This is a genomic window from Nocardia sp. NPDC056564, from assembly GCF_042793755.1.
Taxonomy (GTDB): domain Bacteria; phylum Actinomycetota; class Actinomycetes; order Mycobacteriales; family Mycobacteriaceae; genus Nocardia.
On sequence record NZ_JBHTUR010000007.1, the window covers coordinates 55,656 to 110,465 of the forward strand.

Consider the following 54,810-nt stretch of genomic DNA (forward strand, 5'->3'; position numbering starts at 1 on the left):
GGTGATCGGCGCGGTCGACTCCCGCGCGCTCGGCGAGAACGACTGGATCATCCGGGTGCACTGCCGCCCGGACGGCGCGCGGCAGGTGGCCGAGGCCCTGGCGCGCCGCGACGACGCCGCGTGGGTCAGCATCGCGGCGGCCGGCGCCGAGGTGAACTTCTCGCTGCACCCGCGGACCCCACAGGACCGCGACGACCTGCTGGTGCAGCGACTGCAACGCACCGCGCCGGTGCACGACATCGCGGCGGCGATGATCCTGCACCGCTTCGTCGGACCCACCGCGGTGGACTGGCGGGGTCGGCAGGCGGTTCGTCGGAGCGCCGAGAATGCCACGGCCACAAAGGATTATGTCGAATCGGAGCTGTTGCTGCGCGACGCGGACGACCTGCTGCTCGATCTGCTGGCCCGGGACGGACGCGCCAGTTTCTCGGTCCTGGCCCGCGCCACCGGCATGAGCGTCGGCCGGGTGGCGCGCCGGATCGCCGCGCTGCAGGCGGCGGGCATCCTCTACTTCGATCTCGACATCGCCCCCGCCGCACTGGGACCCAGCCTCGCCGCCTTTCTCTGGCTCCGCGTCGCCCCGGCGCAGCTGGACGCGGTCGGCCGGGCGATCGCCGAGCATGTCGAAACCGCCTATGCCGCAGCGGTTACCGGGCCGTTCAACCTCTTTGCGGTGCTGACCGCGGACACCGCCGACGACCTGTACCACTACGTGACCACCAAGATGGCCGCCCTGGACGGTGTGCACAGCTTCGAGCTGACCCCGGTGCTCGAGCGACTCAAGCAGGCCGGTTCGCGCACCACCGCGGGCCGGCTGAATCCACCGCCGCCGGTGCCGCCGCGCGCGGCCCGGCGGCGATAGGCCTACAGCGCGATGCCGAACCGCGCCGCCGCCTGCCGCCCGGCCCGGTAGAGCGGGACGCCGAGATCCTCGTAGGCCGGGCCGAGCAGGCGCGGGATCAGGTCGAAGACCCTGGCGTCGGGACCGATCAGCACCCGCGCCCGGTTCTTCTGCACGCCGTGCAGGATGATCTTCGCGGCCGCACCAGGGCTGGTCAGGGTGAGCGCGTCCCAGCCGCGGCGCAGCGTCTCCAGGTCCACGTCGTCGGGCAGGCCGCGGGCGCTCACCGCGATATTCGTGGTCACCCCGCCGGGGTGCACGCAGGTGACCCCGACCGGATGCCGGGCGATCCGCATCTCCTGCCGCAGCGCCTCGGTGAACCCGCGCACCGCGAATTTGGCCGCGTTGTAGGCACTTTGGGAGGGCACGCCGACCAGACCGAACACCGAGGAGATGTTGACGATGTGCCCGTCGCCGGAGGCGATGAGGTCGGGCAGGAAGGCCTTGGTGCCGTGCGCGACGCCCCAGAAGTTGATGTTCATCAGCCAGTCGAAGTCGTCCCACTCCATGTCTTCGACGTCGGCCCCGAGCGCGACGCCCGCGTTGTTGAAGACCAGGTTCACCCGGCCGAACTCGCCGCGCACGTCGGCGGCATGGGCGTAGACCGCCGCCCGGTGCGCGACGTCCAGCTCATACGGAATGGCGGTGGCGCCGAGCTTTTCGCAGCGGCCCGCGGTATCGGCGACCGCCTCGGTATTGATGTCCGACAGCGCCAGCTTGGCGCCGCGTCTGGCGAGTTCCAGCGCCAGTCCCCGGCCGATGCCGGAGCCGGCGCCGGTGATCACGGCGACTTTGTCTGCGAAGTTCTTCACTGAATATCCTCGGGGTTACGGGCTGGCTTCGGTCGGCCGTTGGTCAGGGCGGTGGGAAAGGTCTGGGCCGGAACGTCTTCCGCCACCGTGGTGCGGCGGGTCGGCGAACTCGGTGCGGGACCGAAGAATTCGTACTCCGCGGGGTCGAGGCGCCGGGTCTGCCGCCAGTACTGCCAGGTGAACCCGGACCACAGCGTGCGGTTGTTCCCGTGCTCATCCAGGTACCAGCTCTGGCAGCCGCCGGTGTTCCACACCGAGCGCGCCAGTCCGCGTTGCAGCCGGGCATTGAATCGATCCTGCGCGGCTCGCCGCGGCGCCAAGGCGAGCGCGCCCTGCGCGCGCACCTGCCGAATGGCCTGCAGCACATAGTGGATCTGCGCCTCGATCATGAAGATCATCGAGTTGTGCCCGAGGCCGGTGTTCGGGCCGACCAGGAAGAACGCGTTGGGCATGTCGGCGACGGTGATCCCGCGATGCGCCTGCACCCCCTCCCGGTCCCAGCGCTCGGTCAGGTCGACACCGCGCAGCCCGACCATCGGCAGATTCTCGAGCGAGTCGATGACGTGAAAGCCGGTGCCATAGATGATCACATCGACCTTGCGCTCGACGCCGTCGGCGGTGACGATGCCGTCCGCGGTGAACCGATCGATGCGCTCGGTGACCAGCTCGGTCTTCGGATCGGCGAGCGCCGGATAGTAGGTGTCGGAGCCGAGCAGCCGCTTGCAGCCCGCTCGGTAGTCCGGCGTAACTCGGGCTCGCAGAACCGGATCGGCGATCTGCCGCTCGATGTGCCGCCGCCCGACCCGCTCCAGCACCTTCAGCAGTGCGGGCCGCCAGTTCATCGCGTAGCCACCGGCCTCGGCACCCCAGTAGATGCCGCTGCGCAACGCGAGGCGCAGGCCGGGTATGCGGCGCAACGCATTCCGGAACCTCGTCGAGAACTCCACATCGGCGCGCGGCATCACCCACGGCGCGGTGCGCTGGAACACGGTCAGCGCGGCCACCTCGCCGACGATCTCCGGCACGAATTGAATTGCGCTGGCGCCGGTTCCGATCACTGCGACCCGCTTGCCCGCCAGGACGGCCTCGTGGTCCCACCGCGCCGAGTGGAACGCCGGTCCGATGAAATCCGCGCTGTCGCGGAACTTCGGAATGCTCGGAATATGCAGCGCCCCCACCGCGGACACGAGGAACTGCGCGACGTACTCCTGGCCGTCCGAGCTGAACGCGTGCCAGCATCGCTCGTTCTCGTCCCAGTAGCTGTGCGCCATGTGCTGGTGGAAGCGGATGTGCGGGCGCAGCCGGTACTTCTCGGCGACTTCCCGCAGATAGTCGAAGATCTCCGGCTGCCCGGAGAACAGCCGTTGCCAATCCGTGCGTGGCTCAAAGGAATACGAGTACAGATGGCTCGGGATGTCGCAGGCGCAGCCGGGGTAGGTGTTGTCGCGCCAGGTGCCGCCGATCTCGCCGGCCTGCTCCACGATGAGGTAGTCCTCGAGGCCCGCCTTGTCGAGCGCGATGCCCATGCCGAGGCCGGAGAAGCCGCTCCCGACGATCAGGACTCGGGTGTGGATCGCGGACGCCATCGTCCCCACCGGCCTTCTGTGCTAAATATCCAATACCACCGGTTCCGTGTACTTTTCCGAGTGTGTCCCACGCCTCATCCGATGTCAACGCCCCGACCCGGTCATCGGTACCGCTGGTAGCAGGTAGCATCCGGAATTGTGATGCGCAGCGGGCGAAAACTGGACGAGGTGCCGCGTAAACGCGTCGACGCGCGCACGGAGCGCTGGCGGGAGCACCGGCTGAAGGTGCGTGCGGAGTTCGTCGACGCGGCGTTCCGCGCGCTGGACAAGTTCGGCCCGGACGTCAGCATGGGCGATATCGCCAAGGAGGCCGGCGCGGCGAAGCCCAAGCTGTACCGGCATTTCGAGGACAAGACCGACCTCTACAACGCGATCGTCGACCGGGTCAGGGACATGCTGTGGGAGCAGCTGATCTCCGGCGTGGACCTGACCAACGACTCGGCCCGCGAACTCGTCCGCCGCGGAGCCGCGGAGTACGCGCTCGTGGTGTCCGAGCATCCGAATGTCTTCCGCTTCATGCTGCACAGCCATTTCGCGCAGCAGTCCGACGATTCCGAACGCGCGCTGCAATCGGCCCGGCAGTCGGCCAAGCGGGCCGCCGATCTGTTCGCCGAACTGGCGGCCGACACGGCGGTCGACGTGGACAGTGTGGAGCTGGTGATCTATTCGATCTTCGGCGCGGTCGGCTCGGCCACCGACTGGTGGCTCGGCGCGAACCGATTGAAGACGCAGCCGATGCCGATCGAGAAGTTCGTCGCCTATCTCGCGGAAACCATCGCCGCGCTCACCGCGGCCAACGCCCGGCTCAACGGCATCGTCATCGACACTGATCTGCCACTGCACCTAGCCTTTTCCGGCGAGTAGCGCCTTGCTCGGCCGGCCACGGCAGGGGCGAGGCCGGCGCTGAAACGGTTGTCGCATCCGCTCGAACGACGGTGTTCTGGCGCGGCCGCTTCGTCGAGGCCTACCGCGTTTGCGACACCTTTATTCTCTCAGCACCCACCGACAAGAATCGGCCCCCTAAGGGGCTTTTGAAGTGGGGAATCAACGTATTCGCGGTTCAGTCGCTGTGCAGACGCCAGAGTGGGGAAACCGGGCCGTGGCCCGCGCCGAGATCGTACGAGGCGGCCAGGCAGCGATAGGTCCAGTCCTTGGCGAACTCCACCGCCTCCGGCACCGAATATCCGTTGGCCAGCGCGCACGCGATCGCCGCGGCCAGGGTGTCGCCGCCGCCGTGGTCGTTGGTGGTGCCGATCCGCGGCGCGGTGAACTCCAGGAACTTGTCGCCGTCGAACAGCAGATCGGTGCTGTGCTCCGAGGAGCGCAGGTGCCCGCCCTTCACGATCGCCCACCGCGGGCCGAGCTTGTGCAAGGCCTCCGCGGCCAGCCGGGCCGACGCGTCGTCGGTGACGTCGATGCCGGTGATCAGCCGGACCTCGTCCAGGTTCGGCGTCACCACGGTGGCCAGCGGGATCAGCGTGTGCCGGACCGCGTCCAGGGCCTCCTCGTGCAGCAGCGGGTCGCCGTGCATGGACGCGGCGACCGGGTCGACCACCAGCGGAATCCGTCCGTCGCGGCCGATGCCGACCTCGCCGCACACATCCGCGACCGCCTCGATGATCGCGGTGGAGGCCAGCATGCCGGTCTTGACCGCGCCGACGCCGATATCGGTCGCCACCACGCGCACCTGGCCGGCCACGATGGCCGGCGGGATCTCGTGGAAGTCGCTGACCCCCATCGAGTTCTGCACCGTCACCGCCGCGACCGCCACGCAGGCGTGCACCCCGCACAGGGCCATGGTGCGGCTATCGGCCTGGATTCCGGCGCCGCCGCCCGAGTCGGTTCCGGCAATGGTGAGCACCCGGACGGGGGTCTGCCCGTCGGGGGTCAATGGCAACAGCTTCACGAGACAAACCCTACGACCGTCCGCCCGCGGTGCCACGCCCAACCGCTACCCCGATGCCAAGAGGTAAATGAAAACCATTATCATTAAGGCATGACCTCCGCCGACCTGCTTCCCGTCACCGTCCTGTCCGGCTTCCTGGGGGCGGGCAAGACCACGTTGCTCAACCACATCCTCGCCAACCGGGAGGGCCGCCGGGTGGCGGTCATCGTCAACGACATGAGCGAGGTGAATATCGACGCGGCGCTCGTCGCCGGCCAGGGACACCTGGACCGGACCGAGGAGAAGCTGGTCGAGCTGACCAACGGCTGCATCTGCTGCACGCTGCGCGAGGACCTCATCGAGGCGGTGGGCAGGCTCGCCCGCGCGGGACGCTTCGATCAGCTGGTCATCGAGTCGACCGGCATCTCCGAGCCGATGCCGGTGGCGGCGACCTTCGACTGGGAGTTCGAGGACGGGTTCAAGCTCGGCGATATCGCGCGGCTGGACACCATGGTGACGGTGGTCGACGCGTCCACTTTCCTGCGCGAGGTGGCCAAGGGGCAGGCGCTGGCCGAGCGGAATCTGCAAGCGGGCGAGGGGGATGCGCGCACCATCGCCGACCTGCTGGTGGATCAGGTGGAATTCGCCGATGTGCTGCTGGTGAACAAGACCGATCTGGTCGGTGCTGCGGCGGCCGGTGCGGTGGAAGCGACTGTGCGCACACTCAATCCGCGCGCTCGGGTGCTGCGTACGACCAATGGCGTGGTCGACCTGGCCGAGGTGCTCGGCACCGGTCTGTACGACCCGGTGGTCGCCGCCGAGGCGACGGGCTGGGCGGAAGAACTGGCCGGCGGGCACCCGCCGGAGACCGAGGAGTACGGCATCGGCAGCCTCACCTACACCGCGGACCGGCCGTTTCACCCGCAGCGGCTGTCCGACGCGCTCGGCGAACTGCGCGGGTTGTTGCGCAGCAAGGGTTTCTGCTGGATCGCCAGCCGTGCGTCGCTGGCGGCGATCTGGTCGCAGGCCGGGCCCAACCTTGTCTTCGAGCCCGCCGCGTGGTGGTCGGCGCTGGAAGTGCCTGCCGGACAGGAGATCGTGTTCATCGGGATAAAGCTCGATCGGGACCGGGTGCGCGCGTTGCTCGACGACGCGTTGCTCACCGACGCCGAGTTCGCCGCGGGGCCGGTCGCATGGGCGGGGTACCCGGATCCGTTCCCGGCCTGGGGCGAGCTGCACGAGCACGCCTGAACGGCCGCGACCCACGCTGGACGCGTGGGTCGTGGCAGGTCCGGCTCGCACGCGCGGCACGGTGCGGGGCCTCAGTGGGAGATGCCCGGCGCCTGCCGCACGTAGGTCCGGTCGGTCAGCTGCTCGAGCATGAAGTCGGCGATGTCGGCGCGGGAGATCTTCAGCGACAGGCCGCGCTCGTCGGCCGGGAAGCCGCGCCGGAAACCACGGGTGCGCGGCCCGTCGGTGAACGCGCTCGGCCGCACGATCGTCCAATCCAGCTCGCTGGCCTGGACATACAGCTCCTGCTGCACGTGGTCGGCGTAGGCCTGGCGCAGCAGCATCCCGAACATCAGGTACTTCCACACGAAATTCAGGTTGCCCCGGCTGTCGCCGACGCCGAGGGTGGTCTGCACGATCAAGCGCTTCACCCCGGTCCGTTCCATCGCCGCGAGCACCGCGCGGGTGCCCTCGGCCCGGATCACGCCCTTGCGCCCCGCGCCGAGCGAGACGAGCACCGCGTCCTGACCGGCGACCGCCCGCTCGACCGAATTCGTGTCCAGCACATCGCCTTCCATGATGTGCAGTCGCTCGTGCCGCTGCTCCAGGCCGGCCGCGCTGCGGGTGAACGCGGTGACCTCGTGGCCCTGCTCGATGGCCTGCGCGACGACCAGGCGTCCGACCGTGCTGGTGGCTCCGAAGACTGCGATTTTCATGGTGTTCAGCTCCTCTGGTGAATGCTGTTGTGCTGTTGGTTAATCCAGTACAACAGCGCGAAGTGAGACGAACCATGGCCGTGAGTCTCGATGCCATAAGCGACTGTCTCGAATCAGCCGAGCTGTGCGACGAACTCGCGGATGTCACCGACCAGAATCTCCGGCGCCTCATGCGCGGCGTAGTGCCCCGCCGCGTCGTTCGGGCCGCCCGGCGCCGCACCGGTCGCGTAGGAGTTCCAGCGGACGATGTTCTGGTGGTCGCGCTCGGCGAAGCGGCGGATCGACTGGAAGTCACCCTCGAACATGGCCAGCGCGGTGGGCACGGTGGTCGGTCCGGCCGGTTGCTCGGTGGCGTGCGCGTCTTCGTAGTAGAACCGGGTGGACGAGCTCGCGGTGCCGGTCAGCCAATAGATCGCCACATTGCCGACGACGAAGTCGAGGTCCAGACTCTCGCCCATCAGCTGCGCGTTCCAGCCGAGCAGGCCGATCGGGGAGTCGGTCAGCGCGTAGGCCAGGGTCTGCGGCTGCTGGCTGAGGAAGGTGTTGAACGCCATCTTGTTGTCGTGGAACCACTGCAGGTGGCCCAGCGTCGCCAGGTCCGCTCCGGACAGGCCCTCGAACTCGGCCGGATCGCCGGACGGAAACGAGAACAGTTGCGTCACATGGACTCCGATCAGCTTGTTCGGCGCGAGCTTGGCCATCTCCGGCGCGATCATGGAGCCGGCGTCGTTGCCGATGCTGAGGTAGCGCTGGTAACCGAGCCGGTCCATCAGCTCGACCCACGCCTTCGCGGTGCGCACCCGGTTCCAGCCGGTGCTGCGAGTCGGGCCGGAGAAGCCGAAGCCCGGCAGCGACGGGATGACCACGTGGAATGCGGGGGCGTCGGCGGATTCCGGCTCGGTCAGCGGCGCGATGACGTCGAGGTATTCCAGGACCGAGCCCGGCCAGCCGTGGGTAAGGATGGCAGGCACGGCGTCCGGCCGTGACGAGGTGATGTGCAGGAAGTGGATCTCCTCGCCATCGATCGCCGCGGTGAACTGCGGGTAGGAATTCAGTTTCGCCTCCAATGCCCGCCAGTCGAAGCTCTCCAGCCAGTGCCGGGCGAGGATCCGGACCCGATCGCCGGGCACGCCGTAGGAGTCGCCGACACCCGGCAATTCGTTCGGCCACAGGGCACGGCGCAGCCGGTCGGCCAGATCGTCGAGCTTGCTCTGGGGGACGTCGATCCGGAAGGGCTTGATGGTGCTCATGGGGTTTCTCCTGAGGAAAGCTTGTGCGGTTGAACGCAGCCCACACCCGCGACGGGTGCGGGCTGCGCGGGAATGCGGATGGTCAGCGGTACTGCGCGAAGAATTCGGTGATCTCGCCGGACATCAGCTCGGGCGCGACGTGGTGCAGGTAGTGGGTGTACACGTCGTGGGTCCGCCACGAGACGATGTTGCTGTGGTCCCGCTCGGCGAAGCGGCGGATGCCGTGGAAGTCGCCGTTCGAGCCGGACAGCGACAGCGGCACCGTGATCGGCCCGGTCGGCTGGTCGGCCTTGGCCTTCTCGAAGTAGTGCCGGATCGCGGAACCCGCTGTGCCGGTGAGCCAATGGATCGCGATATTGGTCAGCACGAAGTCGTCGTCGAGGTCCGGCCCGAGCAGCTGCCCGTTCCAGCCGACCAGCCCGGCCGGTGAATCCATCAGCGCGTGCGCCAGGGTCTGCGGCTGCTGCGACTGCAAGATGTTGAAGCCCATCTTGTTCTTGACGAACCAATCGAGCGTCGCCAGGGACGCCGCCTCGTCCTCGGTGAGGTCGGCCATTTCCGCCGGGTCGCCGGTCGGGAACGAGTAGATCTGCGACACCTGCACGGCGACAACGTGTTCCGGATCGACGCGGCCCAGCTCGGGGGAGATCTGCGCGCCGCCGTCGTTGCCGACCGCGCCGTACTTGTCGTATCCCAGCCTGCGCATCAGCTCGGCCCAGGCCTTGGCGATCCTGGTGTCGTGCCATCCGGCTTCCGTTGTCGGACCGGAGAATCCGTAGCCCGGCACCGAGGGGATCACCAGGTCGTATCCGGCCGCGGTGAGCGGCTCGATGACGCCGAGGAACTCGACGAAGGTGCCCGGCCAGCCGTGCGTCAGGATCAGCGGGAAGGCGTTGTCCTGCGTCGACCGCACGTGCAGGAAGTGGATCCGCTGCCCGTCGATCTCGGTGGTGAACTGCGGGTAGGCGTTCAGCGTCTGCTCGACCTTGCGCCAGTCGAAGCCGTCGCGCCAGTAGTCCACCAGGTGGCGGACCCGGTCGACGCTCACCCCGTAGGTGTCGCCCGAGCCGGGGATCTGATCGGCCCAGCGGGTGCGCTCCAACCGTGCCCGCAGATCGTCGAGGTCGGCCTGGGGGACGTCGATGCGGAAGGGGGTGATGGTGGTCATCTGAACTCCTTGTGAAACGGAATGCTTCGTTCTGTTTGAAACCGTAACAGAACGGATCATTCCGTTTCAAGTGCTATCCTCGAATCATGCCGAAAAAACCCGATACGCCAGCTCAGAAGGCCTTGCCCGGGCGGAAGGCGCAGGCGGCCCGCAACGACGGGCTCATCCTGGACGCCGCGCGCGCCGTGTTCCTGGCCGATGCCAACGCGCCGATCGCCGCCGTCGCCGAACGGGCGGGAGTGGGGATCAGCGCGCTGTATCGCCGCTATCCGAGCAAGGAAGCCCTGTTGCGCACGCTCTGTTACGAGGGGTTGCGCCGCTACAACACCGAAGCCGATGCGGCGCTGGAAGATTCGGACGGCTGGCAGGGGCTGGTCGGCTTCCTGGAGCGGGTCGTCGACGCCGATGTGCACTCCCTGACCGTGCACCTGGCCGGCACCTTCACCCCGGACGAGTCGATCCTGCCCGACGTCCTGCACTCGGCCGAGGTGAACGACGAACTGGTGCGCCGGGCGCGGGCCAGCGGACGGCTGCGCCCCGGGGTCACCGCGGAGGACCTCGGCCTCATCCTGGAATCCTGCGCGGCCATCTCGATGCCCGATCCCGACCGCACCGCACAGCTGCGCCGCCGGGTGCTGGCCATGCTGGTGGACGGCCTGTCCGTGGACGGTGATCTGCCCGGCCCCCCGCCCGGGGCGGGCGAGTTCGCCTGGCGCTGGGAGCGACGGCACGCAGCCGTCGCCGGCGACCGGTGAGTTCGCCCGCCGTGCCCGGTCTGCACTGGTAATGCTGCTGTCGCCAAAGGAGCTCACCATGAACTGGACACTCGAGGTCGTGATCGTTCCGGTGTCGGACATCGACCGGGCAAAGGACTTCTACGCGCGGAAGCTGGGATTCATCGTCGACCACGACACGGTGGTCGGCGAGGGGATGCGCATCGTGCAGCTCACCCCGCCCGGTTCCGGCTGCTCCATCGTGATCGGCGAGGGCGCGGTCCCGAAGATGACGCCGGGCTCGGTGCAGGGCCTGCAACTCGTGGTGTCGGACATTCGGAAAGCGCACGCCGAGTTGGTATCTCGCGGAGTGGAGGTGACCGACGTGCAGATCCTGGGCGAGAACCCGAGCCCGATGCCCGACCCGCTCGACAATGTCGGCTTCGTCTTCTTCACCGACCCCGACGGCAACGGCTGGGGCGTCCAGCAGATCTCCACCCGCGCGTGAGCGCCGCTACCGGGTGGTGAGGAACAGGGTTTGGGTGCTGCGGCCCAGCGGACCCTTCTCGTCGAAGAGGGCCGACTCGGCCAGTCCGATGCCGTGCGGCTGCGGGTAGGTGGCGGCGTCCAGGCAGACCCATTCGCCTGCCGGTTGGCGGTGCAGGGTGACCGTGAGGTCGGTATTGATGAACAGGTAACCGGCCCAGTCGAGTACGGAACTGACCCCGTTGCCGGAGTCGGCGGCGGCCAGAGTGCGTTCCAGCGGGCTCGGATCGGTGCCCGCGACGATCGGGTACTTCAACCGGATCCAGCAGATCGCCGGGCCCGGATCGATGAAAGAGCCGGTGACGAAGCGGTATTCGATGCCGGTATGGAAGCCGACGGCCTGGTCCGACGGGAACGGGGTCGCGCCGGGTGCGTGCTCGGGGCCGGGTCGGGCGCCGGTCGGCAGGATGTGTTCCGGCAGTTCGAGTTCCGGGTCGGCGCGCTTGAACCGCCACGCGTTGGCCCGCATGACCGGGCCGCGGTCGGCGGACAGCGTGGCCTCGATCAGTTCCACGCTGCGTCCGGCCCGCGCGACGCGGGTCCGCACGGTCAGCGGCTCCAGCGGGATCGGGCCGAGGATTTCCACGGCGACGCGTCCCACCTGGAATCCCGCCCGCGGTGCGCAGCGCTCGATCGCGTGGCCGAGCAGCGCCGAGGGCGGGCCGGCATGCTGCGCGTCCGGCGACCACGGGCCCCGGGTCAGCTCGGTGGAGATGAACCGCTGCGGGTCGTTGTCGTCGGGTAGGTAGAAGGCGTCGCTCACGTCGTTGTCCGTCCGTCGGACCGGCAGCGCTGCCGGTCTGCGCAGTGTTCGGTCTACGAATTCTGCACCGGCGGTCGCGCCGGCCGGATTCCGGCCGGTGCGCTCAGACCCGGCCGAAGGCGAGGGCCACGTTGTGACCGCCGAAGCCGAACGAGTTGTTCAGCGCGTAGTCGATGCGCTGCTCGCGCGGTGCGCCGTTGACGATGTCCAGCTCGATCTCCGGATCGCGGTTGTCGAGATTCAGTGTGGGCGGGACGATTTGGTCGCGCAGAGTCAGCATCGTGATCAGCGACTCGAGCGCGCCCACCGCGCCGATCGAGTGCCCCAGTGCGGATTTGGGTGCGTAGATCGAGGAATCCGGCGTCACGGCGGCGATCGCGTTCGCCTCCGAGGCATCGCCGATCGAGGTGCCGGTCGCGTGCGCGTTGACGTGCTGGATATCCGAAACCGCAAGCCCCGCAGTCGCTATCGCTTTGCGCATGGCCCGCGCCGCGCCGATGCCCGCCGGCTCCGAGGCGACGATGTGATAGGCGTCGGAGGTGATCCCCGCGCCGAGCACCCGGCCGTGGATCTCGGCGCCGCGGGCCCGTGCGTGCCGCTCCGATTCCAGCACCAGCAGCGCGCCCGCCTCGCCGAAGACGAATCCGTCCCGGTCCCGGTCGAAGGGCCGCGACGCCCGCTCCGGTTCGTCGTTGCGCGTGCTCATCGCCCGCATCATGGCGAAGCTCGCGATGGGCACCGCGTCGATGTGGCCCTCGACGCCGCCGGCCACCACCACGTCGGCTTCGCCGGTGCTGATCAGCCGCCACGCCTGCGCGATCGCCTCGGAGCCGGACGAGCACGCCGATACCGGCGTGTAAATCCCTGCCTTGGCGCCGATTTCGAGCCCGACGGTGGCGGCGGGACCGTTCGGCATCACCATCGGCACCGACATCGGCGACACCTTCCGGTAGCCGCCGGCGCGCATCGCGTCGACCGCGTTGATCAGTGCGTCGCCGCCGCCGAGCCCGGTGCCGATGGCGACCGCCAGCCGCTCGCCGTCCACGTCCGGGGCGCCGGCGTTGCGCCAGACCGCGCGGCCGAGCACCAGCGCCAGCTGTTCGACGTAGGCCAACCGGCGTTGTTCGATCCTGGTCAGCTGCTCGCCCGGATGTGACTTCAGCTTTCCGCCGATCCGCACCGGCAGGTCGTACTCGGCGACGAAGTCCTCGGTCAGCACGCCGATGCCGGTGTGCCCGAGCAGCAGCTCCGACCAGGTCGTGTCCATGTCCTCGGCCAGGCAGGTGGTGGCCGCGTAGCCGGTGACGACCACGGCATCCCGAGTTTCTGAAGCGATTGTTACAGTCACGATGTCATGAATACCTGTAGCACTCGCTACAGTCAACTCATGGCCCGTCCCCTCGACCACGCGAAACGTGCCGAACTGCTCGCCGCCGTGGTGCGCTATATCGCCGACCACGGCCTCGTCGAGCTATCCCTGCGCCCGCTCGCGGCCGAGCTCGGCACCAGCTCCCGGATGCTGATCTACTACTTCACCACCAAGGAGGAATTGCTGGTCCAGGCCTTGGCGACGCAGCGTCCGGACCTCGCGGCGCTGTTCTCCGGGGTCCGCGAGGTCGCCGAGTTGCGTGCGCGGCTATGGGGGTTCTGGACGGCGAATACCGCGGGCGAGGGCCGGACCAGCGTCCGGGTCATGTTGCAGGTGCTCGGTGCCGCGTGCGCGTCGGACAGTCCGTATGCCGATTACGCCGAGACGGCCATCGCGACGTTCGTCGCATCGCTGGCCGACGGACTGCGCGGATTGCCGTCCATAGCCGATCCGGAACTGGTGGCGACACTGCTCGTTTCGGGGTTGCGCGGGATTCTGCAGGATCGCCTGATCACCGGCGACGTCGAGCGCACCGACCGGGCCGCCCGGCTGCTGATCGACCAAACCCTGCGGTAGTCGTTTCGCGCGGCCGGGTCGATCCGCGAACAGATCGACCGGCGGCGCGGTTACTTGGTGTTTGCTGGAGTCCGGTGGATGCTGGGCTGGGGCGAGCGAGGAGGCGGCATGGCGGCGAGCGGACCGGAGACGAACGGCGACGTATCGACGGTGGGCGGCGTGCGCTGGGTGATGCTCGCGGTGCTGTGCGCCAGCCTGCTGCTGGTGGCGATGGACGCGACGATCCTGAACGTCGCGCTGCCGTCGCTGATCGCCGATCTGCGGGTGGGGCAGCTCGAACAGCTGTGGATCATCGACGTGTACGGGCTGGTGCTCGGCGGTTTGCTGATCACCACGGGTGCGGTGGGCGACCGGGTCGGCCGGAAACTGTTGTTCCTGGCCGGGTTCGTGCTCTTCGGCCTCGCCTCGGTGGTGGCGGCGACGTCGCAGAGCGCCTGGCAGTTGATCGCGGGGCGGGTGCTGCTCGCGATCGGCGGCGCGATGGTGATGCCGTCGACGTTGTCACTGATCCGGAACATCTTCGCCGACGCGCGGGAACGCACGCTCGCCATCGGTATCTGGGCCGCGGTGGCAGGCGCAGGCGCGACCATCGGCCCGATCGTCGGCGGTGTGATGGTGGAGCACTTCGGCTGGGCGTCGGCCTTCTGGTTGAACGTGCCGGTGGTGCTGCTCACCGTGGCGGTGGGCGCCTGGTTGCTGCCGGAATACCGGGCGCCGCAATCCGGTTCGCTCGACTGGCCGGCCGCCGGGTTGTCGATCGTCGGGATCGTCGGATTGGCCTGGGGCATCAAGCATGTCGCCAAGGGCGCACCGGCCCCGGTGGATTGGGCCATCCTGATTCTCGGTGTGCTGCTGCTGATCTGGTTCGCGCGGCGCCAGCTCGCCGCCGCCGATCCGCTGCTCGACGTGCGGCTGTTCCGCAACGGCGCGTTCTGCGCCGCCGCGCTCGCCACGTTGCTCGCCATGCTCGCGATCGGCGCCGCCCTGTTCCTGATCTCGCTGTGGTTGCAGTACGTGCACGGCTACTCGCCGTCCGAGGCCGGCCTGCGCACCTTGCCGTCGGCGTTGACGCTGCTGGTCGCGTCGCTGACGACGCCCTGGCTGATGCAGCACATCGGGGTCAGGGCCGTGCTCGCGATCGGGCTCGGCGCGCTGGCCATCGGGTTCCTCGGGCTGGCGCTGAGTCCGGAGCCGACCACGTATCCCGTGGTCGCGCTGGTGCTCGCGTCGTTCGGGCTCGGCGACGGACTGGCGATCACCGCGGCGGCCGCCGTCCTGGTTTCCGCGGTGCCGCCCGAACGGGCCGGGCAGGCGGGCGCGGTGTCGGAAACCAACTACGAACTCGGCATCGGGCTCGGGGTGGCGCTGCTCGGCAGCATCCACGGGCGGATCTTCACCGAGAACATGATCGATCTGCCGTTGCGGGGCGAAAGACTGGATGAGGCAAGGGAATCCATCGGCGGCGCCGTGGAAGTGGCGAGCCGCCTGGACAATGCGCCGCGCGAGCAGGTGCTGGAGGCGGCGCGGCACGCGTTCGATGTCGCGCTCACCACTACCGCCTATGTGTCGGCGGCCATCGTCGCGGTGGTGGCGGTCGTCGCGGTCTGGCTGGTGCCAAGGGGTTTTCGAGTCACCGGCTCGCACTGAGCGGCAGCGGGGCACTCAAAGCGCGTCGTCTCGGGGGTGCGCGTGGTCGAATACGCGGCGCATCAACTGCGATAGCTGGGCGCGTTCCCGCGCGTTCAGCGGTGCGAGGAGATCGTCGGCGACCCGGCCTGCCTCCTTGTCCAGGGCGGCCAGCGCGGCCCGCCCGGCACGGGTGATCCGCACGGTCACCCGCCGTCGGTCGGCCGCGTCCCGCGCGCGCTCGACCTGCCCCGCCGCGGCAAGCTCATCGACCACCTTGGCGACATCGCTCGGGTGAATGGCGAGCCGCTCGGCGAGATCGCGCTGCGCATGCGCCCCGAAGTCGGCCAGTGCCGCGAGGATCGCCATGTGCCACAGCCGAAGTCCCCGCTCGGCCAGCCGATCCGCGAACCGCCCGCGTGCCACCTTGCCCATCCGCGACAACAGATAGATGTCCAGCCCGAGCAAGCTCGGCGGCAGTGCGTGCCCAGAGTCCATCGACCTATTGTAGGGCTAGACCTATAGTAGGTCTGCACCTACTAATTGGAGACCCGATGGACGCACTGCACCCGAGACTGCTCGTCACCCGCTTCGCCGAATGCTTCACCTTCTACGCCGCCGTCCTCCCCGGACTCATCGGCGCCGACCTGGTCAAGGGCACCCCCGACGGTCCCTACGCCAACTGGGACGTAGCCGATCAAGCGGCCCTGATCCTCTTCGACCGCGCCACCATGGCCCAGGTGGTCGGAACCGCTTCCCTGCCAACTCGATCCACCCCCACCCAAGACACAGTCATGTTCGTCTGCCGAGTCGAGGACGTGGACGCCGCCTGCGCCCTCTGCCTCGACAACGGCGCAACCCCCGTCGCCGCCCCCGTCGACCGACCCGACTGGGCCCCAACCTCCGCACCGCGCACGTCCGCGACCCCGACGGCACCCTGATCGAACTCCAGTCCTACTGAACGGATTTCGACCGAACCACCCGCGTCGGCTCGACGCCGCCGTCGATCGCTGCCTCCGGAAGGCCGAGAGCTATTGGCGCGGCTGGGTTTGCGCGGTCCACCGGTTCGCGCCGAAAGGCCGGTGTGGTGGAAGCGGGCGTCGAACCCCGGATGGGGAACTCGACGCCCGCTTCGATGATCCGAACATCTCAAGACGGCGGGCCGGAGACGCCGTCGGCGAGGACGAGCGCGGACGAGCCGCCGAAGGCGGGTTTCGGCCCTTCGGCCTCGATGTTGATGTCGCTGCGGACCTTGTCGCCGTGTTTGCTTGCGCCCAGGTCGGTCATGATGGTGACGAACGTCGGCTTGCCCGTGCAGGCCAGGTTCTCGGCGGTTCCGCTGCCGGTGGTGTCGGAGACGTCATTGGTCAACTTGACGGTGATCGTCGCGGTGTCGCCTTCGGTGCAGTCATATGCGGCGATGACCGAACCGTCCTTGTGTAGAACCTTGAACACCGCGACGTTCGCGTCGCCTTCGGTGACGGTCGCATCGGCGACCGGCGCGACGAGCACCGTGACGGCACTCGAAAGGGCAAGCATGCCGGCAAATCTCCGCATGGATCTCATCCTTCTCGTCGGGTTTGTGCGTCACGGTGTTCGGTCCTGCGCACCACGACGCCTTACACCTGCGCATTCGTTGCCGACGAGCGCCCAGATGGGCATGGACCCTTTCGATGCTCAGGGCGCCGGTCAGCGGAAATTCAGGATGAAGTCGTACGTCCCCTCCTTGCCTGCGGGCACGGTGCGCACCGTCATCAGCAACCGGCGGTCGAAGATGGAATCGGTGTTGTTGCGTGGTTCGCCGGGGAAATACAGCTGGGTGGTCAGGATGCGCTGGTTCGGAGCCTGCACCTTGACGTGGATGTGCCGGGTGCGGCCCGGGTACAGGCCGGGCACGATGGTCGACAGGTTGAACCGGCCGTTCGCGTCGGTGAACTGGTGCCCCCGCCACTTGTAGCCCGTGTTGTCGTAGGCGCCGTCGTTGTCCGCCTGCCAGAAGTCCAGCAGGGCCTGGGCGACCGGGCGGCAGGACCGGGTGAACACATAGCCGCTGACCGTCAATCGGGTGCCCGGCGCGCCGGGTATCACCAGGTCGCTCGTCAGCGGGGAGTTCGGCTTGAAGTAGGGGCCCTCGGTCTGGGCAATGGTGGGCGCGTCGCCGTCGTGGCAGGCCGGGGTCGGCTCGAGCTCGGCCGGCACGGCTTGCTGGGCTTCGCCGGGGCTGCCGGTGCTGGTCGCGGCGCCGGCGGTCAGCGCCGCGGCGGCGGGCACCGCCAGCAGGCCCAGCTGCAGAAGGCGTTTGCGGGTGATCGCCTGGGGGATCTCGTCATCCAGGGAGTCGTTGTCGGTCATGGTTTTGATCTCCTCGTGGGAACAGAACGGGCTGGAGTTCACATCCGGCATTCGCGATGCGAATAGGTGTCGCGCCACGTCGTCTGAACAGCCGGGCGTGCGTGCTGCGCAGAGATCAAACACCTTGTCGGCGAATGCATTTCAAGTTCGAATGTGAACAACACGATATGTCGCACCGTGGGCACGGGCAACGGTCCGAGTCGGTGGCCGCGCCGGCGCTTCTGTTGAGCGTGCTCGAAATGCCTAGTGCCATAAGATGATTCGTGACACCTCGCGACTCGCGACGCCGAGTCCCCAATGGTTCCCCAGTGGTGACCGCCGGATATCGCCGATGCTGTGGAAATTGTTCGCCAATGGATTCGAGGCCGCGGCGAACGCGTCCGGAAAAAATCTGGAAATTCCCGCCCCGCGGATGTCGAGAATGCTCGGACGGCTCCGTCCTCGGGATACAGGCGGAATGAGCCGCCACCAACCTGAGGAGAAAATCATGACGATCCGCCGGATGGACCATGTCGGCATCGTGGTCGAGGATCTCGCGGCTGCTGTCGCGTTCTTCGTCGAACTGGGCCTGGAACTGGAGGGCGAGGCAACGGTCGGTGGCCAGTGGGCCGACGACCTCCTCGCGCTGGACGGCGTCCTGGCGGACATGGCCGTTGTGCGGACTCCGGACGGCCACGGCCGGATCGAACTCTCGACCTTCCGCTCGCCCACCACCACCGCCACCGCGCCGAAGGCGGCGGTGAACACCCCCGGCATCCCCCGCCTGACCTTCGCCGTCGACGCCGTCGACGATGTCGTCGAGCGCCTGCGCGCCCACGGCGGCGAACTCGTGGGCAAGGTCGCCCGCTACGAAAACCATTGCCGCTACGCCTACGTCCGCGGCCCCGAGGGCGTCATCGTCGGCCTGGTCGAGGAACTCCGCTGACCGATGCGCGCACCGCGAGGCGCCACATCGGCACGGGCGCTAACCGGCCCGCGCAGGCGGCGGTGTCTGCCTGCCATCCAGAAGCAAGACCGCTACGAACAATCTCCGAACTCTCGTTGAGTACCCCTCCGATCTGGAGGCACGGCAATGGCGAAGTCGGGCGGGTTGTTCGCATATCGGCCGATCGGTCGGCGGAAGACTACTGAAGGAGTTCCTTTGCTTCCACAGTGCTGTACCCGCGCGATATCGAAGGGTCTCCTGGTGGGATCGGCGGTGCTGCCCCTGATGGTGACGCCTGTCGTTGCCGGAGCCGACACGCCTGCCGTTATCGCCGGACCGGCGATTACGGTCTTCAATAGTGCTGGGGCCCATACGGTTACGGTCCCCGAAGGCGTAACCGGCTTCACCCTCGTACTCATCGGAGCAGGCGGTGCCGGCGGTGCGGGCCTGCTCAACGGCGGCGAGGCCGGGGCCGCCGGTGGCGCCGGCGGTCTCGTCACCTGCAAGGTCACTCAGGTTGCCCCGGGTACGACGATAACTGTCTCGATCGGTGGCACTGGGATCGGCGGGGACAGCAACAGTACTGATTCGAATGGCGCGGGCGGTTCCGGCGGTTACGGCGGCGGCAAGGATGGGGAAAGCCCCTCGGCCAGGGAGGATGCCAAATTCAGCGGACCAGGCGGCGGTGGCGGCGCGAGCCGGGTCGAGATGGGTGACGAGATCCTCGCCGGCGCTGGTGGCGGCGGTGGCGGCGGTGGCCTCGCCACCAATTGGTACGCCGGACGTGGCGGGGACGGCGGCGGCGATAGCGGTGGGAAGGGCGGCGCGGGTCAGAACGGCTCGACCACGGGTAAGTATGTGGCTGGTGGTGGTGCCGGTGGCGGTGGTTCGTGCGACGGCGGTCATAGCCGTGTCGTGGGCGAACCGGTAACGGGTCAGGCAGGTAAAAACTCCGCCTACGACGCGGGGAAGAAGATCTCCACCGGAGGTGAGCTCGGTGGCGCTCCGGCGGCCGCCGTCGCCGTGCCGGCCGGAATCGGCGTCGGGGGCGATGGCGGCCCGTCCACAACCGGGGCAGGCGGGTATCCCGACGACACCGGAAATGGTCGTAGTGGTGGTGGCGGCTACGCCGCTTTCGTGTGGGAAGCGTGACAAGGGCGGCCCTGCCGGATTCACGTCGTCGCGACCAGTAAGAGATAAACCTTTCGCGCGGGCGAAACTCGCTCCCGGTATAGAACATATGTTCGATAGAATGGAGGTCGATAGGTACCCTACCGGGAGCGAGGGGTCATGCGGGAGTCGTCCTCGGGGTTATTGAAGTTGCTGGTCAACGAGGTTGCGGTGCGGCATGGGTATGGGTGCGAGGAGGCGGGCGGGGAGTTCGTGTTCGCCCGGCGCGGGGGCGGCCGGGTGGTCTTGCCGTGTACCCGATTGGAGCGGCGGGTCGCCCGGGCGCCGCGGCAGCTGTGGTCGACGATCGTCGAGGATCGACTGGATACGCAGATCACGGACCTGGCCGCCGGGCATCTCGACATGTCGCGACTGGAGTCGGTGCGGTCGATGCTGCGGACCCGGCTGTGTTCGGCGCGGACCAGGGGGCTGATCAACGACGTGCGCCGATTGGTGGCGCCGGGACTGTTGCAGCGGGTGCTGATCGACTTCGGCGACATCATGGCGCCGGTGACCTACACCAACGTACAGCGGTGGGGCGCACGGGAATCGGATCTGTTCGCGATCGCCGAGCGCAACACCCAGGCCGAGGGTGGGCTCGACCTGATGACCGCCGATATCGACGGCATGGATGATGTCGATATCCAAATGCTCTACGGGGCATCGGATTTCGTCACCGCGCACGTGCGATGGCTGGACGACTATCCGGTGGTCGGTCCGTGGGGCGCGCTGCTCGTCATTCCGGGCCACACCCACCTGCTGGTCCATCCGATCACCGGACCGACGGTGTTCGCGGGAACCAGCCTGCTCGCCGAACTCCTTGTCGCGGGGGAGCTTCGGTCACGGCCGGTCAGCCGCTCGATCTACTGGTGGCGCAACCGAATCGCCATCGATATCGCCGCCACCATTCAGGGCAGTGGCGAGTCGATGGAGGTGGTACCGGCCGATCACCTCGAGTCGCTGCTCGAGATCATGCGCCGGGACTGAGCCGTCCGGTTCCCGCCCGCAGGGGGTGCGGGAACCGGACGCGTTGCCGGACAGTCGAATCGGGCCCTACGTGACGATCGGCAGATACACCGCGTTGCCGCTGTCTGCGAACTCGGCGGACTTCTCCGCCATCCCGGCCTCGATCGCCTCGACATCGGTCAGCCGGTTGCGTTCCGCGTACTCGCGCACATCCGCGGAGATGCGCATCGAGCAGAACTTCGGCCCGCACATGGAGCAGAAGTGCGCGGTCTTGGCCGGCTCGGCGGGCATGGTCTCGTCGTGGTACTCCCGCGCCGTGTCCGGATCCAGCGACAGCGCGAACTGGTCGCGCCAGCGGAATTCGAACCGGGCCTTGGACAATTCGTTGTCCCGGTCCTGCGCGTGCGGGTGCCCCTTGGCCAGGTCGGCGGCGTGCGCGGCGATCTTGTAGGTGATCACGCCGACCTTGACGTCGTCCCGGTTGGGCAGCCCGAGGTGCTCCTTGGGGGTGACGTAGCAGAGCATGGCGGTGCCCGCCTGCGCGATGATCGCGGCGCCGATGGCCGAGGTGATGTGGTCGTAGGCGGGCGCGATGTCGGTGGCGAGCGGGCCGAGGGTGTAGAACGGCGCCTCCTCGCACAGCTCCTCCTCCAACCGCACGTTCTCCACGATCTTGTGCATCGGCACGTGCCCGGGGCCTTCGATCATCACCTGCACGCCAAAGGATTTCGCGATCTTCGTCAGTTCGCCGAGGGTGCGCAGCTCGGCGAACTGCGCCTCGTCGTTGGCGTCGGCGATCGACCCTGGCCGCAGCCCGTCGCCGAGGGAGAAGGTCACGTCGTACTTCGCCAGGATCTCGCACAGCTCGGCGAAGTGGGTGTACAGGAACGACTCCTGGTGATGCGCCAGACACCAGGCGGCCATGATGGATCCGCCGCGCGAGACGATCCCGGTGACCCGCTTGGCGGTCAGCGGCACGTAGCGCAGCAGCACGCCCGCGTGCACGGTCATGTAGTCCACGCCCTGCTCGCACTGCTCGATCACGGTGTCGCGGTAGATCTCCCAGGTGAGCTTGGTCGGATCGCCGTTCACCTTCTCCAGCGCCTGGTAGATCGGCACGGTGCCGACCGGGACGGGGGAGTTGCGCAGGATCCACTCGCGGGTCTCGTGGATGTTCTTGCCGGTGGACAGGTCCATGATGGTGTCGGCGCCCCAGCGGGTGGCCCACACCATCTTCTCCACCTCCTCGGCGATCGAGGAGGACACGGCCGAGTTACCGATGTTCGCGTTGATCTTCACCAGGAACTTCTTGCCGATGATGGTCGGCTCGAGTTCCGGATGCTTGTGATTGGCCGGAATCACCGCGCGACCGAGGGCGACCTCGTCGCGCACCAGCTCGGGCGACACTCCTTCGCGAGCGGCGATGAAGCGCATTTCGGGTGTGATGATGCCCTGCCGAGCCCAGGCCAGCTGGGTCGGCGGTCCCTCCACCTCGGGCTTTGCCCAGGTATCGCGCAATTTCGGCAGGCCCGACTCCAGATCGATCGTGGCCGTGTCGTCGGTGTACGGGCCGGAGGTGTCGTAGACGTCGAAATGCTCGCCGTTCGTCAGATTGACCCGACGGACCGGAATACGCAGCCCGTCCACCTCGGTGTAGTGCTTGACACTGCCTTCGATGGGTCCGGTGGTGACGGTGTCGATGATCTCGGATCCGTCTGTGGACGTAGCAGTAGCCATGATCGTTCCTCCCTACGCCGGCATTACCCGGTCAGGTTCATACGGTCGACGGCCCTAGCCGTCCTCTCAGCCCGCTGGTGCGAGCCCCCGTTGGCGTGTGAAATTTTCCAGGCCGAGACTACCTGCCTTTCCCGGGGGTTCGCCCCATGATCGGATGAAGACCCACGTCACTTGCCGTGGTAGGCGTCGCGCAGCTGTTGCAGCACGATCTTCTTCATCCCGAACATCGCCCGCATCGCGCGGTTCACCGCCTCCCGGTCATCGCCGGTGACCAGCTCGGTCGCCTCGGCCGGCCAGATCTGCCACGGCACGCCGTATTTGTCGTTCAGCCAACCGCATTCGATCTCTTGCCCGCCATCGGCCAGCAACGCGGTCCACAGCCGGTCCACCTCCTCCTGTCCGTCACAGTTGACCAATAGCGACATGGCATGGGTGTAGTGGTATTCGCCGCCGCCGTTGATCGCGGTGAACTTCTGGCCGTTGAGTTCGAAGTCGACGGTGATGGCCAGATCGGCAGGCCGGTTGGTCGCTTCGGGGTGGTACTGCACGTCGGTGATCTTGGAGTCGGCGAACAGCGAGCAGTAGAACTCGGCGGCTTCCTCCGCCTGGGTGTCGAACCACAGATTGGTGACGATCTTTTGCATGGCGATCCTCCTGGCCGGTGTCGGTATATCCGTGCAGACGAGGCGGGCGCCGGGAAATCATCGCTGTGCCGACAAAAGCACGGCCCCCGACCGTGTTCCGGTCGAGGGCCGGGCCAGTGGTGCGGACTAACGCTCGCGTGGTCCGATCGGGAACCCGAGCGCGCCGAAGGTGGCGTTCAGGTTGATCTCGATCTGGGTCAGCAAGGCGTTGAAGTCGGCCAGCATGGACACCACATTGTCGGTGCGGCAGCCGACCTGATCGGGCGCGTTCGGCGCCAGCCTGGCCTTCAGCCAGTTGAGCGTGCCTGCCATGCCGAGCGATGGCAGGCTCAGATGCTCGCTGAGATGGTCGCGGGTGTAGACGACGGACGCGCCGCCGGCGCACCACTGCTGGTTCAGCCGGTCATTGGTCCACACCGGAACCGCCTCGTCGAAGACGCCCTGGTACAGGAAGATCGGGGCGGTGGGGATATTGCGGCCGAGCACCGTTTGCTCGAAGGTCTCCTTGATCTCCGGAACCTGGAGGAAGTCCGGAATCGGGATGGTCAGCAGCCGGCCGTAGTCGACGAACATCTGGGTGAGCGCGTTGCGCGGCAGGCATTGCCGCTCGGTCCGGTCCATCAGCGCCCGGCCCTCGGGCGTCAGATACCGATCGGCCGCCTCCTTGAACTTCGGATAGGCCTTGCGCAGCGAGGAAATGCCGATGCCGATCAGCGAGGAGAACATCGACCCGTTGACGTGCAGCAGCGACACCACGTCCGAGGTGGGCGAGCCCATGGCGATGCCCTTGACGTTGAGTTCCGGCGCGTAGGTCGGCTGCATTTCCGCCGCCCACCCCGAGCCCATGCCGCCGCCGGAGAAGCCCCACATGGCGACCGGGGTATTCGCGCCGTCCAGCCCGAGCGGCTGGAAACCTTCGGCGGCGCGGATGCCGTCGAGGGTCATGTAGCCGGGTTCCTTCGGCACCGTGAGGTGCCCGTCGAGCCCCTCGTAGTCCGGCACCGAGATCGCCCAGCCCTGGCTGATCAGTCCGGCGATCGCGATCAGCTCGCTTTGCGAGTGGATGCCCTCGAGGCCGGCCAGACCCGAACCCTGTTGCAGCACATACGACGGCGAGCAGTCGTTGCTGGCGCTGTCGTAATAGAACTGGAGTGAGACCAGCGGGCGGGAACGGTTCGGGTCGGCGCCCGCGGGCAGGATGACCGTGGTGACAGCGACGGTGGGCTGGTCGTTGAGATCGGTGGTGCGGTAGAGCAGCTGCCAGGAACGCACATTCAGCGGCAGCACGGTCAGGACCGCCAGGTGCACCTCGCGGGACCGGAGAATCGCGCCCGGCGCCTGGTCGGCGAATCCTTCGGGCGGTCGATAGAACGAGTCGTCCTGCGGGAGCGGCACCGCCGCGGCGGGCGCGGGCACGACCGCGCCGGTCAGCAGCACGGTGGCCATGGCGAACGCCACGGCCACCAGCACTGCCACCGAACGTATTCCGGGCCGCGGGCGGCCGGTCGGATCACCAGTGATCACTGACACGTATGCGTCCTTCCTCATCAAGGTGACAGCGATTACAACACGGGAACCTGTTACTAACAAGAACTCTTTCTAAACGGCATCGAGCTATGGTCGAGGGTATGACCCGCAGCAAATCCGCCGCGCGGCCTGCCGAGGGGCAGGCCCGTCGCCGGATCCGTGGACTCGACGCCGAACAGCGCAGCGCACAGCGGCGCAATCAACTGCTCGACGCGGCCACCGAACTGTTTGCCGAGCACAGCTATTCGGGGACATCGATCGAGCAGATCTGCCAGCGCGCCTATGTCGGAACCAAAGGGTTCTACGACCATTTCGAGAGCAAGGAAGCGTGCTACATCGCGCTGCTCCAGCAACTCACCGCGCAGATCCAGCAACGGGTGATCGCCGGCGCCGTCGCGGCCGCCGAACTGTCCTGGCCGGAGCGGGCCGAGCCGGTGCTCGCCGCGTTCGTGCACGCCATCGCCGACGACCCGCGCCTGGCGAAGGTGACTTTCGGTGAGGCGGGCGGTATTTCGCCGACGGTCGAGCGGATCCGGCGCAGCAACCGGCGCTGGTCGGCGGCGTTCCTGGACCGGGAGTGGTCCGGGGAACCGGCCGCGGAGCCGCGCGTGCAGCGGGCTCGGCTGGCATTGGCGCTGGCCACCATCGGCGGCATGTTCGAGCTGGTCGCGGACTGGCTGCACCATCACGACGACGGTGGCACGCCGGACGGCGTCGACACGCTCATCGAGGATCTCACCGGGTTCATCGCGGTGGTGTACGCCGGCCGGGGAGTCGTTGCGGGACAGTAGGTTCAGCGCGGACGGCGCGAGCGGGCCCGATCGATGCGGCCCGGCTCGCGCCGCTGCGTGGTCCGGTTATCCGCGCGGACGCGCGGGGCGGATCCGGCCCCGGACTTCGCCGAGACCGATGCGTCGCGCGTCCGGGCCGGGCGCGGACGCGGTGATGACCACCTCGTCGCCGTCCTCCAGGAAGGTGCGCTTCTGGCCGTTGACCAGGATGGGTTCGCTTCCGCCCCAGGACAGTTCGATGAACGAGCCGCGCTGATCGGGATCCGGCCCGGAGATGGTGCCGGACGCGTACAGGTCCCCGGTGCGGGTGCTCGCGCCGTTCGCGGTCAGGTGGGCCAGCATCTGCGCGGGTGACCAGTACATCCGGGAGAACGGCGGGTGCGCGACCGGCTCGCCGTTCCAGGCCACCGTCAGGTCGATGTCGAGCCCCCACGGCTCCTTTTCCTGCAGGTAGGGCAGGGGTTGCGGGTTCTGCTCGGGGGTGGGCACCCGCGCGGATTCCAGCGCGGCCAGCGGCGTGACCCAGGGTGAGATCGACGTCGCGAAGGACTTGCCCAGGAACGGGCCGAGCGGCTGGTACTCCCAGGCCTGGATGTCGCGGGCGGACCAGTCGTTGACCAGCGTCACCCCGAATACCCGCTCGGCGAACTCGCCGGTCGGCACCGGATCGCCGAGCTCGGAGCCGACCCCGACCAGGAAGCCGAGCTCGGCCTCGATGTCGAGTCGACGCGAGGGACCGAAATCCGGTGTGCCCGAATCGGTTCGGCGCTGTCCGTGGGGTCGGACCACCTCGGTGCCGGACACCACCACGGTACCTGCCCGGCCGTGGTACCCGACCGGCAGGTGCCGCCAGTTCGGCAGCAGCGGCTCGCTGTCCGGGCGGAACAGGCGGCCGAGGTTGGTCGCATGGTCGAGGCTGGCATAGAAGTCGACGTAGTCGCCGATCGGCACCGGCAGGCCGAGTCGCACGTCGGTCAGCTTATGCACTGCGGCACTGTCGATTTCGCTGTCGACCAGCTCGCGGACGCGCTCGCGCAGTTCCCGCCAGCGGCGCGGGCCGCGGGCCATGAGCGCGGCCAGGCTCGGTTCGCCGAACTCCGGATCGTCCAGTGCGGTCGCGAGATCGATGACGGAATCGCCCAATCGGGTTCCGACGCGGTAGTTCTGGCCTTCGGGAGCGAACACGCCGTAGGGCAGGTTGTCCGCACCGAACAGCGAATCGCCGGGTACTTCGACACGAGTCTTCACGCGGGCCCCCGGCCGGACCAGGTCCACGCGTAGGCCGGATCCTCGCAGGCGAGGGCGCCCTCGCCGAGTTCCAGCGGACGGAACGTGTCCACCATGACGGCCAGCTCGTCGAAGTAGTCGAGCCCGATGCTGCGCTCGTAGGCGCCGGGCTGCGGGCCGTGCGCGTAGCCGCCCGGGTGCACCGACACCGAGCCCTGCGCGATCCCGGATCCCTTGCGCGCCTCGTAGTTTCCGCCGCAGTAGAACATGATCTCGTCGGAGTCCACGTTGGAGTGGTAGTACGGCACCGGGATCGACAGCGGGTGATAGTCGACCTTGCGCGGCACGAAATTACAGACCACGAAGTTGGTCCCCTCGAAGGCTTGATGGGCCGGCGGCGGCTGATGGATGCGGCCGGTGATCGGTTCGAAGTCGCTGATGTTGAAGGTGATCGGGTACAGGCAGCCGTCCCAGCCGACCACGTCGAACGGGTGCGTGGCGTAGATCAACCGGGTGCCGACGACCTTGCCGCCGGGCCGGTGCTTGACCAGCACCTCCACGTCGGTGCCGGTCGCGGTCAGCGTCTCGGCCGGGCCGTGCAGGTCGCGTTCGCAGTAGGGGGCGTGCTCGAGCAGCTGGCCGAACTTCGACAGGTACCGCTTCGGCGGGGTGATGTGGCTGGACGCCTCGATCACGTACGCGCGCAACGGTTCCTGCCCGGTGGGCAGCCAGCGGTGGGTGGTCGCGCGCGGGATGAGCACCTGGTCGCCCTGGCGCGCGGGCACCGGGCCGAACACCGTTTCGAGCACGGCCGCACCGGATTCCACGTAGACCAGCTCGTCGCCGATCGCGTTGCGGTACAGCGGGGACACACCCTTGGCCACGACGTAGGAGATGCGCACATCGGCATTGCCGAGGATCAGGCGTCGTCCGGTCACCGCGTCGGTGCGGGCGGGGGTGTCGTCCGGGAACAGCTCGGGCAACCGCAGATGCCGATGCCGCAGTGGATGATTCGGGGTAGTCGTCTGGTCGGGCAGCTCCCACACCGTCGAGTCGACGATCGCGGGCGGCAGCCCGCGGTGGTAGAGCAGCGACGAATCGCCGGAGAAGCCCTCCTCGCCCATCAGCTCCTCGTAGTAGAGCTGTCCCTGCTCATCCCGATGTTGTGTATGCCGTTTCGGCGGCACCGCTCCTACCTGTCGATAGAACGCCATGACCGCACCTCCTGCCTGGCTTGTGGCCTGGTTCAACTGGTCACCATCGTAGTGATGGCCGGTCGGGCGCAGTGGCGGAATCCACCCCCGACGGGGCGAATTCTGCCGGAACATCGCGGCATCGGGAGGCATTTCGACTAGCTGTTCGGCAAGTAGCCGACTATTTGTCAGGACGGCGTCAGGCGTGCCGCAGCGCGCGGTACACCGCCGCGCCGACGAAGGCGCCGAGATCGGCCGCGGTCCAGTCGCCGTCGTCCGCGAGCAGGGTACGCACCGCGCCCTCACCTGCGGAAACCCACAACTCGACGAGCACGGGCAGCTTGCGTTCCGGATCCTCGGTGCCCCAGGCGCGCAGGGTCGGCCGCAGCAGCGTGCTGCACCGTTCGATGGCCAGGGCGCGGCCGCGGCCGAACGAATCCGCAACGGCCGGATCGGGATTGCCGTACAGCAGGCGCCACGCGTCCGGGCGGGCGGCCGCCTTGTCCAGCAGGGCGCGGAAGCCCTCGATGAACACGGTCTCGCCCGCGTCGACGTCGCGGCGGCGCATCACCCCGAGCAGGTCGTCGACCAGGTAGCTCTCCTCGCGCTGGATCAGCGCCTCGATCAGCTCGACCCGATCGGCGAAGCAGGCGTAGACGACCGGCCTGGTCACGTTCATCCGCTCGGCGATGGCGGCCATGGTGACCGCCGCGATGCCGTGCTCGACCGCGATGGCCAGCGCGGTGTCCAGCACCTGGGGGCGGCGGCGCTCCGGGCCGAGGTGCGGCGCCCGTTGTCGCGGCTGTACGGCCGAATCGCTACCCATGGGCACCAACATAGCAGCGTGCGTTGCCGGGTTCTGGCTGGTCCGACGCTTGTAGATCAACTTCCTACGTGTGTGAAGGTTAATGCTACAGTCGTGCATGAAGTCGGCCGGAGACGGTCGGCTGCCCTTGTCGAGCGACCTGTCCGCAGGCGCGAGCGCGAAGCCACGGCCGAGGAGCCAGCGATGACCGAAACCCTGTTCAACCCGAAGACCTGCGAGTTTGCCGAGTTCGACACCGAGACCCGGCGGCTGCTGCGCGCGACCGTCGACTGGTTCGAGGCGCGCGGCAAGGCGGTGCTCAAGCAGGAGGATCGGGATCGGGTCTGGTACACCGAGTTCCTCGATTTCGTGAAGCGCGAGGGCGTCTTCGCGACCTTCCTCACCCCGGCCGCCGAGGCCGGCGGCGATCCGAACAAGCGCTGGGATACCGCCCGGATCGCGATGATGAGCAAGATCCTCGGCTTCTACTCCATGCAGTACTGGTACGTCTGGCAGGTCAGCATCCTCGGCCTCGGGCCGATCTGGCAGAGCGACAACGCCGCGGCCAAGCGGCGGGCGGCCGCGCTGCTGGATTCCGGCGAGATCTTCGCGTTCGGCCTGTCCGAGAAGGAGCACGGCGCCGACGTCTACTCCACCGACATGGTGGTCGAGCCGCAGCCGGGCGGCGGCTATCGGGCCACCGGCGGCAAGCACTACATCGGCAACGGCAACCAGGCCGCGCTGGTCTCGGTGTTCGGGCGGCGCTCGGACAAGCCGATCATCGACAGCGCCAAGGCGCTGGACAGCAAACCGACGCAACAGGATTACGAGGGCTACCTGTTCTTCCTCGCGGACAGCCGGCACGAGAACTACCACCTGCGCGGCAATGTCGTCGACGGCCAGATGTACGTGGCCGCTTTCGATCTCGACGGATATCCGGTGGCCGAGGCGGACATCCTGCATCGCGGCGAGGCGGCCTTCCATGCGGCGATGAACACGGTCAATGTCGGCAAGTTCAACCTCGGGTTCGGTGCCGTCGGCGCGTGTGAACACGCCTACTACGAGGCCATTACGCACGCGGAGAACCGAATCCTGTTCGGGCACAGGGTGACCGAGTTCCCGCAGGTGCAGGCGCTGATGACCGACTCGTACGCGCGGCTGATGGCGATGAAGCTCTACAGCGAGCGGGCCATCGACTACATGCGTTCGGCCTCCCCGGCGGACCGGCGCTACCTGCTGTTCAACGCGATCGAGAAGATGACCGTCACCCGGCAGGGGCAGCGGATCATCGAGGACCTCGCGGACGTGATCGCCGCTCGCGGCTTCGAAAAGGACATGTACTTCCCGATGGCCATGCTCGGGTTGTTCGGGCTGCCGCGGCTCGAGGGCACGGTGCACGTGAACATGGCGCTGTCGCTGAAGTTCATGGCCAACTTCATGTTCCATCCCGCCGACGCCGGGCTGGGCGCGCTGCGATTCCTGCCCGGCGCGGGTTCCGCGCCGAAGGGCACGGTGCGCGCGGTCTCCGGCGCGCTGAGCTGGTCGAGTCGCAGGCTCGCGCCGCGGGCCGGCGCCGCGGTGCCCAAGCTGCGCGCCGAATTCGCCGGTGCCGCATACGCTCCGGTGCCCACCCGGCGCGACGCCGCCGACGACGAGTTCCTGTTCCGGCAGGGACCGAGCAGCGGCCTCGGCCGCATCCGCTTCACCGACTGGCGCGCGGTCTTCGAGAAGTTCGCCCACGTACCGAACGTCGCGGTGTTCCTGGAGCAGGCACTCGCCTTCCAAACCTTGCTCGCCGCAGCGCCGCCCACGGCCGCGCAGCAGCGCGACGTCGACTTCCTCTTCGCCCTCGGCGAGCTGTTCACCGCCCTGCCCTACGCGCAGCTCATCCTCGAACAAGCCGAGATCGAGGGCACCGGCCCCGCCCTGCTCGACCAGATCTTCGACAACTTCGTCCGCGAGTTCGCCAAGCACGCCCTCACGCTGCACACCAAGCCCACCGCCACCAAGCCCCAGCAAACCCGCGCCCTCGACCTGATCCGCCGCCCGGTCGCCGACCGCGCCCGCTTCGAGCAGGTCTTCGCCCAGGCCCGAGCCCTCGCCGGCACCTACGAGATGAACCCGTAAAAGTACCGTTTAACTGCGGTTATAGTAAATGCTACACTGGTGTATGAATGCACCGGTGTAGACCGAGCCGTCCGTCGTGCAAAGGAGCAAGACGATGACAACGCACTCCACGCGTCCGCAATTCGACGCACCGGCGCGGACCATCCGTGAGGTCGACTACGGCTTCTTCGGTCCCGGCTCGCCGACCTGGAAGGTGTGGACCCACGCCACCGCCGTGATCGGCTTCCAGCGCTCCGTCGTGCTCGAGCACTTCGACCCCGCGCTCACCGCCGCGGTCGCCGACGTGCAGGGCATCTACACCGACCCGCGCGGACGGCTCGACCACACCTTCGCCTACTTCCTCATCGCGGCCGTCGCTGACAGTCGCATGGCGATCGAGGCGTCCGAGCACCTGATGAAGGTGCACGCGCAGGCCACCGGCATCGAGCCGATCAGCGGAAAGCGCTACAGCGCAAACAATCCCGACTCGCAACTGTGGATCCACGTCACCGGCTGGCACTCGGTGCTGAAGTGCTACGAGGTCTACGGCCCCGGCCCGCTCACCCCCGCCGAGGAACAGCGCTACTGGGCCGAATGCGTGATCGCCGCCGAACTGCAAACCTGCAAGCCCGCTGACGTTCCGGCCTCGCGCGCCGAGGTCCGCGACTACTTCGCCGCCATGCGCCCCAAGCTCTGCACCTCCGAACGAGCGCACCGGGGCATGCACTACCTCCTGCACACCCCGTTCGACCGCGGCGTCAAACTCTGGTCCGGCAGCCGCCTGGTGGCCCCCGCCGCCATCGCCACCCTCCCTCGATGGATGCGCACCACCGGCGGCTTCGACCAACCCGCCCTGGTCGACCGCGCCTACCGCACCCCCATGCGCCTGGCAATCAAAACCCTCGCCAACGAACAGGCCAAACAAGCCATCCTCGGAAACTTCCTCGGCCCCATGACCGCCCGCCTCTACCGCGAACACCTGGCAGCAGGCACCCCTCAGAACCCGACAACCGTGACACCGCAGGAAGCACGCGCACGCTACGGCCGCACCAACCGCCCGAACGCCTCAGCCAGCTGAGCCCTCGACCGCGAAGGCGGTCGATAAACCAGCGTCGCAACGCAATCGGACGATAAAGCCTGCTCAGTTGTCGGAAGACGTCAGTACCGCTGGGTATTGCCGATCCGGGTGCCACAAATGAGCATCGACAAGTTCGAAGAGCTCGCGCGAGCCGCCGATCGCATCGCCGAGGGGCTGCGATTGGCGGCCCGTGCGGTCGCCGTCTACCGCGATCCTTGCTCTGGTCGCTATCAACAGGTGGTGACGATGCCGTTCGGTATTGATGTGCTGCTTCCGCAGCCGATCGCTCTCGCTCTCGATACCCGGTCACTCGAACGGTGGGCGGCGTGACGAGCCCGCGGGCTCAGACGGTGAAGTCGGCGATTACCGGGGCGTGGTCGCTGGCGCCCTTGCCCTTTCGTTCTTCGCGGTCGACCAGGGCGTCGGTGGCGGTGGTGGCCAGGGCGGGGGAGGCGAGGATGAAGTCGATGCGCATGCCCTCTTTGCGGGGGAAGCGGAGCTGGGTGTAGTCCCAGTAGGTGTAGACGCCGGGGCCGGGGGCGAAGGGGCGCATGACGTCGGCGAAGCCGGTGTCGAGGAAGGACTGGAAGGCGTCGCGCTCGGGTGGGGAAGTGTGGGTTTTGTTTTCGAAGAAGTCGACGGACCAGACGTCGTCGTCGGTCGGCGCGATGTTCCAGTCGCCGACCAGGGCGATCTTCGCCGCCGGGTCCTCGGCGAGCCAGCGGGCGCCGTTGTCGCGCAGGGCGGCAAGCCATTCCAGCTTGTAGGTGTAGTGCGGGTCGTCGAGGGCGCGGCCGTTGGGCACGTACAGGCTCCAGACCCGGACCCCGCCGCAGGTCGCGCCGAGCGCGCGGGACTCCACGACCGGCGCGCTGATCAGCGACTCACCGGCCTCCTTGTCGAAGCCGGGCTGATCGGGGAAGGCGAACTCCACATCCCGCAGGCCGACCCGGGACGCGATGGCGACCCCGTTCCACTGGTTGATGCCCAGATGCGCGACCTCGTAACCGAGTTCGTCGAACCGCTCGAACGGGAACTGGTCGTCCCGGCACTTCGTCTCCTGGATGGCCAGCACATCGATATCCTGGCGATCCAGAAATTCCACGACCCGGTCGAGCCGGGAGCGGATCGAATTGACGTTCCAGGTGGCGAGGCGCACAGGTGCCTTCCTTCGGTGGGCTATGACTCCGTTTTACCGGAGGTCGGCGGACCCGTGGGGGTGTCTGGTCGGAGACGCGTACCGATACATGTGGTGTTCGACGAAACCCAGCTCGCGATACAGCGCCAGCGCGGCGCTGTTCCCGGCCTCGACCTGAAGGTACGCGTGCGTCGCGCCGCGCCCGTGCCCCCACCGGATCAACTCCGCGCACACCAGTGAACCGAGCCCCTTGCGCCGGTGCTCCGCGCCCACCGCCACGCAGGTGAGGCCGATCCACCGCCGCCCGTCCGGCGCGGTGGTGACCGCGCCGCGCCCGATCGCGATCGGCGTCGGCACACCGAGCGAGGCGAACCCCAGCTCGCCGTCGCGCACGGCGGTCAGCACCTCGATATCCGGTTCCCGCGACGAAGGTCGTTGCGGCGTAGGCGGTTCCCCGTCGTAGCGGTTCAACTCCAGCCAGGCGCGGTCCGGCGCGGCGGCGACGCGCACCATCGAAGGCCCCTGCGGGAGGACGAAATTCTCGATGTCGATGGCCAGCACGACGGTCTCGCGCCAGCTGTCCCAGCCCGGCGGAATGGGCGCCAGCCGATCGGGCAGGGCGAGCAGCAGCGGCAGCCCGTGTGTGGTGTACCACTCGCCGATGCGGCGGATAGCGTCCGCTGTCACCGCCGCGGGCCCATCGGAACCGCCCAGCGGCACAGCGGAATTGGCGCGTCCGGTGTATCCGTGCCCGGCACGTACCAGCCACCCGTCGATCCACACGTGCTCGATGCCCGGCCAGGCGTCCGCGGCCGCCGCTTCCAGCGACCGGATCTCTTTGGTCCGAATCGGCCTGGGCCCAACGGCTTTCAGCGCGACCACCCGGTCCGGCGTCACCGAGACGACCTGCCCGTCGGCCCCGCGCACGGTCGGCGGATCCAGCGAGAGCAGCTCGCCGATCACGTCGGTGAGCGGCTGTGGATAACCCGCGGGCAGTCGATAACGCAGGACCACCCGGCGGCCGAGCGGAATGGACGCGCCGGTGTCGGCTCCGTCAGTCGTCATGGCCGAACGGATCCGCGACCGTGCCGGGGATCCAGCTGAGTCCCGGTGTGCCCCAGCCGTTGCGCTTGATCGCCTTCTTGGCCGCGCGGGCGTTGCGCCCGATCAGCACGTCGACGTAGAGGAACCCGTCCAGGTGCCCGACCTCGTGCTGCAGCATCCTGGCGAAGAAATCCTTGCCCTCGATCTCCACCGGCTTGCCGTGTTCGTCGGTGCCGGTGACCTTGGCCCATTCGGCCCGGCCGGTCGGATACTGCTCGCCGGGCACCGACAGGCAACCCTCTTCGTCGTCCTCCGGGTCCGGCATGGTCTCGGGGATGGCCGAGGTCTCCAGCACGGGGTTGATCACCGCGCCGCGCCGCCGGGTGGCGGTGCCGTCGGGCGCGACGTCCGGGCAGTCGTAGACGAACAACCGCAGCGGCACCCCGACCTGGTTGGCCGCGAGACCGACACCGTGGGCGGCGTCGAGCGTGTCGTACATATCCGCGATGAGCTCGGCCAATTCCTCCGGTGACTGGGTGACCCGTTCGGTCGGGTTGTGCAGAACCGGGTCGCCGACGATCACGATCGGGAGGATAGCCATGGCATCAATTATTGCCGCGCCGCCCTGCCGCCGGCCGTGCGGGGGCGGCAACCTTCCCGCGACACGCCTACCGGCAGGTAGGGAACACGCCGCGCCGTAGCCCCGGCGATCCCACGGTCTCGTGGTTGAATGATCCGCGACGTACAAGCACCATTTTTCGTCTGGTGGTAACTCGGCGAGGGAGCAAGATGGACGGCGCAGCGGCACGGAATCTTTCCGCGATCCAGGGCGACCCTTCCGCGAGCGACGATGTCACGGCAGCGGAAACGACCGGCGACGGTGACGGGCTGAGCCGTCGCGAACACGACATCCTGGCCTTCGAGCGCCAGTGGTGGAAGTACGCGGGGGCCAAGGAAGAAGCCATCCGGGAGCTGTTCGGTATGTCGCCCACCCGGTACTACCAGGTGCTCAACACCGTGGTGGATCGGCAGGAGGCGCTCGCCGCCGACCCCATGCTGGTCAAGCGGCTGCGCCGGTTACGGGCGAGCAGGCAAAAAGCCAGGGCCGCGCGACGGCTCGGTTTCCAGGTATGACCGGGCTAGGCTCGACTAGGTGAGCTACCCGAATCCCACCTCCGGTGGGCCGCCATTGCGAGCGTTGGCGATGGTGTTGATCGCACTGGCCATCGTATTCGGTGGCCTCGGCGCGATGTCGCTGTCGAAGTCCGACGCCGATTCGTCGAGTTCCGGACCGTCGGAATCGGCCACCTCGACCACCGCCACCGCCGCACCGCAGGTGCCGGCGAGCACCACCGTCGCGAAGACCTCGGACGCCGTGCCGTCCAGCTCCGCCGCGCCGTCCACGACGACCACCACCCCGCCGGCCACCACCACCGGTTCGGCGGCCGCCGCCAAGGCGGTTCCGGTGCGTGTGCTGAACAACAGCATGATCGCCGGGCTGGCCGGCAAGACCGCGAGTCAGCTCACCGCCGAGGGCTGGAATGTCGTCGAGACGGGCAACTACCCCGGCGTCAATATCCCGAAAACGACGGTGTACTACGGCAATTCGCCGGGCGACAAGGAGGCCGGGCAGGCCATCGCGCAGGAGCTCGGCATCACCGCGGAATCGAAGTCGAGTGGATTGGGCGAGTCCTCGCCCGGTGTAACCGTCATCGTGACGGGTAACTGACAACTGGCGACCGCGGCCGGGTCAACTGGCGACCTGCCGCTGAACGGGCCTGTCACGGCGCGACACGGCGGACGTGGCATCATCTTGTCCGGTAACGAACGTGTCCACCCAGCTTTACTCGTAAACTTCGTAAACTCGGTACTCATAAAGGAGTTCCCCGATGGCCCCGTCCACAACTCGTCGCCCGTCCTGGCGGACTGTGACCCCGGTGCTCGCGGTCGCGGTCCTCGGCCTCGCAGGCTGCACCAACAGCCAGGAGTCGAGTGACGTCAAGGGAACGACCCCGCCCGTGTGGAGCGGCGCGGCCGCCCCGCCGGCCAGCGAATCCGGCAAGGAGACCGGCAGCGCGGAGTCGAACGCGGGTGTGAAGGTCGACCTGAAGGACGCCGCGGGCGCCTCGGTCGCCACCGCCAACATCGTCAAGGACGGCAATCACCTGCAGTTCACCGTCGAGGCGCACGGCCTGCGGCCCGGCTTCCACGGCCTGCACGTGCACTCGATCGGCAAGTGCGAGGCCAACTCGGTCGCGCCGACCGGCGGCCCGTCCGGCGACTTCCTTTCCGCCGGTGGCCATCTGCAGGTCGGCAGCGCCAACACGCACCCGGCCAGCGGCGACCTGACCTCGCTCGAGGTTCGCTCGGACGGCTCGGCCAAGCTGGTCACCACCACCGACGCGGTGACCCTCGACGATCTGAAGAACAAGGCGTTGATGATCCACGCCGATGCCGACAACTTCGGCAACATCCCGAACCGGTACCTCCGAGCCGACGGCGTTGCCGGCCCGGACGATACGACGCTAGCGACAGGCGACGCGGGCGGCCGCGTTGCCTGCGGTGTGATCCAGTAGCGCAGGAGCCGATATGGCCGGGGCAGGCAGAGAACACGTTCCCTTCCATGGATCGCCCCGGCCCACCATAGGTATCGAGTGGGAAATCGCACTCGTTGACAAGGTGAGCCGCGATCTGTCGAATACCGCTGCGGCGGTATTCGATTCACTGGGCGATCTACACGCGCACGACGGCACCCCGCAGGTGACCAAGGAGTTGTTGCGCAATACCGTCGAGCTGGTCACGGGGGTGCACGAGACCGTCGGCGACGCGGTCGAGGACCTGCACGGCACCATGACCGCGGTCCGGCGCGCCGCCGACCCGCTCGGCGTCGACCTGTTCTGCGCGGGCACCCATCCGTTCGCGCAGTGGTCGGCGCAGCAGCTGACCCGCTCCGAGCACTACGACGAGCTGATCGAGCGCACCCAGTGGTGGGGCCGCCAGATGATGATCTGGGGCGTGCACGTGCACGTCGGAGTCTCGCACCGGGACAAGGTCTTTCCGATCCTGAACGCGCTGCTGATCCACTATCCGCACCTGCTGTCGCTATCGGCGTCCTCGCCGATGTGGGCGGGCTCGGACACCGGCTACGCCAGCAACCGGACGCTGATGTTCCAGCAGCTACCCACGGCCGGCCTGCCGTTCCAGTTCGAAAACTGGAGTGCCTTCGAGCATTTCGTGCACGACCAGTTCAAGACGGGGGTGTTCGAGCAGCTCGGCGGGATGCACTGGGACATCCGCCCGGCGCCGAAGTGGGGGACGATCGAAGTCCGGGTGTGCGACGGGGTGTCCACCCGTGCGGAGCTGGCCGCGATGGCCGCGCTGATCCACTGCCTGATCGTCGACCTGGACCGCAGGCTGGAGGAGGGCGAGACGCTGCCCTCGCTGCCGCCGTGGCACGTGCAGGAGAACAAGTGGCGGGCCGCCCGCTACGGCCTGGACGCGATCGTCATCGTGGACGACAAGAGCAACGAGCGGTTGGTCACCGACGACGTGACCGACCTGCTGAACCGGTTGGAGCCGACCGCGAAACGGCTCGGCTGCGCGGACGAATTGGCCTTCGTCGCGGAGATACCGGAGCGAGGTGCGTCATATCAGCGGCAGCGCAAGGTGGCCGCCGCGGCCCAGGGCGACCTGGTCGCGGTGGTAGACGCGCTGGTCAAGGAGCTCGAGCAGTAACTGCCGCGGTGGGTTCGGTCGTCGGCTGTTCAATTGGCCGGTGGGATGGCGTTCACCCCCCGTTTACTATGGTCGAGTGCTTGTCGAGGACCCGGGACCCGGAGTAGGAAGTGCCGCTCCCCGGTTGCGCGTGCCGCCGGCCCGGATCTGGGTCGCGGCGGGCGTGGCCGCGGTGCCGGTGCTGCTGATCGCGCTGCAGATCGTGGCGATGCGCGAGGGGTTCCAGGGTCCGCTGGGCAGCCTGTGGCAGGACTACGTCGGCACGCCCAAGTCGATGTCGGTGCCGTGGGCCGGTCTGGTGCTTGCGCTGGTTGGCATTTCGGCCCGGCGGCGGATCATCGCGCTGAGCGCGGCCGTGGCCATCGACGTGGTGTGGGCGGGCTTCCGGCTGCTGGCCGGTGCGTCGTTCGCGATCGGCAACGGTCCGGTGATCGTGCTCACCGGGCTCGCGGCGTACGCGTGGTTGCGCTGGGACGGGACCGAACGCCGCAACGCCCTGCATGCCGCCGCGCTCGGTGCGCTGCTCATCCTCGCCACCAAGGTCGGTGATGTGTGGCTGCACGTCACCATCCTGAGCAGGCCGACGGTGCTCGACGAATACGTGCTGCTCGCCGATCACGCGCTGGGCGATCCGTCCTGGGTGATGGGGCGGGTGCTCGACGTGCTCGGGCCGGTCGTCTACGGGGTGCTGCACTGGGTCTATATCGAATTGCCGGTCGCGGCCATCGTGGTGGCGGTGTGGCAGCTGCGCCGGGTGGTGTCCAGCGGCCGCTGGCCGACCCACTATCTGGTGCGCACCTTTCTGGTGCTCGGGCTGGTCGGTCCGATCGTCTACGTGATCTTCCCGGTGGTCGGGCCGATGTTCGCGTTCGGCGCGGACGGGCACGGGCTACAGCTGGGCAACTATTGGCCGAGCGTGGTGCCGCCGCTGGACCGCAACCCGATGCCGATGCCGTTCGATTCCGCGACGCCGCGCAACTGCATGCCGTCCATGCACACGGCCTGGGCGTTGTCGGTGTTCCTGCACACCCGCCGCGATACCGACGGCGGTCCCGCGCCGAGCCTGGCGCGCTGGGGCGGCGCGTTCTGGCTGCTCGCCACGGTGACCGCGACCCTCGGCTTCGGCTACCACTACGGCGTCGACCTGGTCGCGGGCGCGGTGCTGTGCCTGACCGTCGAGTCGGCGCTGCGCGACCCGGAACGCGGCTGGGGCTGGTTCCGCGTCCGGCTGGTCGCGGGCGGCGCGCTGGTGCTCGCCGTGCTGCTGCTCGCCTATCGCTTCCTGCCGGTGCCGATGGCCGAATACCCGGTCCTGGCGGGCACGGTCGTGCTCGCGCTGCTGGCCGGCCTGGCCGCGGGCTTCCACGCCACCTGGTTCGCCGGACACCGGCAGACCGCGGCGTCGCAGCGCGAGGTCGAAACCGCTGCGCGCTGAGCGTCAGTCGACGGTGTCGCCGAGTTCGTTCACGGTGAGCAGGCCGTCGCGGTGGCTCTGTTCGCGGTAGGCGGTGCGGCTGATCAGGTGGGCGATCACCGGTGCGGTCAGCAGGGTGAACAGGCCGACCAGGACCAGGGCCCAGACATTGCCGTGGCCGAGGAGTTCGATGCCCGCGCCGTCCAGCACCAGGATCAGGCCGGTCACCTGAGGTTTGGTGGCCGCGTGCATGCGGGTGAGCGTGTCCGGGAAGCGCACGATCGCGATGGACGCGGTGAGCGCGAGGGTGGCGCCGAACAGGATGAGCGCGCCGGAGATCCACTGCCACACGGTCATCGGTTGGCTCCGTCCTGGAATGCCGGTCGGCCCAGCGGATTCGGGGTCATCGCTGTTCGTCCTTCACGCGGAAGCGGGTGACGGCGGCCGAGCCGAGGAAGCCGACCAGGGCCAGCGCGATGATCGCCGGGATGATCGTGGTGTCCTGGCTGTAGGCCGCCCACACGGCCAGCCCGGAGGCGGCGATGGCCATCAGCGAGTCGATGCCGACGATCCGGTCCAGGGTGCTCGGCCCGGCCAGGATGCGGTAGCTGGTGATCACGGCGGCGGCGGTCAGCAGCACGCCCGCGATGACGGCGACGACGGTCACGTCTGCACCTCCGGTGGCCTCGACGGCGTCGAGCGCCATTCGGAGTGGCGTTCGAACGACGAGATGAGCAGCTTTTCCAGCCTGCGGGTCGTCCGGTAGAACTTGTCCACCGCCGCGTCGCTGCTCACGTCCAGCACGTGCACGTAGACGACGCAGCGCCGCCGATCGATCTCCAGCACCATGGTGCCCGGGATCAGGTTCAGCAGGTCGGTGCACAGCACGAGCACCAGGTCGGACTTGGTGCTCAGGTAGACGCGCAGCACCCCGGAGACCGGCGGCGGCGCGGGCCGGATGGCGAACCAGGCCACCTGCAGACTGGACTCGATCGCGTAATACGAGGCCACCAGGATCAATTCGAGCATCGACAGCGGATGCAGCCGCCCGTTCACCGGCACCCGAGGCAGCGGCAACGCCACCATGATCAGCGCGCCCACCGCGAGCCCGGCCAGCAGATTGGCGATGCTGAGGTCGCCCCACAGCGCGATCCAGACGACGGTGAGCCAGCTCAGCACGCCGACCCGGACGACGGTCTCGCGACTCGGCCCGCTCATCGGGGGGCTCCCGGCTCGGCGGGCGAATTACCCAGCACCGCAGTGATATACACGCCGGGATCGCGGAGGTCGGCGGCGGCTCGATCGGCGATGCGCAGGATCGGCCCGGCGAGCACGGTCAGGCTGAGTCCGACCGCCACCAGCGCCGCCGTCGAACCGACCATCAGCAACGGCATCCGGCCCGGGTGGGTGCGCTCGTCGTAGAGCACATCGGTCGAATCCTCGATCAGTGACGGCGTGCGTGCGGCGGTGAGGTGCCCCTCCGGGGCCTCCACCCGCGGCCGCCAGAACGCCTTGCTCCACACCCGCGCGATGGCGTAGAGGGTGAGCAGGCTGGTGAGCACCGAACCCGCCACCAGCGTCCAGGCCAGCACGCTGCCGTCGTCCGCGCCCGCCTGCAGCAGCGCGACCTTGCCGATGAAGCCCGAGAACGGCGGAATGCCACCGAGATTCAGCGCGGGAATCAGGAACAGCACGGCCAGTATCGGGCTCGCGGTGGCCAGCCCGCCGAGCCTGCGCAGCGAGGTCGAGCCCGCCTGCCGCTCGATCAGGCCGACCACCAGGAACAGCGCCGTCTGCACCAGAATGTGGTGTGCCACATAGAAAACCGCTCCGGCCAGCCCGGCCGTGCTGGCCAGCCCGACGCCGAAGATCATGTATCCGATGTGGCTGACCAGGGTGAACGACAGCAGCCGCCGGATGTCGCTCTGCGCGATCGCGCCGAAGATGCCGACCAGCATGGTGAGCAACCCGCAGACCAGCAGGATCGAATCGAACTCGCCACCGGGGAACAGCAGCGAGTGCGTCCGGATGATCGCGTACACACCGACTTTGGTGAGCAGGCCGGCGAACACGGCGGTCACCGGCGCGGGCGCGGTGGGGTAGGAGTCGGGCAGCCAGTTCGACAGCGGGAACACCGCGGCCTTGATGCCGAACGCCACCAGCAGCACCGCGTAGATGGCCGTGCGGGTGCCCTCCGGCACCGCGCCGATCCGCTGGGCCAGCTGCGCCAGGTTCAGCGTGCCGGTGGCCGCGTAGGTCATGCCGATGCCGGTCAGGAAGATCAGCGACGACAGCATCGAGACCATCACGTACGACACCCCCGCGCGGATCCGCTCCTCGGTGCCGCCGACGGTCAGCAGCACGAACGAGGCGGCGAGCAGGATCTCGAACCCGACGAACAGGTTGAACAGGTCACCGGCCAGGAACGCGGCCGCGACGCCGCCGGTGAGCACCAGGTAGGTGGGCCGGTAGATCGAGGTCGGCTGGCGTTCGTCGCCGTCGCGGATGTTCTGCCCGGAACCGTAGAGCGCCACGGCCAGCAGCACGATCGAGGAGACGAGCAGCATCCCCGCGGACAGCCGGTCCACCACCAGGGTGATGCCGATCGGCGTCTCCCAGTTGCCGACCTGCACCGCGGTGGTGCCGTCGCGGTCGGCCAGGAACAGCAGCAGCCCGCAGATCACCACGACCGCGGTGAGCGCGCCGAGCATGAGCGTGCGCTGGGTCCTGGGCCTGCGCCCGAAGACCAGGGTGCCCGCGGCCGCGAGCAGCGGCACCAGCACGGGCAGCGGCATGAGGATCGGCAGCAGGCCGGGGGAGAGGCTCAATCTTCCGGGTCCTCTCCCTCGCGCCTGCGGGCCACGTCGATGTCTTCCTGGTCGTTCTCGACATCGTCGGTGGTGGTGATGGTGAAGGAGCGGTAGGCCAGCGCGAGCACGAAGGCCGCGAGGCCCATGGTGATCACGATCGCGGTGAGCACCATGGCCTGGGCGAGCGGGTCGGCGGTGTCGCGGTGGGTGGTGTCGGTCTGGCCCTGGATCGGCGCGCGGCCGTCCGGGCCGGCCAGGGTGATGATCAGCAGGTTCACCGCGTTGCCGAACAGGATCAGGCCGAGCAGCATCTTCGACACCGCGCGCTCCAGGATCAGGTAGACCCCGCAGGCGACCAGGATGCCGATGACGATCAGCAGCGTCAGGTTGGCGGTCATCGCGCGGAACCTCCTGTCGTCGAGGCGGTTTCGCTCGTGGCCAGCTCGCTGTCCAGGCGTGCGCCGAGGCTGCGCAGGACGTCGAGCACCAGGCCGACGACGATCAGATAGACGCCGAGATCGAAGAACAGTGCGGTCACCAGCTTGACGTGGCCGAGCAGCGGCAGGGTCACCTCGAAGATCGCCGAGGACAGCGGCGGGACGCCGAAAAACAGTGAGCCGACGGCGGTTCCGGCGGCCAGCGCCAGCCCGGCGCCGAGCAGATGGCCCGCGTCGACCGGCAGCGCCTCACCGAGTTCGTACCGGCCGCCGGCGAGATAGCGCAGGGTAAGCGCGAGTCCGGCGGTGAGCCCGCCGGCGAAACCGCCGCCCGGCGCGTTGTGGCCGGAGAAGAAGAAGTACACCGACAGCACCATGATGGTCGGGAACACCAGCCGGGTGGTGATCTGCATGACCATCGAGCGGTCCGCGCGACCGACCAGGCGTCCGGCGGGCAGCCAGCTCACCAGGTCCGGGTCGTAGTTGGGCGAATCCGCCGCGCGCGGCGCGCTGCCGAAGCGGCGGCTGCGGAACACCAGCGAGGCGACGCCGGTCGCGGCGACCACCAGCACCGAGATCTCGCCCAGCGTGTCCCAGGCGCGGATGTCGACCAGCAGCACGTTGACCGCGTTCTTGCCGCCGCCGAATTGGTAAGCGGCATCGGGGATCCGGTGCCAGATCGGTTCGGCGGTGCGGGCGGCGGCGGCGAACGCGCCGAGCACCGTGACGGCCGCGCCGACCAGCGCGGCCAGCATCGCCCGGCGGGCCTTGAACGGGGTCGCCCGGCCTGCCTCGATCTCCGCCGGGAAGGCGCGCAGCACCAGCACGAAGATCACCAGCGTCAGGGTCTCGACCAGGAATTGGGTCAGCGCGAGATCGGGCGCGCCGTGCAGGGCGAAGATCACGCCGCAGCCGTAGCCGGTGACGCCGACCACGAGCACGCTGGCCAGCCGGTTGCGCAGCACCGTCGCGCCGAGCGCCATCGCGATCATGATCGCGCCGATCACCGCCTGCAACGGCGAATCCCACAGGCGCAGTCGCACTCCGGTGCGGGTGCCGAGGGCGAGCAGCACGGTCGGCAGGATGATCAGCGTGCCGAGGATGGTCGCCTGGCTCAGCGGCAGCGACCCGCGCTGCACCGCGCCGGTCATCCGCAGCGAGAGCCGATCCATGCCGCGCAGGGTCGCGTCGTAGGCCCGGTCGGCGTTGCCGAGGCGCGGGCTGGCCGGATCCCGGAGGCGGTCGCGCAGCTGGAACAGCGCGATGCCGCCCGCGATGATCAGGACCGTCAGCCCGAGCGGGACGGTAAAGCCGTGCCACAGCGCGAGATAGGTGAGCAGGTCTGCGGAAAACGTTTCGGCGTAAGGGCTCAGCAGGCGATCGGTCCCCGGCGCCGCCAGTCCCGCGGCCAGGCCGGCCACCGCGAGGATCGCCGGCGCGGCCAGGAACAACGTCCCCGGTGCCTGCCAGCTGCGGTCGTCCGGCGCGTGTTCGTCGCCGAATTCCACGACCGGGCCGGGACTTTCGGCGTAGTCGGAGACGCGGCGAACCCGGTGCGCACCGTGCGCGGTCGGCCGCGCGACGCTCAGCTTGTCCGCGAACGCGCCCCAGACGAAGCGAATGCTGTACCCGACGGTGAGCATCGACCCCAGCACCACGCCGATCGCGAGCGCCACCCGCGCGGGCCCGCTGAGGGTGTCCGCGTCCAGGATCGCGCCGAGCGCGCTCTCCTTGCCGACGAACCCGACCAGCGGCGGAATTCCGGCCATGCTCAACGCCGCCAGGATCGCGATGCCGCACAGCACCGGCGCGCGGCGGCCGAGCCCGGATAGTCGCCGCAGATCCCGGGTGCCCGCGCCGTGATCGATGATTCCGACCACCATGAACAGGCACGCCTTGAACAACGCGTGCGCCACGATCATCGCCACGCCGGCCAGCGCCGCGTCCGGCGTGCCGATGCCGACCAGCACGACCAGGAAGCCGAGCTGGCTCACCGTGCCGAAGGCGAGCACCAGCTTCAGATCGACCACCTCGAGCGCGCGCAACCCGGCCAGCAGCATCGACGCCACGCCGAGGGTCAGCACGAGCGGATGCCAGACCGGATTCTCCGCGAACACCGGCGCCAGCCGGGCGATCAGGTACACGCCGGCCTTGACCATGGCCGCGGCGTGCAGATACGCGCTCACCGGGGTCGGCGCCGCCATCGCGCCGGGCAACCAGAAGTGCAGCGGCACCACGGCGGACTTGCTCAGCGCGCCGATCAGGATCAGCACCACCGCGACGTTCACCGCGAGCCCGTTCGGCGGCTGCGCGCGGGCCAGCAGGTCGGAGAGCAGGTAACTGTGCGTGGTCTCGCCGAGGATGATCAGGCCGACCAGCATCGCCAGCCCGCCGGCGGCGGTCACCAGCAGTGCCTGGATGGCCGCGCGCCTGCTGTTCGCCTGCTCGGCGTTGTGCCCGACGAGCAGGAACGACAGGACCGTCGTCACCTCCCAGAAAACGAAGAGCAACAGCATGTTGTCGCTGGTCACCAGGCCGAACATGGCGCCGGCGAAGCCGACCATCTCGGCCGCGAACAGGCCGAGGCGCGGCTCGTCGTCCTCGAAGTACCTGGCGCAGTAGCAGAGCACCAGCGCGCCGATGCCGAGCACCAGCGCGGACATGATCGCGGCGAGCGAGTCGAAGCGCAGATCGATGTTCATCTCGATGCTCGGCGCCCACTCCAGCCGAACCCGCTGTGTGCTACCCCAATTCGCGACGACCCAGCCGAGGCCGCCGAGCGGCACCAGCGCGAGCACGTAGAAAGCGTTGCGTCCCAGCGCCCTTACCCACAGCGGTGCGACGAGCGCGGCGGCGGCGAGGGCGAGCAGGAGAGCTAGCAAACTACACTCCGTCGGGTAGGGGCGGCGGGGTGGTGCGGGACAATCCTACGTGGAGCCTGGAGATTTCCGCGTCCTCCGTGGTTATGGCGTCGGGTACATGGCGGCGACGGTGCTATATATCCGCTAACGCTTCGTCCGTCGACGGGTCGGTGGCCTGCGGCCTGCCGCGGGGCCGGAAGTGGTGCAGCACGGCGAGACCGACCGCGCTGCCGAGCACGATCGCCAGCGCGGTGCGGCCCGGGGTGGTGTCGTGCGCCGCGTTGTCCGGCAGATGCCAGCTCTTGTTGTCGTCGGGCAGCACGGAGATGGCGGTCGGGAGGTAGAGGGCGGCGATCGCCAGCACGCCGCTCGGCGCGAACTGCGGCCGCGCGGACGAGCAGCAGTAGCCGGCGGTGAGGGCGAGCACCGCGCTGCCGAGCGAGAACAGGAGCCAATTCGCCTCGGGCGGGGTGAGGATGGCGAACAGGGCGATCGCCGCGAGCAACGCGACCGCGAACAGCACCGACGGCCGCCTGGCCCCGGCGATCAGGCCGATGGCGGTCAGCGCGAGCAGCACCCAGACACTCCAGCCGGGCCGGCTGGCATAGCCGAAGGCGTCGGCGACCGCGGTCAGGCTGACCGCGAGATAGACGCCGTACCCGTCGCGGCCGGGCAGCAGCATGGCCGCCGCGGTCGCGGCGAACACGGTGGCCGCGGCGGTGAGCCCGATGTCGACGGCGTGATTGATGGCGGGGGCGTTGGTGTACTGCCGTTGCAGCCACTCGGTGATCGCCAGGATGACCAGCGCGAGCACCATCGCCGCGAGGATCGGCGCGACCGGCAGCTCGATCGACAATCGCGCGGTCTCCGGTTTGCCGGCCTTGCCCCGATTGCGCAGGGTGCTCAGCGCCAGCAGCACCATGGCCAGCGCGATGAGCCAGCTCGGCGGCGTCTCCAGCACGTCGAGCGGATTGTCATCTATGTCCAGGAAGTCCGCGAGGTCGCTGAACACGAAGAAGCCCGCACCGCCGAGCGCGAAGCCCGCGGCAAGCACCGGCTTGCGCAGCGCCGCGACGCCGAGACCGCCGAGCATGATTCCGGCGCATACCGAGTCGACGTAGTTCTGCGTGGTGAGCATGTCGGCGGAGGAGACATGGCGTCCGGCTATGTGATTGATCAGCTGCGCGATGATGCCGAGCAGCGCGACCAGCCACGCGGTCGCCGGGCGGAAGGAGGTGCCGACCAGCACCGCGACCGCGACCGCGACGATCACGCCGATGGCCGCGCCGCGCGGCACGCTGTCCCACAGGTTGGTGATCTGGTACGGCGTGCTCTGCCGGATGGAAGAGAAGGTGACCGGCAGGAACAGCGTCACACCCGCGACCGCGGCCCCGAAAAAGGCCGTGACCGCGTCGAACGCATCACCCATCCGCCGCACGTGCCGAACATACCTGCGCTCGACCAGGGAATCTGTGATTGCCCTCACTTGGCGCGGGCATGTCGAAATGGGCGAAATGCCAGAATGGCGGTTGACGGTGCGTATGCCGCGGACGGCGACGGTCAGAGGTAGCGGCCCTCGTTGCTCGCGGACTGGCCGCGGTTCTCCGCGTAGCGGCGCAGCGACTCGACCTGCAACGCGTCCAGCGAGGGGCGGACCGTGGCCCGGGCCGCCGCCACGTCCGCCGCGGTGACGTCGGCGGCGTCCAGGTCGCGGCGCATGGCGGTCAGTGCGGCCTCGCGCAGCAGCGCCGCGCAGTCCGCGGCGGAGTAGCCGTCGAGCGAGCGGGCCAGCGCGACGAGATCGACATCGGCGGCCAGCGGTACCGAGCGGCCCGCGGTGCGCAGGATCTCCACGCGGGCGGCGCTGTCCGGCGGCGGCACGAAGACCAGTCGCTCCAGCCGTCCCGGGCGCAACAGCGCGGGGTCGATCAGTTCCGGGCGGTTCGTCGCGCCGAGCACCACCACGTCGCGCAGCGGTTCTACCCCGTCGAGTTCGGTGAGCAGCGCGGCGACCACCCGGTCGCCGACGCCGGAATCGCCGGTCTGGCCGCGCCGCGGCGCGAGCGCGTCCACCTCGTCCAGGAAGATCAGCGAGGGCGCGGAATCGCGTGCGCGCTGGAACAATTCGCGCACCGCGCGCTCGGAGGAGCCGACCCACTTGTCCATCAGCTCGGCGCCCTTGACCGTGTGCACGCTGAGCTGGCCGGTGCCGGCCAGCGCCCGCACCAGGAAGGTCTTGCCGCAGCCGGGCGGACCGTAGAGCAGCACGCCGCGCGGCGGATCGACGCCGAGCCGGGCGAACGAATCCGGGTGCCGCAGCGGCCATAACACGGTTTCGGTCAGCGCCTGCTTGGTCTCCACCATGTCGCCGACCTCGTCCAGGGTGAGGCTGCCGATGGCCGGCTCGTCCATGCTCGAACGCGACAGTGGCCGAATCACTTTCAGCGCGCCGAGCAGGTCCGGCTGGGTCAGTTGCGGATCCGAGTGTTCCCTGCTGGCCCGCGAAGCGGCGCGCAGCGCCGCCTCCCGGCAGAGCGAGGCCAGGTCGGACACCACGAAACCCGGTGTGCGCGCGGCGATCTCGTCGAGCTTCAGCTCGGCCGTCGGCACCCGGCGCAGTAACTGCTCCAGCAGCGACTTGCGTACCGGGGCGGTGGGCAGCGCCAGGGCGAGTTCACGGTCGCACAGGTCGGGTGCGCGCAGGCGGGGGTCGACGCCGGCCGGGTGCGCGGTCGTGGCGAGGAAGGCGACGCACGGTTCGGCGACCGCGGCGCGCAGCTGATCCAGGATGAGCGTGGCCACCGGCTCGGCCTGCCCGGGCAGCAGCGCGTCGATGTCGGTGATCAGCAGGATGCCGCCCTGTCCGGAACAGACGTCGGCCACCGCCTCGGCCACCTCGCGCAGCCGGGTCCCGCTCTCCGCGGCGCCGATGGTCGGGCCGTCCAGCTCGACCACGCGGCGCGGCGCGGTGACCGCGCGGGCCAGCGTGGCCTTGCCGACGCCGGCCGGGCCGGTGATCAGCACGCCGAGACGCGGTGTCGCGCCGAGGGTTTTGAGCAGTTCGGGCTCGTCCAAAGCGAGGCTGAGCCACTCGGTGAGCTTCGTCGCCTGGCTGTGCATGCCCGCCAGGTCTTTGACGGTGATCAGCGGATCGGCGTCCCGGACGGCCGCGCCGCGGCCGTTGGCCGCGCCCCGCGCGCCTGCCGTGCCGTCGAACCCGGTGGCCTCGGTCGCGCCGGGCGACGCCGGCGGGACCGGTGCACCGGCCAGCGCTTGGTCGGCGGCGTCTCTGGCCGCGACCGCCCCCGCGCCCCAGACGACCGCGGTGTTCGGCTGCACGCTGACCGGGCCGCGCGGATCGGTGGCGGTGACGGTGAGCAGTTCGGTGGTCCAGGCGATGCCGAAGGTGCGCGAAAGTGCTTGGGAGGCAGCGGCGGAGCTGATCTCCGGGCCGAGATCGCGGGGCAGCAGCGAGACCGTGTCGCCGACCGTCACCACCTTGCCGAGCAGCGCCTGGCGCAGCGTCGCCGCCGGGATGGTGCGGGTGGCGTGCACCGAGCCGCTCACCGAGATCTGCTTGGCGCCGTACACGATCACCGGCGCGACGACCACCGTCGCGTCCTCGCGCAGGCCCGCGTTGGACAGCGTCACGTCATCGAGCAGCGCGACCCCGGCCGGGGTATCCGCCGGGGCAACGCCGACCACCGCCGCGGTGCGGCGCGCGCCGACCAGCGCGATGCCGTCCCACTCGCGCAGCCCGAGCGCGGTCAGCGCCTCCGGATGCAGCCGCACCACCCCCCGCCGGGCGTCGGCCGCGGAAGGATTCAGTCGAGCGGTGAGCGCGAGTTCTGCCACCGTGCCATTCTGCCGCGCCGGAGCGTGCTCGGGGCCGGGGATGGGCGGGGCTACTTGTGCTTGGGGACGATCCCGGCGGCCACCGCGACCGGGGTGTCGGCCACGCTGCCGGACAGGCAGACCAGCTTGGCGGTGCCGAGCGCGACGTTCGGGCTGCCGGTGAACGTGCTGTCCGGGTTGGCCGCGAGGATCTGCTCGATCACCGCCTTCTCCGCGTCGGTGTCCAGCTTCTTGAACTCGCCGCAGGTGGTCTTCGTGGGATCGCCGGACGCGGGCGTGCCCGGCTGCTCGGCGGTCGGCGCCGCGGCCGGGGCGCCGGTACCGGGCGCGGCGGCCGGGGCCGACGGCTTCGCGGCGGGCGTGGTCGCGCTGGTGGTCGCGTCGCCCTTGCGTAATCCGTTCGCGTCGGCGGAATCGTTCGCGGACTGGCCGCAGCCTGCCAGCAGCAAAGCCACCGTCCCGGTGACCAGGACGATGGCGGAAGTTCGCTTCATACCGTGCTTTCCCCGGTGGATATGTCGTCGATCAGCACCGGCACACCCGGCACGTCCGGTGCAGCGTACCGGGTGCGCGGGGGTTTCAGTGGATGTGTGCCTGCCAGTCCGCGGGCACCCGGCCGCGTGGGCCCGGCGCGCCCTGGTCGGCCGGGTGGCTGTTCGGCGGCGCGAGTTCCGGTCCGTCGCCGTACATTTCCTCGGTCTGGAAGTTGTAGTACCAGTCCTCGCCCGGTTCGAAGCTCTGAATGAACGGGTGGCCGGTGTCTTTCGCGTGCAGGCTGGCGTGCTGGGCCGGCGAGGTATCGCAACAGCCGATGTGCCCGCACTGCGCGCACCGACGCAGATGCACCCACCAGCCTTGCGCCGCTTCGCATTCCACGCATCCGGTACCACTGGGCGGCACCGCGGTATCGATGCCATCTGGTTCCTGCGTCATCGTTGACCTCCTGAAGTGGTTTCCGGTTCGGGCTGATTCTGCTCCGCCGGATCGTCCGGCGTGCGATTCAGCGGCAGCCACACGGTGAAGCGCGTGTTGCCCGGTTCGGAATCGACCTGGATGTCGCCGTCGTGCTTGTTCACCACGATCCGGAACGAGATGTCCAGGCCGAGTCCGGTGCCCTCGCCCATCGGCTTGGTGGTGAAGAACGGCTCGAAGATCCGGCTGCGCACCTCCTCCGGGATGCCTGGGCCGGTGTCCCCGATTTCGATGACCGCACAGTCGTTTTCGTGCCTGGTGCGGACGCTCAGGGTGCCCTGCCCGCCCATCGCGTACACCGCGTTGTCGATCAGGTTGGTCCACACCTGGTTCAATTCCGCCGCGTAGCAGGGGACTTGCGGCAGCGAGCGGTCGTACTCCTTGACCACCTCGATGCCGTCGCCGATCTTGCGGCTCAGCATCACCAGCGTGCTGTCCAGCAGGTCGTGGATGTCCACCACCTGGAACGGCGCGCGGTCCATCTGCGAATACTGTTTGGCCGCGTTGACCAGTGACGAGATCCGCGTGGTGGAGTCGGCGATCTCGTTCATCATCAGCTCGGTCTCGATGGTGTAGTTCAACCAGCGGATCGCGCCCTCGAACACCTTTTCCGTGGCGCCCTCCAGGGTGGCGGACACCCGCTCCAGCCAGTCGACATCGAAGCCGGCCTGGACGAAGTTCGGCGCGAGGCTCCAGCCGTCGATGATGTCGTGTTCCTCGAACCACTCGCCGAGCACGTCCTCGCGATCGGCGGCCTCCATCGGGGTCAGCTCCGGCGCCTTGGCCACCTGCGCCGCCGCCTCCTCCTGCAGGCGCACCAGCGCGCCGAGCGAGGCGGTGTCGAACTTGCCATCGGCCATCATGGCCAGCTTGTGCCGCATGCCCGCGACCCGTTCCCGCAGGCCGGAGGTGGCCCGCACCGCCGCGGCCGCCGGGTTGTTCAGCTCGTGGGTCAGGCCCGCGGACAGCGAGCCGAGGGCGAGCAGCCGCTCGCGCTGGCCGACCCGCGCGTTGGCATTGCGGTTGCCGAAGAACACGCCCTCCAGCAGGTGCACCGCCATCGGGAACCATTCCTGCACCATCTGGGCGAAGATCGCGGCGTCGAGCACGAAGAACCGGGACGGCACCGTCACCTTCAGCGACCCGTTGTAGGTCTGGTCGACCTTGTCGCCGATGTAGGCCATCCACGCGCCGGAGTAGGCGCCGTGGTGCGAGGTCCGGACCAGCTCGATCTCGGTGCCGCCGGACAGCTTGGTCAGCACGACCTCGCCCTCCATCAGCACGTAGAAGCAGGTGGCGGGCTCGCCCTCGCGGAAGACCAGGCCCGGCTCGATGGTTTCGATCCGCCCGTCCCGGCACAGCCAGTCCAGCTGCTCGTCGGTCAGCTTCTCGAACAGGAACAGGGTGCGCAATTCCGCTGGGTCGCAGACCAGTCGGCTGCTGCGGCCCGCGTTCTCGGTTGAATTCATTTGCCAGCCTTCCTGTTCAGGCCAGGTACCGGTGGACGAGCATGACCGCCATCGCACCCTCGCCGACGGCCGAGGCGACCCGCTTGGCCGAATCGGCATGCACGTCGCCGGCCACGAACACGCCGGGCACGCTGGTCTCCAGATGATGTGGCGGACGGGGCAATTCCCAGCCCGCCGGGCGCGCGCCGTCGACCAGCAGGTCCGGACCGGCCAGCACGTAGCCTGCCTCGTCGCGCTTGATCACCCCGTCGAGCCAATCGGTTTGCGGCGCGGCGCCGATGAACAGGAACAGGCGCTCGGCCTCCGCCTTTTCCTCGTTGCCGGTTTCGTTGTTGCGCAACACGATCTGTTGCAGGTGCTCGTCGCCGTCGGCGGCGATCACCTCGGTATTGGTGTGCACCTTGATATTCGGCAATTGCGCGATCTGCTGGATCAGGTAGTGCGACATCGAGTTGTCCAGCGAGCCGGACCGCACGACCAGATGAACGGTTTTCGCGTTGCGGGACAAGAACACCGCCGCCTGCCCGGCGGAATTCGCGCCGCCGACGATATAGACGTCGCGATCGGCGCATTCGGACGCCTCAGTCATCGCCGAGCCGTAATACACACCGCGCCCGGTGAAGTCGTCGACGCCGCGGGCGGGATGCCTGCGGTAGTCGACGCCGGTCGCGATGATCACCGTGTGCGCGCAGAGCCGGCCGCCGTCGGCGAAGCGCACCGTGCGCGCGGAACCGTTGACCTCCAGCGAGATCACCTCGCGGGTGGTGATCACCTCGGCGCCGAACTTCGCCGCCTGCCGCCGCGCCCGATCGGCCAGCTGGCCGCCGGACACGCCGTCCGGGAAGCCGAGGTAGTTCTCGATGCGCGAGGACTGCCCGGCCTGCCCGCCGGTCGCGGTGCGCTCGACCAGCACGGTGCGCAGGCCCTCGGAGGCGCCGTACACCGCGGCGCCGAGCCCGGCAGGCCCGCCGCCGACCACGATCAGGTCGTAGAAATCGCCCGTCGCGTTCACGGTGAGCCCGACGTTCTGCGCGAGCTCGTTGTCCGACGGCTGCACCAGGGCGTCACCGGCCGCGGTGATGATCACCGGACATCGCTCGGGATCGGCGCCCGCCGCCTCCAGCAGCCGCGCGCCCTCCGGCTCGTCGGCCAGGTACCAGCGGTAGGGCAGCTGATTGCGGGCCAGGAACTCGCGCACCTGCGAGGATCGCGGCGACCAGCGGTTGCCGACCACCTTGGTTTCGGTGACCGGCCGGTGTTCGCTGCTGCGCCAGGCATCGAGCAGGCCGTCCAGCACCGGGTACAGCTTCTCCTCCGGCGGGTCCCACGGCTTGAGCAGGTAGTGGTCCAGGTCGACCACGTTGATCGCGTTGATCGCGGCGCTGGTGTCGGCATACGCGGTCAGCAGCACGCGCCGGGCGAACGGGTGCAGGTCCATCGCCTGCTCCAGGAATTCGATGCCGTCCATGCCCGGCATCCGGTAGTCGGCGATCAAGACCGCGACCGGCTGGCCGCGCAATTTCATCTCACGCAGCGCCTCGAGCGCCTGGGCGCCCGATTCCGCGCGCAGAATCCGGTATTCGGCGCCGTAGCGGCGCCGCAGGTCGCGCACGACCGCCCGGGAGACCCCGGGGTCGTCGTCGACACTCAGGATGGCCGGTTTCGTGGCAGCGGGTGAAGTCACCTAACGAGTATGAATCGTCGGTGCAAACCGTGTCGTCGGTGTTTCACTCGTAGCGGACACGACCGCGTCACAGCATGTGCTGCCGGATCAGGTCGAGCTCGTCGGTGGTGAGCAGCCGCTCGAGTTTCTCCGGGGATTGGCCGCGCCCCGGCGGGCTGCCGTCGGAGTCGTCGGCGGGCAGCAGCGGAACCCGGTCCGCCTGGCGTCTGTGTAAGAAAGAGCGCAGGTTCACGGCCGATCACCTCACGTTGGCGGGAAAGCTGGAGGCAGTGTCTTTGCTTCTTCTATCCGGCATTGTGCGCTGGCCATTACCAAGATCGGTGGACAACATGCGGAATGTGACCCAACTGTCTTCCCGATTAAAATGTGCCCTGACTATCGAACGTGACCGGCCGGACGACTGCCTGCCGCTCGCATGAATACCGGAGGCAGCGTTGCCGAAGAATCTCGAAGCCACCATTGATATCGCCGCGCCGCCGGACAAAGTGTGGGCGGTGGTCTCGAATCTCAAGCGCATGCCCGAGTTCAGCCCGCAGTGCGTGCGAATGGTTCCGCTCGGTACCCCGAAGCCGGGCACCTGGGTGTTCAACCTGAACACCGACGGCAAGAAGTACTGGCCGACCACCGCGCGCATCGTGCGGTTCGAGCCGAACCAGGTGTTCGCGTTCAAGATCAACGAGAACCGCTCGATCTGGAGCTACACGCTGGAGCCGACCGAAACCGGCACCCGCCTGATCGAGCGCCGCGACATGCCCAACGGCACCACCTGGTTCTCCCGCAAGTCCATCGACGCCGCGCTGGGCGGCGAGCTGCCCTTCGAGGAGTCGCTGGTCCGCGGCATGAACGAGACCCTCGACAAGATCAAGACCGTGGTCGAGTCCCGCGGCTAGGCGACCGGGCCGGTGCCCGGCGGGCCGGGCACCGATCGCGTCTTTCAGTCCACCTGACCGTGATCTCGATATTGGGCGATCAGACTCTGGTGAACGCTGTTCGGTTCGGATCTCGCGGAAATGTCGCGTAGTCCGACGGTGACTTTGCGTCCGGCCGCCGCGGAACGGCCGTCCTCGTCTATGCCGAGATCGGCCACGATCGCCGGCAGCAATTCGTCCAGTTCGTCCTCGGTGACGTAGACGGTGACGGTGCATTCGACCGGGACGGTGGCTGGATCGTAGGCGTCCCCCTGCAGCCGTTCCGCCACGTTGTCGAGTTCGCTGACCTGCCCGAACTCGGTGTAGCACGGTATCCGGTTCACCCCGCGGATCCGGTGCACGCTCTCCTCCAACAGCAGGGCGATCGGGTGGATCCCTTGGCCGGCCAGGGATCCGGGCCCCGTCTGGTCGGGTAACCCGAGCCCCACCGCGACCTGCCAGATGCGCCGATCATCGTCGTCCATGTGCTCCATGCTCTCCTGGCCGCTCTACTTGCCGACGCTCACGGTGCGGCAATGCTTCAGCTTCTTTCCCGCGGGCACGGCCTTCTGGGCATTGTTCTTGGCGTCGTTCACCGCGCCGTCCTTCGTCTTGCCGGTGCCGCTGAACGTGAACGGACCCGTGGCGTCGGTCCGGTCCAGGTTCTCGAAGTAGCAGGACACGGTCGCCTTGTAGGTGGCGGCGAACTCGAACTGCCATTCCGGCTGCGCCGCGTTGATCGGCTGGGCGACCGTCGCCGGCGCCGCCGCCCCCGCGAGCCCCGCCTCGACCGTCGCCGCACCCGCGACGCAGGCCGTGAT

56 protein-coding genes and 1 riboswitch (2 of these 57 running past the window's edge) are annotated in these 54,810 nt (G+C 68.6%); of the genes, 21 read left to right on the plus strand and 35 right to left on the minus strand.

Translation table 11 applies throughout. The features are described from left to right. A protein-coding gene (locus tag ACFQ9K_RS19220) for an Lrp/AsnC family transcriptional regulator (protein ID WP_378722864.1) crosses the window boundary here: on the plus strand, positions 1 to 862 show its 3' portion. It extends 176 nt beyond the left edge of the window; only the last 862 of its 1,038 coding nucleotides appear in the window; the start codon falls outside the window, past its left edge; the stop codon is at positions 860 to 862. Positions 863 to 864: 2 nt separating this feature from the next. On the opposite strand, the gene ACFQ9K_RS19225 is transcribed toward ACFQ9K_RS19220, so the two are convergent. Together ACFQ9K_RS19225 and ACFQ9K_RS19230 are read right to left on the minus strand one after the other, a co-directional pair. Continuing rightward, the gene (locus tag ACFQ9K_RS19225; RefSeq protein WP_378722866.1) at positions 865 to 1,713 is read right to left on the minus strand and encodes an SDR family NAD(P)-dependent oxidoreductase; all 849 of its coding nucleotides are present in this window, start codon (positions 1,711 to 1,713) and stop codon (positions 865 to 867) included. Then, the gene (locus tag ACFQ9K_RS19230; protein WP_378722867.1) at positions 1,710 to 3,299 is read right to left on the minus strand and encodes a flavin-containing monooxygenase; all 1,590 of its coding nucleotides are present in this window, start codon (positions 3,297 to 3,299) and stop codon (positions 1,710 to 1,712) included. Before ACFQ9K_RS19230 ends, ACFQ9K_RS19225 begins: the two co-directional genes overlap by 4 nt. A gap of 141 nt (positions 3,300 to 3,440) precedes the next feature. Here ACFQ9K_RS19230 and ACFQ9K_RS19235 point away from each other — a divergent pair, with 141 nt between their 5' ends. Beyond that, complete coding sequence (locus ACFQ9K_RS19235; RefSeq protein WP_378722868.1) at positions 3,441 to 4,163, plus strand: TetR/AcrR family transcriptional regulator; 723 nt, start codon at positions 3,441 to 3,443, stop codon at positions 4,161 to 4,163. Positions 4,164 to 4,359: 196 nt separating this feature from the next. Here the strand turns inward: ACFQ9K_RS19235 and thiD are convergent, their stop codons facing one another. Then, on the minus strand, positions 4,360 to 5,205 hold the full coding sequence (gene thiD / locus ACFQ9K_RS19240) for a bifunctional hydroxymethylpyrimidine kinase/phosphomethylpyrimidine kinase (RefSeq protein ID WP_378722869.1): 846 nt from the start codon (positions 5,203 to 5,205) through the stop codon (positions 4,360 to 4,362). A gap of 90 nt (positions 5,206 to 5,295) precedes the next feature. Between thiD and ACFQ9K_RS19245 the strand changes: the two genes are divergently transcribed. Next, positions 5,296 to 6,435, plus strand: a complete 1,140-nt coding sequence (locus ACFQ9K_RS19245) for a GTP-binding protein (protein WP_378722871.1) — start codon at positions 5,296 to 5,298, stop codon at positions 6,433 to 6,435. 71 nt (positions 6,436 to 6,506) lie between these two features. Here the strand turns inward: ACFQ9K_RS19245 and ACFQ9K_RS19250 are convergent, their stop codons facing one another. The 3 genes from ACFQ9K_RS19250 to ACFQ9K_RS19260 all read right to left on the minus strand — a co-directional run bounded on the left by ACFQ9K_RS19250 (position 6,507) and on the right by ACFQ9K_RS19260 (position 9,548). Beyond that, positions 6,507 to 7,130: an NAD(P)-dependent oxidoreductase gene (locus ACFQ9K_RS19250; RefSeq protein ID WP_378722872.1), complete on the minus strand. Its 624-nt coding sequence runs from the start codon at positions 7,128 to 7,130 to the stop codon at positions 6,507 to 6,509. A 113-nt stretch (positions 7,131 to 7,243) separates the two neighbouring features. Then, positions 7,244 to 8,380: an epoxide hydrolase family protein gene (locus ACFQ9K_RS19255; RefSeq protein WP_378722874.1), complete on the minus strand. Its 1,137-nt coding sequence runs from the start codon at positions 8,378 to 8,380 to the stop codon at positions 7,244 to 7,246. Between the two features lie 82 nt (positions 8,381 to 8,462). Next, positions 8,463 to 9,548: an epoxide hydrolase family protein gene (locus tag ACFQ9K_RS19260; protein WP_378722875.1), complete on the minus strand. Its 1,086-nt coding sequence runs from the start codon at positions 9,546 to 9,548 to the stop codon at positions 8,463 to 8,465. 86 nt (positions 9,549 to 9,634) lie between these two features. On the opposite strand from ACFQ9K_RS19260, the gene ACFQ9K_RS19265 reads away from it, so the two are divergent. Together ACFQ9K_RS19265 and ACFQ9K_RS19270 are read left to right on the plus strand one after the other, a co-directional pair. After that, complete coding sequence (locus ACFQ9K_RS19265) at positions 9,635 to 10,303, plus strand: TetR/AcrR family transcriptional regulator (RefSeq protein WP_378722876.1); 669 nt, start codon at positions 9,635 to 9,637, stop codon at positions 10,301 to 10,303. Between the two features lie 58 nt (positions 10,304 to 10,361). Beyond that, positions 10,362 to 10,769 carry a VOC family protein gene (locus tag ACFQ9K_RS19270; RefSeq protein WP_378722877.1) on the plus strand — a complete coding sequence of 136 codons (408 nt, stop codon included), beginning with the start codon at positions 10,362 to 10,364 and terminating at the stop codon, positions 10,767 to 10,769. Between the two features lie 6 nt (positions 10,770 to 10,775). Here the strand turns inward: ACFQ9K_RS19270 and ACFQ9K_RS19275 are convergent, their stop codons facing one another. Then, positions 10,776 to 11,570 (minus strand): thioesterase family protein, encoded by a 795-nt coding sequence (locus ACFQ9K_RS19275; RefSeq protein ID WP_378722878.1) that lies wholly within the window; start codon positions 11,568 to 11,570, stop codon positions 10,776 to 10,778. A gap of 103 nt (positions 11,571 to 11,673) precedes the next feature. Next, complete coding sequence (locus ACFQ9K_RS19280; RefSeq protein ID WP_378722879.1) at positions 11,674 to 12,918, minus strand: KasA/KasB family beta-ketoacyl-ACP synthase; 1,245 nt, start codon at positions 12,916 to 12,918, stop codon at positions 11,674 to 11,676. Between the two features lie 39 nt (positions 12,919 to 12,957). Between ACFQ9K_RS19280 and ACFQ9K_RS19285 the strand changes: the two genes are divergently transcribed. Together ACFQ9K_RS19285 and ACFQ9K_RS19290 are read left to right on the plus strand one after the other, a co-directional pair. Continuing rightward, entirely contained in the window at positions 12,958 to 13,515 is a 558-nt protein-coding gene (locus tag ACFQ9K_RS19285) for a TetR/AcrR family transcriptional regulator (RefSeq protein ID WP_378722880.1), read from the plus strand. 108 nt (positions 13,516 to 13,623) lie between these two features. Then, a complete protein-coding gene (locus ACFQ9K_RS19290; protein WP_378722881.1) occupies positions 13,624 to 15,162 on the plus strand; it encodes an MFS transporter in 1,539 nt (512 codons plus the stop codon). 15 nt (positions 15,163 to 15,177) lie between these two features. Here the strand turns inward: ACFQ9K_RS19290 and ACFQ9K_RS19295 are convergent, their stop codons facing one another. Continuing rightward, the gene (locus ACFQ9K_RS19295) at positions 15,178 to 15,639 is read right to left on the minus strand and encodes a MarR family transcriptional regulator (RefSeq protein ID WP_378722882.1); all 462 of its coding nucleotides are present in this window, start codon (positions 15,637 to 15,639) and stop codon (positions 15,178 to 15,180) included. A 56-nt stretch (positions 15,640 to 15,695) separates the two neighbouring features. On the opposite strand from ACFQ9K_RS19295, the gene ACFQ9K_RS19300 reads away from it, so the two are divergent. After that, positions 15,696 to 16,082: a hypothetical protein gene (locus tag ACFQ9K_RS19300; RefSeq protein ID WP_378722884.1), complete on the plus strand. Its 387-nt coding sequence runs from the start codon at positions 15,696 to 15,698 to the stop codon at positions 16,080 to 16,082. A gap of 208 nt (positions 16,083 to 16,290) precedes the next feature. Here the strand turns inward: ACFQ9K_RS19300 and ACFQ9K_RS19305 are convergent, their stop codons facing one another. Further along, positions 16,291 to 16,698 (minus strand): hypothetical protein, encoded by a 408-nt coding sequence (locus tag ACFQ9K_RS19305; protein WP_378726889.1) that lies wholly within the window; start codon positions 16,696 to 16,698, stop codon positions 16,291 to 16,293. 132 nt (positions 16,699 to 16,830) lie between these two features. Further along, the gene (locus tag ACFQ9K_RS19310) at positions 16,831 to 17,493 is read right to left on the minus strand and encodes a dioxygenase (protein WP_378726891.1); all 663 of its coding nucleotides are present in this window, start codon (positions 17,491 to 17,493) and stop codon (positions 16,831 to 16,833) included. A gap of 487 nt (positions 17,494 to 17,980) precedes the next feature. Here ACFQ9K_RS19310 and ACFQ9K_RS19315 point away from each other — a divergent pair, with 487 nt between their 5' ends. The 3 genes from ACFQ9K_RS19315 to ACFQ9K_RS19325 all read left to right on the plus strand — a co-directional run bounded on the left by ACFQ9K_RS19315 (position 17,981) and on the right by ACFQ9K_RS19325 (position 20,575). Beyond that, positions 17,981 to 18,418: a VOC family protein gene (locus ACFQ9K_RS19315; protein ID WP_378726893.1), complete on the plus strand. Its 438-nt coding sequence runs from the start codon at positions 17,981 to 17,983 to the stop codon at positions 18,416 to 18,418. A 261-nt stretch (positions 18,419 to 18,679) separates the two neighbouring features. Further along, positions 18,680 to 19,570 (plus strand): hypothetical protein, encoded by an 891-nt coding sequence (locus ACFQ9K_RS19320; RefSeq protein WP_378726895.1) that lies wholly within the window; start codon positions 18,680 to 18,682, stop codon positions 19,568 to 19,570. 138 nt (positions 19,571 to 19,708) lie between these two features. Further along, a complete protein-coding gene (locus tag ACFQ9K_RS19325; RefSeq protein ID WP_378726897.1) occupies positions 19,709 to 20,575 on the plus strand; it encodes a hypothetical protein in 867 nt (288 codons plus the stop codon). A gap of 66 nt (positions 20,576 to 20,641) precedes the next feature. Here the strand turns inward: ACFQ9K_RS19325 and thiC are convergent, their stop codons facing one another. The 3 genes from thiC to ACFQ9K_RS19340 all read right to left on the minus strand — a co-directional run bounded on the left by thiC (position 20,642) and on the right by ACFQ9K_RS19340 (position 24,465). Beyond that, complete coding sequence (thiC, locus tag ACFQ9K_RS19330; protein ID WP_378718517.1) at positions 20,642 to 22,291, minus strand: phosphomethylpyrimidine synthase ThiC; 1,650 nt, start codon at positions 22,289 to 22,291, stop codon at positions 20,642 to 20,644. Further along, positions 22,283 to 22,392, minus strand: a riboswitch (TPP riboswitch). (Overlaps the previous gene by 9 nt.) 66 nt (positions 22,393 to 22,458) lie before the next feature. Then, complete coding sequence (locus ACFQ9K_RS19335; protein WP_378718519.1) at positions 22,459 to 22,935, minus strand: VOC family protein; 477 nt, start codon at positions 22,933 to 22,935, stop codon at positions 22,459 to 22,461. Positions 22,936 to 23,061: 126 nt separating this feature from the next. Further along, positions 23,062 to 24,465, minus strand: a complete 1,404-nt coding sequence (locus ACFQ9K_RS19340; protein WP_378718520.1) for a lipase family protein — start codon at positions 24,463 to 24,465, stop codon at positions 23,062 to 23,064. 98 nt (positions 24,466 to 24,563) lie between these two features. On the opposite strand from ACFQ9K_RS19340, the gene ACFQ9K_RS19345 reads away from it, so the two are divergent. Then, positions 24,564 to 25,253, plus strand: a complete 690-nt coding sequence (locus ACFQ9K_RS19345) for a TetR/AcrR family transcriptional regulator (protein WP_378718521.1) — start codon at positions 24,564 to 24,566, stop codon at positions 25,251 to 25,253. A gap of 66 nt (positions 25,254 to 25,319) precedes the next feature. On the opposite strand, the gene fahA is transcribed toward ACFQ9K_RS19345, so the two are convergent. The 3 genes from fahA to ACFQ9K_RS19360 form a co-directional block, all read right to left on the minus strand. Beyond that, on the minus strand, positions 25,320 to 26,501 hold the full coding sequence (gene fahA / locus ACFQ9K_RS19350; protein WP_378718522.1) for a fumarylacetoacetase: 1,182 nt from the start codon (positions 26,499 to 26,501) through the stop codon (positions 25,320 to 25,322). Further along, a complete protein-coding gene (locus ACFQ9K_RS19355) occupies positions 26,498 to 27,694 on the minus strand; it encodes a homogentisate 1,2-dioxygenase (RefSeq protein ID WP_378718525.1) in 1,197 nt (398 codons plus the stop codon). Before ACFQ9K_RS19355 ends, fahA begins: the two co-directional genes overlap by 4 nt. Before the next feature lie 178 nt (positions 27,695 to 27,872). Then, entirely contained in the window at positions 27,873 to 28,499 is a 627-nt protein-coding gene (locus ACFQ9K_RS19360) for a TetR/AcrR family transcriptional regulator (protein WP_378718526.1), read from the minus strand. A 183-nt stretch (positions 28,500 to 28,682) separates the two neighbouring features. On the opposite strand from ACFQ9K_RS19360, the gene ACFQ9K_RS19365 reads away from it, so the two are divergent. From ACFQ9K_RS19365 to ACFQ9K_RS19375, 3 genes are all read left to right on the plus strand, one after another. Beyond that, on the plus strand, positions 28,683 to 30,605 hold the full coding sequence (locus ACFQ9K_RS19365; RefSeq protein WP_378718528.1) for an acyl-CoA dehydrogenase family protein: 1,923 nt from the start codon (positions 28,683 to 28,685) through the stop codon (positions 30,603 to 30,605). Positions 30,606 to 30,699: 94 nt separating this feature from the next. Next, the gene (locus tag ACFQ9K_RS19370) at positions 30,700 to 31,662 is read left to right on the plus strand and encodes an oxygenase MpaB family protein (protein WP_378718529.1); all 963 of its coding nucleotides are present in this window, start codon (positions 30,700 to 30,702) and stop codon (positions 31,660 to 31,662) included. 117 nt (positions 31,663 to 31,779) lie between these two features. After that, positions 31,780 to 31,992 carry a hypothetical protein gene (locus tag ACFQ9K_RS19375; RefSeq protein ID WP_378718531.1) on the plus strand — a complete coding sequence of 71 codons (213 nt, stop codon included), beginning with the start codon at positions 31,780 to 31,782 and terminating at the stop codon, positions 31,990 to 31,992. A 13-nt stretch (positions 31,993 to 32,005) separates the two neighbouring features. Here ACFQ9K_RS19375 and ACFQ9K_RS19380 read toward each other — a convergent pair whose 3' ends face one another. The 3 genes from ACFQ9K_RS19380 to ACFQ9K_RS19390 are packed head-to-tail and all read right to left on the minus strand — an operon-like array spanning position 32,006 to position 34,445. Continuing rightward, positions 32,006 to 32,821 carry an exodeoxyribonuclease III gene (locus tag ACFQ9K_RS19380; protein WP_378718533.1) on the minus strand — a complete coding sequence of 272 codons (816 nt, stop codon included), beginning with the start codon at positions 32,819 to 32,821 and terminating at the stop codon, positions 32,006 to 32,008. 33 nt (positions 32,822 to 32,854) lie between these two features. Beyond that, positions 32,855 to 33,865, minus strand: a complete 1,011-nt coding sequence (locus ACFQ9K_RS19385) for a GNAT family N-acetyltransferase (RefSeq protein ID WP_378718535.1) — start codon at positions 33,863 to 33,865, stop codon at positions 32,855 to 32,857. Beyond that, positions 33,855 to 34,445, minus strand: a complete 591-nt coding sequence (locus ACFQ9K_RS19390) for a peptide deformylase (RefSeq protein WP_378718537.1) — start codon at positions 34,443 to 34,445, stop codon at positions 33,855 to 33,857. The genes ACFQ9K_RS19385 and ACFQ9K_RS19390 overlap by 11 nt, the downstream gene beginning before the upstream one ends. Positions 34,446 to 34,633: 188 nt before the next feature. Here ACFQ9K_RS19390 and ACFQ9K_RS19395 point away from each other — a divergent pair, with 188 nt between their 5' ends. The 5 genes from ACFQ9K_RS19395 to ACFQ9K_RS19415 all read left to right on the plus strand — a co-directional run bounded on the left by ACFQ9K_RS19395 (position 34,634) and on the right by ACFQ9K_RS19415 (position 39,014). After that, positions 34,634 to 34,978, plus strand: a complete 345-nt coding sequence (locus ACFQ9K_RS19395; protein WP_378718539.1) for a DUF3263 domain-containing protein — start codon at positions 34,634 to 34,636, stop codon at positions 34,976 to 34,978. A 19-nt stretch (positions 34,979 to 34,997) separates the two neighbouring features. After that, positions 34,998 to 35,573: a LytR C-terminal domain-containing protein gene (locus tag ACFQ9K_RS19400; protein WP_378718541.1), complete on the plus strand. Its 576-nt coding sequence runs from the start codon at positions 34,998 to 35,000 to the stop codon at positions 35,571 to 35,573. Positions 35,574 to 35,733: 160 nt separating this feature from the next. Then, entirely contained in the window at positions 35,734 to 36,420 is a 687-nt protein-coding gene (locus ACFQ9K_RS19405) for a superoxide dismutase family protein (protein WP_378718542.1), read from the plus strand. Between the two features lie 13 nt (positions 36,421 to 36,433). Beyond that, entirely contained in the window at positions 36,434 to 37,579 is a 1,146-nt protein-coding gene (locus ACFQ9K_RS19410) for a glutamate--cysteine ligase (RefSeq protein ID WP_378718544.1), read from the plus strand. A 145-nt stretch (positions 37,580 to 37,724) separates the two neighbouring features. Beyond that, positions 37,725 to 39,014 (plus strand): DUF5933 domain-containing protein, encoded by a 1,290-nt coding sequence (locus tag ACFQ9K_RS19415; protein ID WP_378718592.1) that lies wholly within the window; start codon positions 37,725 to 37,727, stop codon positions 39,012 to 39,014. Positions 39,015 to 39,017: 3 nt separating this feature from the next. Here ACFQ9K_RS19415 and mnhG read toward each other — a convergent pair whose 3' ends face one another. From mnhG to ACFQ9K_RS19480, 13 genes are all read right to left on the minus strand, one after another. Then, a complete protein-coding gene (gene mnhG / locus ACFQ9K_RS19420) occupies positions 39,018 to 39,350 on the minus strand; it encodes a monovalent cation/H(+) antiporter subunit G (protein WP_378718545.1) in 333 nt (110 codons plus the stop codon). A 46-nt stretch (positions 39,351 to 39,396) separates the two neighbouring features. Then, positions 39,397 to 39,660, minus strand: coding sequence for a monovalent cation/H+ antiporter complex subunit F (locus ACFQ9K_RS19425; protein ID WP_378718547.1), 264 nt, complete (start codon positions 39,658 to 39,660; stop codon positions 39,397 to 39,399). Then, on the minus strand, positions 39,657 to 40,211 hold the full coding sequence (locus ACFQ9K_RS19430; protein ID WP_378718548.1) for a Na+/H+ antiporter subunit E: 555 nt from the start codon (positions 40,209 to 40,211) through the stop codon (positions 39,657 to 39,659). Before ACFQ9K_RS19430 ends, ACFQ9K_RS19425 begins: the two co-directional genes overlap by 4 nt. Further along, complete coding sequence (locus ACFQ9K_RS19435) at positions 40,208 to 41,821, minus strand: Na+/H+ antiporter subunit D (RefSeq protein WP_378718549.1); 1,614 nt, start codon at positions 41,819 to 41,821, stop codon at positions 40,208 to 40,210. Before ACFQ9K_RS19435 ends, ACFQ9K_RS19430 begins: the two co-directional genes overlap by 4 nt. Then, entirely contained in the window at positions 41,818 to 42,201 is a 384-nt protein-coding gene (locus ACFQ9K_RS19440; protein ID WP_378718551.1) for a Na(+)/H(+) antiporter subunit C, read from the minus strand. The genes ACFQ9K_RS19435 and ACFQ9K_RS19440 overlap by 4 nt, the downstream gene beginning before the upstream one ends. After that, positions 42,198 to 45,122, minus strand: coding sequence for a Na+/H+ antiporter subunit A (locus tag ACFQ9K_RS19445; RefSeq protein WP_378718552.1), 2,925 nt, complete (start codon positions 45,120 to 45,122; stop codon positions 42,198 to 42,200). Before ACFQ9K_RS19445 ends, ACFQ9K_RS19440 begins: the two co-directional genes overlap by 4 nt. A gap of 112 nt (positions 45,123 to 45,234) precedes the next feature. Further along, on the minus strand, positions 45,235 to 46,530 hold the full coding sequence (locus ACFQ9K_RS19450; protein ID WP_378718554.1) for a hypothetical protein: 1,296 nt from the start codon (positions 46,528 to 46,530) through the stop codon (positions 45,235 to 45,237). A 131-nt stretch (positions 46,531 to 46,661) separates the two neighbouring features. Beyond that, on the minus strand, positions 46,662 to 48,956 hold the full coding sequence (locus tag ACFQ9K_RS19455) for an AAA family ATPase (RefSeq protein WP_378718557.1): 2,295 nt from the start codon (positions 48,954 to 48,956) through the stop codon (positions 46,662 to 46,664). Between the two features lie 50 nt (positions 48,957 to 49,006). Beyond that, positions 49,007 to 49,450: a hypothetical protein gene (locus ACFQ9K_RS19460; protein ID WP_378718558.1), complete on the minus strand. Its 444-nt coding sequence runs from the start codon at positions 49,448 to 49,450 to the stop codon at positions 49,007 to 49,009. A gap of 85 nt (positions 49,451 to 49,535) precedes the next feature. Further along, positions 49,536 to 49,889, minus strand: coding sequence for a UBP-type zinc finger domain-containing protein (locus ACFQ9K_RS19465; RefSeq protein ID WP_378718559.1), 354 nt, complete (start codon positions 49,887 to 49,889; stop codon positions 49,536 to 49,538). Next, positions 49,886 to 51,397, minus strand: coding sequence for an ATP-binding protein (locus ACFQ9K_RS19470; protein ID WP_378718562.1), 1,512 nt, complete (start codon positions 51,395 to 51,397; stop codon positions 49,886 to 49,888). The genes ACFQ9K_RS19465 and ACFQ9K_RS19470 overlap by 4 nt, the downstream gene beginning before the upstream one ends. Before the next feature lie 16 nt (positions 51,398 to 51,413). Beyond that, complete coding sequence (locus tag ACFQ9K_RS19475; protein WP_378718563.1) at positions 51,414 to 53,081, minus strand: FAD-dependent oxidoreductase; 1,668 nt, start codon at positions 53,079 to 53,081, stop codon at positions 51,414 to 51,416. 67 nt (positions 53,082 to 53,148) lie between these two features. Next, entirely contained in the window at positions 53,149 to 53,313 is a 165-nt protein-coding gene (locus ACFQ9K_RS19480) for a hypothetical protein (RefSeq protein ID WP_378718565.1), read from the minus strand. 202 nt (positions 53,314 to 53,515) lie between these two features. On the opposite strand from ACFQ9K_RS19480, the gene ACFQ9K_RS19485 reads away from it, so the two are divergent. Continuing rightward, on the plus strand, positions 53,516 to 53,971 hold the full coding sequence (locus ACFQ9K_RS19485; RefSeq protein ID WP_378718567.1) for an SRPBCC family protein: 456 nt from the start codon (positions 53,516 to 53,518) through the stop codon (positions 53,969 to 53,971). Positions 53,972 to 54,015: 44 nt separating this feature from the next. Here ACFQ9K_RS19485 and ACFQ9K_RS19490 read toward each other — a convergent pair whose 3' ends face one another. After that, positions 54,016 to 54,474 carry a hypothetical protein gene (locus ACFQ9K_RS19490; protein ID WP_378718569.1) on the minus strand — a complete coding sequence of 153 codons (459 nt, stop codon included), beginning with the start codon at positions 54,472 to 54,474 and terminating at the stop codon, positions 54,016 to 54,018. A 24-nt stretch (positions 54,475 to 54,498) separates the two neighbouring features. Further along, a protein-coding gene (locus ACFQ9K_RS19495) for a hypothetical protein (protein WP_378718571.1) crosses the window boundary here: on the minus strand, positions 54,499 to 54,810 show its 3' portion. 48 nt of this gene lie beyond the right edge of the window; only the last 312 of its 360 coding nucleotides appear in the window; its start codon lies off the right edge, out of view; its stop codon occupies positions 54,499 to 54,501.

Excerpts from the sequence above, each read along its gene's own strand:
- ACFQ9K_RS19260 (WP_378722875.1), bottom strand. The coding sequence starts at position 9,548 with ATGACCACCATCACCCCCTTCCGCATCGACGTCCCCCAGGCCGACCTC.
- ACFQ9K_RS19315 (WP_378726893.1), top strand. The coding sequence starts at position 17,981 with ATGACGATCCGCCGGATGGACCATGTCGGCATCGTGGTCGAGGATCTC.
- ACFQ9K_RS19250 (WP_378722872.1), bottom strand. The coding sequence starts at position 7,130 with ATGAAAATCGCAGTCTTCGGAGCCACCAGCACGGTCGGACGCCTGGTC.
- ACFQ9K_RS19295 (WP_378722882.1), bottom strand. The coding sequence starts at position 15,639 with ATGGACTCTGGGCACGCACTGCCGCCGAGCTTGCTCGGGCTGGACATC.
- ACFQ9K_RS19285 (WP_378722880.1), top strand. The coding sequence starts at position 12,958 with ATGGCCCGTCCCCTCGACCACGCGAAACGTGCCGAACTGCTCGCCGCC.
- ACFQ9K_RS19490 (WP_378718569.1), bottom strand. The coding sequence starts at position 54,474 with ATGGACGACGATGATCGGCGCATCTGGCAGGTCGCGGTGGGGCTCGGG.
- ACFQ9K_RS19245 (WP_378722871.1), top strand. The coding sequence starts at position 5,296 with ATGACCTCCGCCGACCTGCTTCCCGTCACCGTCCTGTCCGGCTTCCTG.
- ACFQ9K_RS19270 (WP_378722877.1), top strand. The coding sequence starts at position 10,362 with ATGAACTGGACACTCGAGGTCGTGATCGTTCCGGTGTCGGACATCGAC.
- ACFQ9K_RS19370 (WP_378718529.1), top strand. The coding sequence starts at position 30,700 with ATGACAACGCACTCCACGCGTCCGCAATTCGACGCACCGGCGCGGACC.
- ACFQ9K_RS19290 (WP_378722881.1), top strand. The coding sequence starts at position 13,624 with ATGGCGGCGAGCGGACCGGAGACGAACGGCGACGTATCGACGGTGGGC.
- ACFQ9K_RS19450 (WP_378718554.1), bottom strand. The coding sequence starts at position 46,530 with ATGGGTGATGCGTTCGACGCGGTCACGGCCTTTTTCGGGGCCGCGGTC.
- ACFQ9K_RS19355 (WP_378718525.1), bottom strand. The coding sequence starts at position 27,694 with ATGGCGTTCTATCGACAGGTAGGAGCGGTGCCGCCGAAACGGCATACA.
- ACFQ9K_RS19310 (WP_378726891.1), bottom strand. The coding sequence starts at position 17,493 with ATGACCGACAACGACTCCCTGGATGACGAGATCCCCCAGGCGATCACC.
- ACFQ9K_RS19375 (WP_378718531.1), top strand. The coding sequence starts at position 31,780 with ATGAGCATCGACAAGTTCGAAGAGCTCGCGCGAGCCGCCGATCGCATC.
- ACFQ9K_RS19335 (WP_378718519.1), bottom strand. The coding sequence starts at position 22,935 with ATGCAAAAGATCGTCACCAATCTGTGGTTCGACACCCAGGCGGAGGAA.
- ACFQ9K_RS19405 (WP_378718542.1), top strand. The coding sequence starts at position 35,734 with ATGGCCCCGTCCACAACTCGTCGCCCGTCCTGGCGGACTGTGACCCCG.
- ACFQ9K_RS19460 (WP_378718558.1), bottom strand. The coding sequence starts at position 49,450 with ATGAAGCGAACTTCCGCCATCGTCCTGGTCACCGGGACGGTGGCTTTG.
- ACFQ9K_RS19230 (WP_378722867.1), bottom strand. The coding sequence starts at position 3,299 with ATGGCGTCCGCGATCCACACCCGAGTCCTGATCGTCGGGAGCGGCTTC.
- ACFQ9K_RS19395 (WP_378718539.1), top strand. The coding sequence starts at position 34,634 with ATGGACGGCGCAGCGGCACGGAATCTTTCCGCGATCCAGGGCGACCCT.
- ACFQ9K_RS19390 (WP_378718537.1), bottom strand. The coding sequence starts at position 34,445 with ATGGCTATCCTCCCGATCGTGATCGTCGGCGACCCGGTTCTGCACAAC.
- mnhG (WP_378718545.1), bottom strand. The coding sequence starts at position 39,350 with ATGACCGTGTGGCAGTGGATCTCCGGCGCGCTCATCCTGTTCGGCGCC.
- ACFQ9K_RS19255 (WP_378722874.1), bottom strand. The coding sequence starts at position 8,380 with ATGAGCACCATCAAGCCCTTCCGGATCGACGTCCCCCAGAGCAAGCTC.
- ACFQ9K_RS19265 (WP_378722876.1), top strand. The coding sequence starts at position 9,635 with ATGCCGAAAAAACCCGATACGCCAGCTCAGAAGGCCTTGCCCGGGCGG.
- ACFQ9K_RS19465 (WP_378718559.1), bottom strand. The coding sequence starts at position 49,889 with ATGACGCAGGAACCAGATGGCATCGATACCGCGGTGCCGCCCAGTGGT.
- ACFQ9K_RS19360 (WP_378718526.1), bottom strand. The coding sequence starts at position 28,499 with ATGGGTAGCGATTCGGCCGTACAGCCGCGACAACGGGCGCCGCACCTC.
- ACFQ9K_RS19235 (WP_378722868.1), top strand. The coding sequence starts at position 3,441 with ATGCGCAGCGGGCGAAAACTGGACGAGGTGCCGCGTAAACGCGTCGAC.
- ACFQ9K_RS19345 (WP_378718521.1), top strand. The coding sequence starts at position 24,564 with ATGACCCGCAGCAAATCCGCCGCGCGGCCTGCCGAGGGGCAGGCCCGT.
- ACFQ9K_RS19385 (WP_378718535.1), bottom strand. The coding sequence starts at position 33,865 with ATGACGACTGACGGAGCCGACACCGGCGCGTCCATTCCGCTCGGCCGC.
- ACFQ9K_RS19325 (WP_378726897.1), top strand. The coding sequence starts at position 19,709 with ATGCGGGAGTCGTCCTCGGGGTTATTGAAGTTGCTGGTCAACGAGGTT.
- ACFQ9K_RS19300 (WP_378722884.1), top strand. The coding sequence starts at position 15,696 with ATGGACGCACTGCACCCGAGACTGCTCGTCACCCGCTTCGCCGAATGC.
- ACFQ9K_RS19365 (WP_378718528.1), top strand. The coding sequence starts at position 28,683 with ATGACCGAAACCCTGTTCAACCCGAAGACCTGCGAGTTTGCCGAGTTC.
- ACFQ9K_RS19305 (WP_378726889.1), bottom strand. The coding sequence starts at position 16,698 with ATGCGGAGATTTGCCGGCATGCTTGCCCTTTCGAGTGCCGTCACGGTG.
- thiC (WP_378718517.1), bottom strand. The coding sequence starts at position 22,291 with ATGGCTACTGCTACGTCCACAGACGGATCCGAGATCATCGACACCGTC.
- ACFQ9K_RS19470 (WP_378718562.1), bottom strand. The coding sequence starts at position 51,397 with ATGAATTCAACCGAGAACGCGGGCCGCAGCAGCCGACTGGTCTGCGAC.
- ACFQ9K_RS19440 (WP_378718551.1), bottom strand. The coding sequence starts at position 42,201 with ATGACCGCCAACCTGACGCTGCTGATCGTCATCGGCATCCTGGTCGCC.
- ACFQ9K_RS19430 (WP_378718548.1), bottom strand. The coding sequence starts at position 40,211 with ATGAGCGGGCCGAGTCGCGAGACCGTCGTCCGGGTCGGCGTGCTGAGC.
- ACFQ9K_RS19410 (WP_378718544.1), top strand. The coding sequence starts at position 36,434 with ATGGCCGGGGCAGGCAGAGAACACGTTCCCTTCCATGGATCGCCCCGG.